The organism is Arthrobacter sp. ISL-95, from assembly GCF_018613695.1.
Classification (GTDB): domain Bacteria; phylum Actinomycetota; class Actinomycetes; order Actinomycetales; family Micrococcaceae; genus Arthrobacter.
Genome location: NZ_JAGGPR010000016.1, coordinates 103,868 through 156,910 on the forward strand (window position 1 = coordinate 103,868; position 53,043 = coordinate 156,910).

Genomic DNA, 53,043 nt, shown 5'->3' on the forward strand with positions numbered 1-53,043 from the left:
TGCTGCCGACCAAGCTGCCGACGCAACATCACGGCCAGCTTCGACGACTGGCGCAGCCGCTGCGGTTGTTGCTATGTCAACGATGCGGCGCAGATCGCGGAGCGCCTGCGCTTCGCTTGTGTGGCCAGCAAGCTCCAGCCAGGCTGGCGTGTAGGTGCGAATCAGCCAGTCAAGGGCGAGATATGACCGGCGCTCATCCTGCCCGTCGTCGCTGGTGCCGATCATGCTGGGCAACAATGGCACAAGCTGCTGACGCTTCTCCTGGTCCCAGGCGTCATTCAGGCCAATCGTCATGGCCCGAAGCACCTTGGATGCACACTGTGGCGCGTCCGTGTGGCCTTCGCCGGCCAGCCACGCTACAACCTCCATAGCGCAGTGTCCGGATTCAAAGCCGCCGTAGTGTGAGCCTTTGTCGAGTGTGATCTCAGGGAGCTTTTCAAGTCGCTCCAAAACTGCAGTGTTCAAGGTAATTCCTCTCAATGGGTTGCTACGTTGCTTTTGGGGAGTTGCTAGTGAGTCAATTGCCCTTGCCAGATTTCGCCGTCGCGGGAGGTGATTGCGACTGCAACGGGGCTGTAAGTGGAGGTGTCGAGGTCCAGCAAGACCGTGCCATCCTCGCGGCGTGTGACGTGAATCCTCACGTTGCCAATGTGCACGTGAGCGCTCGCCGGCGTCTCTGGCGTGGCTGGCCTGCTGCCGTAGACCTCGACGCTTTCAATCCACGTAGCAAGCTCTCGCTCGGCCCTAGCGGCCTCGTTGCGGCTCTTGAATGTGGGCTGCTCGTCGAATGGTCGTGGATCGCAGACGATGCGCCACTTGCCATCCGGGTAGTTGCGGCTAACGCACCCAACCGCGCCACTCTTGTAGCGCACGTTGTCCACATACCAGCCGCCATGTCTCCATGGCGAGAACTGCGGGGTCCAAGTGTCGGCGGGTGCTGCTTCAGGTGCTGCTGTGATAGTCATAACGATGCCTCCGAGTACTTGCGAACGGTTGAAGTGGACAAGCCGGCCGCGTCTGCGATCTCTTGCCAAGTTGCTTGCTCCTCGTTGCGGGCGATGTTGATCGCCCTGCCGAGTTGCGTAAGCGTGAATGTTGAATGCCGGTAGCCGCTGCGACGGAACACGAGCCCGTTGGATCGCAGGGCATCAAATGTCTTGAATGAGATAGCCATCGCTAGGCCTTGTCTTCCGCAATGATGATGGGCCGCGCTGCGTTGCAGTCAAGGCACAGCAACAATGGATTGATGAAAACGGAAGGTATGCCACAAGATTTGCAATGGCGCCGCGTTGCCGGGTGATTCTTGCCGCATGTATTGCAGTCGATGAACGGTACGCCCGTGGGCGTAGTGCGCTCTGCCTGCTGCATTTCGTTGCGCAGGTGCTCCGCGTGCAGCGTTGGGTCACAGAGCCTGCCGTCTGGATACAACCCTGTCGCTAGGCGTTCTGCAACGATGCCGTTGGCATATGCCCGCATGGCCGCTTTCTTTTCGGGCGGCATCGGCACGAATGTTGACGGCGGATAGACTCTAGGCGTCATGGATTGCTCGCTGACGTACATGACTACTCCCCCTCGTTGCATGTGGCGATGACCTCGCCAATGTCCAGCACCGAGCTGTTCGCGTATCCGTCGTAGGTCTCGCCCTCGTATTCGGCGTTCAAATGCCACCAGTCAGGGCGGCTCGCCTCGGCCGCTGACACTTGAGTGCCCGTCGGAAACACGTAGCGCCCCGCGCCCATGACGCTTGCCAACAACAGCGGCCGCCTGGTGATTGCTTGATAGAACTTCACTTCGTAGCCCCCATGCTGTTCAGGAAGGCTTCAGCATCCTTCAGTGACTCGTGAGTGCCGATGTAGCGGAACTTGATCCACTCGTCGCTAGCCTCGAAGCGGTACACAACGAAGCTGTGCTCAGGCTCGCCTTCGGACGGTTCAAAAACCGCTTCGGAGATCACATAGCCCTCGAACATCTCGAACTGGCTTCCGCGATAGATGCCGTAGTACCGGCCCTGGCCGAAATATCGCTTGTTGCCGATACCAAAGAAGTCGTTGCCCACCGCCTTCGCATGGCGCTTGAGGTCTTGCAAGGTGCTGATTCTAAAGTTGCCCACGGTCTTGCCTCTCTATTGAATGGCCGGGATGCCATGCCACACAGTGAGCGCCTACGCGCTCACCACGAAGCAAGGAACACCGGACTGACTTAGTTGACCCTGTGCTCTCGGGCGGGCTTGCCCCAGATGCTCAGCGGGTGATCCACGCCTTCCCAGTAGACTTCCTCTATGTAGTCGGTGATTTGCTTGGGCAACAAGTCGTCACTCACCTCCACGCCATGCCAAAGACGCGTCACTCCTCGCAGGCCGCGCATCCAGCGAAACTCGCGTTCAGCCTCCTGAGGGTCGACTCTCCACCCAAAACCGCCAACGCTCTCACTCGTTACAACGCTGATCTTCATGACTGCCCCTCTAGGCCTTGAATGCTGCGGTGGACTGGAATACGTGCGTCAAGCCGGGGAACTCTGCTGACGGCACCTTGTAGAAGTCGCCGGGGAACTCGGGCACCGCGCCGTCGTAGGTCTCTACATACTCGGGGACTACGGTGAGCGGAGCGGGCATGTCGGGCGCTGGCAGCGTGCTGTGTGCTTTCCAGGCATCGTGCAACAACTCGCCCATCGTCAGGCCGCGTACGCCGCTAGGCTCCGACTCCAAGTCGGTTGCAACCTCTTCGCTTGGCAGCGTCACTACAGTTGCCACCTGCTCTTGTGCGGCTACCGCAGGCGGAGTAAGGAACCAACTACCGACCAGCAACAACAAGGCGGCTATGATCACCGCGAAGGCGGTTAGGTCGCTTCTCTCTTGGCGATTCAGCTTGGTACTCATCGGAGCCTCTTTCAACAAGATTGCGGGGGAATCGATTGTCACGGTGACGGCGCGGCTTACGCCGCGAGGCGAAGGCTCTGCTTGCTGGGGTTGCATGTCTGCGGCCTTTCGTTCGTTGATTGGTTGCGCCTTAGTTCGGCGGCTATCTGCTGGCACTGCTCTGCCGGCAACGGCGGCCACTTGGCTACCGTTCTAGCGGCGTGCGCTTTGATCTGTTCAGGGGTCACGCAAGGCGCTTTCTTTGAGCGCCTAAGCGCTTAGGTGGGGGGAAAATAAGAGGCGGGCTGTATCGCTACAGCCCGCCTAGTTGAATGATTACTGTCACGCTGCCTCTTTCAACAAATGTGATCGAGGCTTGTGTTGGTATTTCATTAGTTCCTTGCTATTCAGTTGTTATTCAGTTGTGGGTAATACCAGCGGCCTAGCCGCCGTGCCACATCCCGACCAATTGAGGCCGGCTAAGCTCAAGCCTGAGACCAGGGCGAGCGAAGAATTCTGAGTTGATGGGCTACCAATTATGAAGTTGTGTTATTGGTAACCGAATACGACAGCCAACATACATTAGCCTGCATTCGATTGTCTTTGTTCACTGCCGATTCTTCGCTTTACCTAATTCTGTAGCAAGTCCGCTTTATCGCGACTATTCTCATGCCCTTGGAATCGTGTAACTCATGTGGCCTTTATCCGCTCTTCAGCGTGGGCCGGAGTCGTATCTCCGAATGAATCCGTTTATTATTTGATTATCAAGCTTCGAGTGGTCCAGGTACTTCACCTTGCGGCTTGTTTCCCTGTCCGTTGGTACTAGTCTAAGCGCCTAAGCGCTTAGTGTCAAGCTATTCAACTTGGCTGCTTTTTCTCTAGTCGAGTTTGCCTGTCGGCCTTGCCTCTAGATTCCTTGCTTGCCTTGCTGATGTAACAATCCTAAGCGCCTAAGCGCTTACTGTCAACCCCGAATGTCAGCGAGCTTTCCTAAGCGCTTACTCGCGCGTAGTCTGAGTGGCATGAATGCAGAACAGATAGCGCAGCTCATTGCTGCCACGGGTCTGAAGCAAGCAGACATAGCGCTTGCTCTGGACGTCAATGTATCAACCGTTAGGCGCTGGGCTAGCGGCGGCTCTCGTCCCTCGGACGAGCATATAGAGGAACTGAAGAAGCTAGGCGGCGCTGCACCTAAGCTGCGCCCACTGGGCCAGGCCAAGCCGGCAGCAGCAGCGCTAGCCCAGGTGCCGGCAGTCGCACTGATAGAGGAGCTTGCGAGGCGCGCAAGAGGCGGGCAACTCAAGGATGTAGTGAGCGGCTCGTTAGATTCAAGGCGCAGTCTTAGGGCGGTGGCGTTCACTGATGTTGCCGACGACTAAGCAAGCAAGGCATAGAGCCACGCATACACTGACCAATTGAAGGCCAAGCGACGTGATCAAGTTGCTTGGCCTTCTCTATGCCCTCTGACAGGTCACCAGACGCGTTGCACCCTCATCATGGCGCCCAGTACCAGGGCCGCCATGCGAGGCGCTGCAAGGTGCCATAGCTGGCTGCTCAGGGCACATTGCAGGATGGGGGTGGGGGTAGCCCCGCGAAAGTGCGTGGCTGGCTCCCCGGGCGTCACAGCGCCTGAGGTCGGCGTCAAGTTGCAGGGTCCGCGAACTGAGCGCTTCGACCTGCGATCCGGCACTCTGAGTCATGACAATCCTACGAAGCTGCGAGAGGTGGTATAGCGGGCCGCTGAGCGCTCGTCACAGCTGGCCAGGACACGCTACTGCCGCAGCGTAGTCGACGATCGCATCCTGGTCGGCGGCCGTGAGGTCCGCCGCAGCCGCTCGAGTCGCCATCTTGCTGACGGCAGCATCATCGGTCATCTTCGCCAGATCAGAACAGAATTGCTCGGCCATGGTCTTCGCCTCCTTGACGCTCACAGACGTAACCGCAGGCCCACTGGGCGCCGCCTTCGGGGCGCTGCAAGCAGCCAGGCAGCAGGCGGCCGCGAGGGATGCAGAAGCGAATCTAAGGCGGTGGTTCATGGCTAGATCGTAGCCCATATGCTCCGTTACCAAGTTGTTACCTAGCAATACTTCCGAATCTCCGAGACCGGAAAGCCACTAAGTAAGTGAGAGCGTGGGGAACCTACGGAGGGGCAGCACGTAGCTTCCAGTAATCAGCTACCTACTGCCTATTACGCAACTGGAAACACGAAGTGTTTTCCAGTTGCACGTAACAACCTAACTACTTGCTACGTAGTTAGTAGTCCTCACTGAAAACCTCTCGCACTTCGTGCTTCGGTTTTCAGGCCTGCGAGTTGACGCTAGTCCTCGCCCAGCAAGCTGCTCGACTTGTCGGAGTCGAGAGTCCACGGAGGCTTAGCGGCCTCGCGGTGGACTTTTTCTTACCTACCGACATAGGAGAATCCTTTGACTCTTTCCCTGTTTGACCCCCGCCTGCCGGAAACCTTTTGGGACAAGATAGCACTTGCGCCCGGAGGGTGCTGGCAGGCTATGAGCGGCCTAAGTGTGCATGGTTACGGCAAGATATGGCTAGATGGCGCAACTCACTATGCCCATCGCGTGGCGTATGAACTCCATCATGGAGAGATACCTCCTGGCCTGTATGTCGACCACCTCTGCCGCAACCGAGCCTGCCTCAACCCATCGCACCTTGAGGCTGTCACCAACGCAGAAAACGTCCGGCGTGGACATCAATTGCGCAATGCGGCGAGAACCCATTGCAAGCATGGCCATGAGCTGACGTCAGACAATCTTGTGCAGTCGAAGCTTCCCCAGAGGATTTGCCTCGAATGCTCGAAGAAGTGGTGGGCCGATAACCGGAAGCGCCGCCGCGAATTGAGGCGGGGCGAAGTTGCCTTAGCAGCCTAAACATCTTCGCCAGACCAGCCCTTCGGGCGTCCGGCTTTTTACCACCGGCAGTCGACTCCCTGCTCAGCACTCGCTGGACGCGTCCCTCTCACGCGAGCCCGAGCACGCAGGTTCCGAGTCCTGCCGGTGAACTCCTGCCAGCGCCACATAGGCGGCCGTAGAGCCGCGTCTATAGCCTGGCAACCCCCGTCCTGCAGGTAGCTGCAGAGCAGCGCAATGGAGCGTGCTCTCAGCCCTGCAGGCGCAGACTTCTGCATGGAGATCGCTGGTTGGTACCAGGGCAAGTTTCCTAAACGTGCAGCCGAACAGCAAGGCAGGTGATGACCACCCTCGGGGTGGTCTGAGAACTGAGCTACTGGCGATCTAAGAACGAGGCGACGCTACGCGCCTACTCCATGCAGTCGAACTCTCCCAGCTCGATTCGTCGACTGGCAGCGGCGCCCTTCGGGGCGCCTGCACTTATTGGCACGCACGGTCGGCGGCTGGCACCAATTCACCTTTATAACCATAGCCGGTAATTCCTGACTTTGGTTATAACGCATTTCAATTTGCCGGAGAGGGCGCAATTGACAACTGAACAACGGACCATTGAATTTCATCAAGCATTCTCGCACCCTGTGCGCGATACGCCGCAAACACTTTGCCGCACTGAAGCAATTCTCGCATTGAAGTTGATCGAAGAGGAATATCATGAACTGTGCGAAGCACTGTTCCCAGGTTCCACCGACCTTCTTGATTCCCCCGCTAGCAACATCGAGGACGGCCGCGCTCCTTATGAACCGAATCTGATTGAGGTGGCTGACGCCCTCGCTGACCTTGATGTGGTCATCAACGGCGCCGGCATCCGACACGGATTCGACATGCAGGCCCTGAGTCACGAGGTGTTCTCGAGTAACATGTCGAAGCTCGACGCTGACGGCAAGCCGCTGTACCGCGACGATGGCAAGATCGCGAAGAGCTCACTCTTTCGCGAGCCCGACATCGCCGGCGCGCTCGGCATCAAGGTGGCCGCGTGAGTGACCTCGCGCAGGTGCGTTCATTCATTGATGGCGCGAAGACATCGCTCGACTGGATGACCTCGCACAACGCACCCGAGCCTCGCCATGAGCCTACCGACTACGAGCGTGGCTTCCGCCATGCGCTAGATGCAGTGGGCGGCTGCTTGGACGAAATTAAAGAGGCCGAATGATCCCCCTCTGGTACCTAATTGGCGCCGGAGCATGGGCATTCCTAACCGCCTTCTGCTACGGCATGGCCCCTGACAGTCTTCGCCGTCACTTCGCACGAGCCTTCTTCGCCTTCCCGCTCTGGCCCGGCGCCCTTGGCGCCGCAATCGTTACTCTGTCGGTCAAGTTGTGGAGGTCCGCCGAGTGGGGGCGGCGCTGATCGCACCCGGCATCCTCCATCGCTTCTCGATCTCGTCCAGCGCAACTGGATTTCGCCGCTCGGTTCTCGTTCACGTCTACGCCGACAAGGCGGACGTGGTGCGATCTGCGCAGAACTACGGCATGGCCGTCGACTCTGCTGGAGCGATCACCAACAGCTTCGGCTATCGCCACCCGGCACCAGAGCACATGCGCCACATGGCCGTCATCCGGCTGGCCGAGAGCCAGCTCGACAGCAACACGCTGGCCCACGAGGTCACGCACGCCGCGCTGCACATCTACTTCGCCGACTGCTGCAAGTGGGAATCTCGCGCACGCGCACACATTGACGGCGCCAACGAGGAGCTTGCCTACTTGGTCGGCGATTTGACCGGGTCACTGCACTTCGAGCTGCGAAAGCGCGGCTACTTCATTTCGTCCGACAGCTACTAAGCAATGCCCCTTCGGGCTTTACGCCCGAGGAGGGCCACTCTTGCCATCAATCACCATTTACTCCACCGGCCCTTCCTGCCAGCCCTGCAAGGCTGTCTACCGCTGGCTGGATAAGCATGGCTTCAAGGGCGCGTACAGCATCGCCATCACGCCGGAGAATCCCGAGATCGCCGCTGAGCTGAAAGCTCAGGGCTTCCTGCAGTCGCCAGTCATTGAGATCGACGGCTTCCGCTTCGGCGGATTCAACACCAAAGAGCTGCTGCGTCTCCTTGGAGACGAGCCCAACTTCACCAAGTAAGCCGAGAGAGGGCGTCACTTGAAGCACTTCTATGACACCGAGTTCCGCGAAGATGGCTCAACCATCAATCTGATCAGCATCGGCATCGTCGCAGAAGATGGCCGCGAGTACTACGCCGTGAACTCGGACATGGACCGCGATCGGATTCGCAACGACGACTGGCTCATGAAAAACGTTTGGCCGTCACTCCCCTTGCGGGGCAGCAACCCCGGCTCACTTGACTATGGTTCCACGCTGGTCAAGCCCAAGTGGGTGATTGCCAATGAGGTGCGAGAGTTCCTGCTCGCCGAGGGCGAGCCTGAACTGTGGGCTGACTACGCAGCCTACGACCACGTCGCACTGTGTCAGCTTTGGGGCCGAATGATCGGCCTGCCCAAGGGCCTGCCCATGTTCACCAACGACTTCCAGCAGCTTGTTGGTGACAAGCCGTGGCCAGAGCCTGAGCGTCTTGGCGCAGACCACAACGCTCTCGATGACGCCTGGCACTTGCGGGCCTGCTACGCGGCCGTCAAGGCCGAGAGGGAATCGCATGCCTAAGCTCGCGCATGACATCGTCATTGACCACAAGAAGAAGCACATCAGCATTGACGGCGAGGAGTTCCCCTGGCACACGCCGCTAGAGGAGATTGAAGCCACGATTAGCCCCAGCGGTATTCACCGAATCACCATCTCGATCCTTTTCGATGGCAGCTTCCGCTCGTGGGGCGAGCCGCTGGAGCGATGAGCGGCGGCTGGGCAGGAAGCGACAGAAGGAGTCGTCTGCCTGACAACTGGCAAGAGCTGCGCAAGACCGTTAGAGACCGCTCTGGCGGCCGCTGTGAGGTCATCAAGAAGGATGGTCGTCGCTGCTGGGATCGGGCAACCGACTGCGACCATATCCAGCCGGGCGATGACCACTCATTGAGCAACCTGCGTGACATTTGCACTTGGCATCATCGCCGCAAAAGCAGCCGCGAAGGCAATGACGCCCAAGCGGCGCTACGCGCCATGCTCCGGCATCCCGTAGAGCAGCATCCAGGCGTTATCACAGGGCCACCAAGGCCACCACAAAACAAGGGCTTCTAAGGGGGACGACATGTCAGCAACTGGACCGTTGCCCAAGAGGAGCTCCGAGCGCTCTCGACAAGACCGACCGAGCGATGACCGCATACCCATGGCCAAAGGCGTCGCTCAAGGCGGCGACCCGTTTCCGGTCAAGACTCACTGGCACCCGATGGCCGTCGAGTGGTACCAGGCGCTCTCTGAGTCCGGCATCGCAGCGTTCTACGAGCGCTCCGACTGGGCTACGGCCATGATCGTCGCCGAGGAGCTCACCCATTACTTCAACACGTCAACATCCCGCCGCAGTGCGCAGATGCTGACCGCCCTCTTCTCCATGATGACCTCGCTTGGCGCGACCGAAGGCGATCGCCGCCGCATGCGCATCGAACTGGAGAAACCGAAGCCGAAGATCGCCTCTGCATCTGTTACTGCAATTGATGGCTACAAGTCGAAGCTTGGCGTGGCCAAGAAATAGAAGAGGACCGCGCACATTCCGACTGGCATCTGCATCGAGCCCGACTGTGAAAACCCAATCAACGCCAAGGGGCTTTGCCGCAAGCACTACAGCGCCGCCAATTACGCAGCAAATCGCGAGACACGCAAGGCGGCCCAGCGTGAATACTATGCAGCGAATAAGCCAGCCCTCTTAGTACAGAAAGCCGAGTACTACGTTCGCAAGGGCGATGAGATCAAGCCGAAGCGCGCCGAGTGGCGCGCGGAAAATCGCGACCACATAAACACCCTGTCGGCCGGCTACCGCAAGCGGGATCGAGAGAAGCTTCGCGTCCGACAGGCCGCGTGGCGCGAGGCCAACCCCGACTATATGCGGAGCTGGGCCATAGAGAACGCCGCCAAAATTTCGGAGAACAACTTCCGGCGCAGGCTCCGCCTTTCGGAGGCAAAAGCCGGCGTTATCATCTCCCAGCGCGACTGGGATCGGATGATCCAGCGCTCCGGCAATAAATGTGCCTACTGCGACTGCAGCCTTGACGGCTGCTTCACGATCGACCACATAGTCCCCATCTCCAAGGGTGGCCGACACTCCATCGGCAACCTCATTCCCGCCTGCCGATCCTGCAACAGCTCAAAGCGCGACCTGCTGCTGGTCGAGTGGCTTCAGCTTCGCGCCAACAGACCAGCCATGGCCGCGTGAGCGGCCAGTGATTCGCACAAGGGGTGACCAAAGATTCCCGAAATTGACCTTACGGGCATCGAGCCGTCCCTCGAAGCCGCAATAGCACACTTTCCGCCGACTGACATTGGGCCACTATGGCTCAAAGATGCGAATGGCGACTGGCTCCTCCCCGAGAGGTCTCTCGGGTGGGAGGTTATGGGCTGGTGCGCCGAGTGGCTCCAGCACCCAGATGGATCGCCGTGGATATTTACCGACGAGCAGGCACGTTTGACTCTCTGGTACTTCTCGCTGGACGAAGATGGCGAGTTCAACTACCGCCAAGCGGTTTACCAGGCCCTGAAGGGCGCTGGGAAGGACCCGTACGCAGCCGTTCTAGCGATTGTCCACCTCATCGGGCCTTGCCTCTTCTCTCATTGGGACGATGAGGGCAATCCGGTGGGCATGGACGACAAGTCCGCATGGGTTCAGATCGCTGCTGTCTCTAAGGGGCAGACGAAGAACACCATGAAGCTGGTTCCCTCGCTCCTGCCGGAGCGAACGCGCAAGGCCTTTGGCAATGTTGACGTGCAGAAGGAAGTTGTTTACGCGTACAACGGTGAGCGCTTCCTTGAGATCATCTCCAGCGCGTCCAGAACCCTTGAAGGCAATAGGCCGACGTTCCTGATCTGCGGAGAAACCCAACATTGGATTCCGAGCCAAGGCGGCGTCGACCTCTATGAGACGGCTACATACAACGTTCTGAAGACGCCCACAGGGCGCTTCATCTGCATCACTAACGCCTACGAGCCTGGCGAAGATTCAGTCGCTCAGCGCATCCGTGAGGAGCAGGAGAAGGTGTGGGCAGGAACGTCGGAAGATTCCGGCTGGCTCTACTGCAGTCGTGAGGCGCATCCGGCAAGCCCGCTCACCAAAGAGTGGGCGCCATTCATTCTTGAGCTGGTACGCGGCGACGCAATCTGGCTGAACATCAAGAACATCGTCAAGTCAATGGCAGACGGCACCTACGGTGCCAACCGCATCCGGCGAATGTTCTACAACCAGATCACCGCGTCCAGCGACTCACTGCTCGGCCCGTCCGAATGGGGCGGCGCGCTCAGCGACGAACCGAAGTACGGCACGAAGGCCGACCTGAATCCCGGTGACGAAATCACCATGGGCTTCGACGGTGGTAAGACGGATGACGCAACGGCCCTTGTAGCCATGCGACTCCGCGACAAGCTGCTTGTGCCGCTCGCCATCTGGCAAAAGCCCGACGGCGCCGCAGGCGACGGCTGGCATATCAATGAAGCTGAGGTCGACTCCGAGGTTCACCTGGCGTTTGCTACCTACAAGGTGCGTGCGTTCTACGCCGACGTCGCTCTCTGGGAAAGCTACATCGCCAACTGGTCCGAGGCCTACCGCGAAATCCTGCTCATCAAGGCAAGCCCGCAGTCTGCGACTGCGTTCGACATGCGTGGCAACCAGCAGAAGATCGCACGAGGCGTAGAAGCCTTTGTGCAAGCGGTCATTGACAAGCGCATCCGGCACAACGGCGACCGGCTCCTCAAGGTCCACGTCCTCAACGCCAAGCGCCGGCGCAACCGATTCGGCCTGACCTTCGCCAAGGAGAACGCCGAGAGCCCCCGCAAGGTTGATGCTCTGGCTGCCGCGCTCCTCGCCTTTATGGCCATGAACGACCTCATTGAGTCCGGCAAGCAACCGGCTAAGCAGTACCGCCGCACGCTCATGCAAACCTAGGAGACCCCTTGCCACAAGGCAATCTAAGCCCCGGCACCGAATTGGTGGCCGTTGATGTGGCAGAGAACTTCAAAGACCGCGTCGACGAGATGTTGGGCACGATCGCGAAAGACCGCGCCGCCCACCTCGCTAACCAGGCCTACCTCAACGGCATACATACCCTGCCAAAGATTCCCACCTTCGCTACCGCCGAGATCATCGAGCTGCGCCGCCGCGCAGTTCTGAACCTCATTGGCCTGCTGGTCAGCATTCCCGCTCAGGTCTCTTTCGTCGACGGCTTCCGCCGCGAGGGTGAACCATTCCCGAAGGAATGGAGCGCTTGGCTGCGCAACAACATGGCCGCCAAGCAGACCTCGATCTACCGGGCTGCGCTGACTTACGGCGCCGCATACGTGGCAATGGAAGACCTTGGCAAGGGCAAGCCAAAGTTCGCGCTGCTCTCCACCAAGGACACGGTCGCCTACTACACGGACCCCGTCAACGACGAGTATCCGGTGTACGCGCTGACCGTCCGGTCGAATCCCACGAAGAGCGCGCCCGGCCGCATCATCTACTACGACGCCGAGCGCATCGTCCATTTCAAGACGACCAAGGACGGCGAGCGAACAGTCCTCACGGACGTCGAACACAAGCTCGGCTACTGCCCGGTTGTTCGCTACGTCTGCAGCCTTGACGATGAAGGCACAGTGCGCGGCGTCATCGAACCGGCCGTGCCGGTTCAGGACCGCGTAAACCAGACCGCCTTCGACTTGCTCGTCACGCAGACCTTCTCCTCATTCAAGGTGCGCTACGCAGCGGGCCTCGTGGGCGAGGCAGTGCTGGACGCCGACGGTAACTTCGCGCTGGACGCCGACGGCCGGCAAATCTACAAGCCGATCCCCGTTAGCCAAGCCCGCATGCTTACGACCGATGACCCGAACGCCAAGTTCGGCACGCTCGATGAGACACCACTGGACGGCTTCATTGCTGCCCTCGAAGCGTCTATCAAGCAGTTTGCTGTCATCGGCCAACTCCCTCCTCACGCCCTCCTTGGCAACATGAGCAACCTCAGCGCCGAGACACTGGTCGCTGCCATGGCTCAGACGATGCGCTTCGCGCACGTCCTGAAGACCACGTGGGGCTCCTCGCACCAAAGCCTGATGCGCCTCACGGCCATCGACATGGAGCTTGGCGAGGAAGCTGCTACTGACTTCACCTCAGAGGTTCGCTGGCGCGACATGAGCGACAACACGCTGGGCGCCGTCGTTGACGGACTCGGCAAGGCAGCCACCATGCTCGGCATCCCGGGCCGCGCGCTCTGGGCGCGCATGCCCAATGCCACCACTCAGGAGATCAACGAGTGGGTCAAGCTGGCTGACGAGGTGCAGCACGAGCAGCAGTTCGGCGGCACCGACCCGGCAGCAGCCTCGCGTCGGCAGCAGCCACTGACGCCAGAACCGAGCGTCCCAACTCCACTCGAAGCGTTCGGGGGTAGCCAGTGACGAGCGATGACCTGCCCGAAGTTACCTACCTGAACGCCGCCATCCTTGAAGCGATGGAGGCTGACACCAGCCAGAGAGTGCCCGCGTCTCATGCAGTGAGGGCGAAGGAGTTGCGCGAGCGATTCCTTCGGCAACATGGCAACGCTTAGCGAGATAGAGGCCATCGAGGAAGCCCACCGCGCAGCACAAGCGCGGCTGGGCATCGTAGGCGCTTACCTCGCGTTGGCCGACTGGAACACAGTAAGCGCCGTAGCGGCCGCTGAGACGGCCGCAGGCTGGCTCTCCCGGTCATTGCGCATGATCGTCGGAATTAGACGCTACAGCAGGCGCATAGCCCAGTCCTACTACCAGCTGGCACGAGCCCTCGAGACCGGAAGGTCTCTGGGCATGCCAGAGTATTCTGACGATCCCGAAGATGTCACCATGAGCGGCCTGCGAAAGCAGTACCTCGACTTGCTGCTTGAGATAGCCACGCTCGACACGGAACGGCCAGGAGCCGACGTCGAGGGCGCATGGCTACACGATCGGCTAAACGAGGAAACGAAGGTCGCAGAGCATGACGCGAACCGCCGTCGACTGAGGCTCGAAGATTCTTCCCTAGACCGCTACATCCAAGCCCTGCTAGATGCAGCGGATGATAGCGATTCTAAGGTTGAGATCGACGACTTCGATTGGCTGGATGACCTCACTGAAGAGGAAGTCGAGCAGGCATTCGGCCAGCTTCTCTTGGCGAACGCTGTAGAGGTGCAGGTAGGGGCTGTAAAGGCCTTGCGAGGCAACGACGAGCTCACGCCCGACATGGTGCTCGACAAGGCCGCAGAGAGCCACCTGAGCGCAGGCTCGGCAGGCGCAGGCAAGGTGGACAAATACGGCATCAGCGCAGGACGCGATGCCATTGATGACGCCATTCGCGGCGACGGCCGAGTCGAGCTGTTCGCACGCAAGTGCGGACCTAACCCCTGCTACTGGTGCGCGATGCTCGCGTCACGCGGCTTCGTCTACACGAAGTCCAGCGCCAATCTCACGAAGCGCAGTACGACAGTCGGCGGCAGCGCCGGCAACTTCGAAGAGGGGTCCGACGGACGCCCTTTGGACGTGCGCAAATTCCACGACAACTGTCACTGCACGATCATCTCGCGATGGCAGCTGCAGTCGAAACTCCCCGCTGACAACCAGTTCTATCAAGAGAGCTGGAACAAGGTCACTGAAGGGCTTGGCGGCAAGGCTGCCATGAGCGCATGGCGCGCCTTCATGTACCGACGTCAGCGGGACCAACTGGCCGCGATCCGCGACCAAGTCAATTCACAGAACACACCATAGTCCCAGGAGGACATGTGCCTAACGGCGAGAACAACGCGGCGCCCCAGGCGGGCGCCACTGAGCAGCAACCAGAAGCAGCAGCCCCTTCCGCAGAAGCCCTTGCAGGGCTTCCTGAGGAGTTCAAGTGGCTGGCGAAAGAAGTCACCACAGCACGCGCAGAAGCGGCTCGCTACCGCACTGAGCGCAACACGCTGCGCGAGAGCCTAGAGGGCGCCGTGACAGCAGAGGACTTCGAGGCAGCTAAGGCTGATTGGGATGGCAAGGTCCGCACGCTGGTGCGCGATCAGATCATCAAGGATCACAAGCTGCCTCCTGAACTGGCTGAGCTGCTCAAGGGCGATGACGAGGCCTCCCTCGCGGAGCACGCCGCCACTCTCGCCAAGTTTGTGCCAGCAGCGCCTGCGGCTCCAGCGGAGCCTGCGCCGGCGACTGAAGCACCGACACCACCGCCCCTGCCGCCTGTCGGCGGGCTCACACCTGGAACTCCTGCAGAGGAAGCCGACCCGGCCGATTTGGTCAAGCTGGCGAAGTCGCAGAACTTCCACTAGTCCCCCAAAACAAAGGCCCTTCACCTGATGGTGAGGGGCTTCTCTATTTCTAGGAGATCGCATGGCCGTTGGTCAGCACGCAGTAGTAAAAGCAGAGAAGATCGCAGCAGCTGCTGTAGTCGCCCTCGGCGAAGAGTCCGTACTTGCCAAGACCGTTGAGCGCCGCTCGTTCGACGAGTTCAAGGGAGCGGCCGGTGACAAGATCACCTTCCGCGTTGAGGGAACCCTCCCCGTTCGCTCGTATGAATGGCGCAACGACCGCGCCGACCAGATCGTCACGGACACCTATGTCGAACAGACAGTGGACCTGACGGTCGAGCCGAACAACGACTACTCCGCAGTGGCTCTCATCGACGAAGCCCTGGAGTTTGACTTCGGCGGCGCATGGGGCAAGCTCTTCAATGCGCAGATCAAGGCAGTGACCGGTGGCCTCGAGCGCCGCGTCCGCAGCCAGGTCATCAACGCTCCCTACGAGCGCGTCATGGCGCTTGTCGCCTCCTCGGCCGCAAAGGCCGCAGCACACGCTGACGGTGAAGACCTCGTCTTCAACTTCTTCAGCGACGTGCAGGCAGAGCTGAAGGCTCTGCGCAACCCCGACACCAACGTTGTTGCCGTGGTTGGCTCCGGCTGGGCGAACCTGCTCCGCAAGGCCTCCAAGTCCACGAAGAACGAAGGCACCGGCGACGGCGCGTTCGCTTCCAATGTGATCGACACCTTCGCCGGCATCACCGCCGTCGAAGACCCGACACTGGGCAAGAACGAAGGCTACGTCTACGCAGCTTCCGCATTCCTCCTGTTCACCGCTGCACCCCGCGTGCCGCTCGGTGCAGTCAAGGGCGCCATCTCCAACGAGAACGGCTTCTCCCTCCGCTGGATTCAGGACTACGACGCATCCCGCCAGATCGACCGCTCCACGTTCAACTCGTGGATCGCTACCGGCGTCACCAAGGACAACCTTCGCCAGATCAACTCTGACGGCACCAAGGAAATCGTCGACACCGTGCAGTACTTCGTGCGCGGCATCAAGATCGTCCTCGCGGCCGACGCCACAGCCGCAACCGCTGCCGAGATCAAGCCCGGTGACGGCAATGCTCGCACCAACGGCTCCCTCGGTTCCTCGGCAACGTCCACCCTCGCCAAGGTCTACAACGACCAGCCGTTCGCTGGCACGCTGCCCGCTGGCGATCCCTTCACCATCGGCCATGACGTCGACGTAGTCGTACCGTAAGGAGCCGACAATGGCTGAGCCTCTGGGCACAGTAAACGAGGTGGCGGCTCGCGTAGGCGAGTCGATCACCGCGACGGAAGACGTCGCACTGGCGAACTCCATGCTCAAAGAGGCCTCAGCTTACGTCCGGCTCTACGGACTGCCTTGGGTAAGCCCCGAAGCCGCCCCTGACATTGCGAAAACAATCGCGGTGGCAGCGGCGGCCCGGGGTTACCAGAACCCAAGCGGCCTCAAGATGGAGCGCGGAGACGCTGTCACGCTCGACGTTGACACCGACTACCGCAAGGGCGCTGCGCTGACTGCCGGCGAGATCAAGATGATTCAGATGGCCGCCAACACACGCGGCCGCATCATCTCGGTCCCGCTGACGAACCCTGAAAGGTTCGTCGCGACGTCGGAATCATGGCGCTACCCGGGCGGAAGCCCTGAGTACCTGTTCATGGACGCGGAGCCGAGGCCATGGTGAAGAGCCGCCTGCTGGATCGCGGCCGAGAAAGCCTGATCGTGTACGTCGAAGAGACGGTGACCGATTCATTCGGCAACGTTGTGAAACGGCCTTCGGGCGACGGCGTCACGATTCGCTGCACAAGCTCCGAGGATCGCTCCTCAGACGCTGAGCTGAATGGACAGGTGTCCAACAAGGTTGTTCGCATCCTGGCCCGTCAGGTGCCCGCTGGCAGCTGGTCCCGCATCATCTATGACGGTGAAGAGTGGGACCTCGCTAGCCCTCCGCGAATGACGACCGGCGCCACCGATCGCCTCAAGCACATCGAGTTCACCATCCGATCACGGAACAAGCTGCAGGTCGATGGCTGAGTGGCTTGGCTTCAATGGCCCCCCGAAGGGGCCTGGAAGCGTCGAAGACATCGTCTCCCACCTTCCGGCAGTCAAGAGCGAATTGAAGGCTCAGGGCAGCGCCATAGCGGCGCGTGCCCGCTCTTACCTCTCACTCCATCACGACACCGGAAACGCCCGCATCACAGTCGTCGCCCCGCCTCAGACCAAGCTCGACTGGCATGTCGCTCTCTATGACGTAGGCGAGCAGGACGGCGTCCCCGATCGCACTGACAACGGCAACAAGTCGGCGATCTCCATCGAACTCGGCCATTGGCAGAAGACCAAGACCGGCCGCGTCTGGGTTGACGGCATTCACGCCCTTGGCAACGCCGTCGAGGATCGCGTCAAGAAGTACGGAAAGAGTTCATGACAATCGACATTCCCGTATTCGGGTCTACCGACCGGCTGATCCTCGCCATTCTTCGCGAGTTCTTCGCAGGTCAAGGCATTCACATCGGCACGCAGTTCACCGAGGGCATGAGCACGCCGGCCATCATCGCAGCGCGTGAGCGCCGCTCCGGCAATGGAGAGGGCAGGACGCCTGATGACCGGTTCATCGAGCCAGCGGTCATCTCGATCAACACGCTGACCTCTGGCCTTGAAGCCATGAGCGACGGCGCTGACCTGCAGGAGATGTGCCGAGTGGCGCTGCGCCAAGCGCAGCTCAAGCAGAAGGTCTACCCCGGCCTTGGCCACATTTCGAAGATCGAGAACTCAACCGCCGCTTCCCGCACCTCCGACTGGGCAACCAGTACCGGAGTCGTGCAGTACGCCACCCTCCCGAAGGGCGTCGTTCGCTTCGAGTCGGTCTTCCGACTACTCATCCGCCCGCCCGCAACGGGCAGCGTAAACAACCGCTTCAGGCCGCTCACGTAGCGGCCTTTTCTGTGGGCCCCGCCCCACAAGGAGACGTCTCACATGACTCTTGATAACACCGCCGTACTCAAGGTCGGCACCGGCCACTTCTACACGGCCCCCATCGGCACGGCGGTTCCCGCCGACCTGCGCAACCCTGGCGTTGCGTGGACCGAGATGGGCCACACTTCCATGCAGGACATTCTGGCCTCAGCTTCCGAAGGTGGCGAAGTCACCACGCTTGGCTCGCTGCAGGCGAAGACGCTGCGCCAGTCCGTAGCCTCGCGCACCGAGTCCTACAACATGAACCTCCTGCAGTTCGACAAGGACAGCCTGAAGCTCTACTACGGCGCCAACGCCGTGGTTACGGGCACCGGCCACGTGCAGGTCCCGCAGGACGCTACGCCGACTGAGGTCGCATGGCTCGTCGTGTTCTACGACGGCACCACGACTGCTGGTATCTACGCCCCCAAGGCGTCGATCTTCCGCAGTGATGACCTCGCAATCTCCGACACCGAGAACCTGGCTCAGCTGCCGCTGAAGGTCACCCCGCTGACCTACCTCAGCAACGCCTTCGCCATCGAGTTCATCCCGCCTGTCGCCGTGAAGATTCAGGCAACGGCTACCGCCTCGCGCAGCGCGCAGGTCGTCTCCGCTGTCACCGTCACCAACGCCGGCTCCGGCTACGCCTCCGTCCCCGCCGTCACCTTCACTGGCGGCTCTGGAACTGGCGCAGCTGCAACCGCCGTCCTGACCAACGGGTCTGTCACGGCGATCACCGTGACCAACGGTGGCTCCGGCTACACCGCTGACCCGACTGTCGTAATCACCGCACCGTAAGGAATCGCATTGGCTCTGAAAGACAAGGTGCCGTCCTTTGAGAAGGGCTCACCCAACCTGGGCGACCAGCTCCGCGAGCTGGCTGCTGTCGTGCTGACGCTGTGTGAGGCCGTAGAGGCCGAAGACGCGGCCAAGGCAACCGAGGCTACCAAGCCTGCTTCCAAGCCCACTACGCGGGCAGCAGCGAAGTAATAGACCCCGAGTGGGCAGGAGCGGACACCTGCCCACTCGGCACTTCCTTTGTCCGCAGCACACAGCACCACAACAAGCAGGAGTTGCAATGTCCGCAATCAAGCTTTCCGATCTGCAGAAGGGTGCAGACGAGAAGTACCCAGACTTTGAGATTGAAATCGAGGACGGCAAGGTCGTGGCTTTCCAGCCCATCCTGCGTCTCGACAAGAAGGGCCGTAAGGCCGTAGTCGCAGCACTCGACATCGCCAAGCGCTTCGGCTCCGAGGAGTCCGACGAGGACTGGACCGACGTCTATGCAGACGCCTTCAAGCTGACAGCCCGAACGCCGCAGGCGTTCACCGCAGTGAAGAAGTTCGCAGGCGAAGACCTGACGCGCTGGTCATACCTCTTTGACCAGTACCAGGAGAAGACGCACGCGGGGGAAGCCTAACCCTCGCGGTTGAGCTGGATGCTCACGGCGAAGAGATATGGCTTGATCTGAAGGAGTTCTGGAACTTCGATCTCATCGAGTTCATAGGAGGACGGTGCCACGGCACCGTCTCTCTCATCTTCGCAATGATGCGCCAGCTCCCCGAGGGTTCCCGCTACGCCGCCATCATGTCCGCCCCCATGGATGGCGACGAGGCCAAAGAAGAGCCCGAGATTGATCCAGAGATGGCTGCCGCAATTGGGCGCCGCTACTGGACGCCGGACCGCCAGCTTATTGCGATGCAAATCAACGCCATACGCGACCTGACGGTCATCTCCGGCAACTGGGAGAAGGGCAAGGAGCCCAAGTTCCCCGTCATTGGACCGCCTGAATGGCGCGGCGAGAAGCCGACCAAGAAGGCCGAGCCAGTGACCAACAGCGACGTACTGAAAGCCCTGGGGTGGAACGGAGTGAACAGCTTTGGCTGATCTCAAACTAATCGGCGCGGTCGCCGTCAAGGTCCGACCGGATGCCAAGGGCTTCCGCGAATCAACCAAGAAGCAGGTTCTCGCCGAGCTTCGAGGCCAAGAGTACGAAGTAGTCGTCGACCTCGATCTGGACGCCTCAGGCGTCCGCGAGAAGGCTAAGCGGGCCGTGCGCGACGTCAGGGACGAGGTCGACAAGACGCTCAACGTCAAGGTCGGCGTAGATCCTGACGCGCTCCGCAAGGCGTCTGCTGACATAGGTCGGATGCTCAAAGACTTCAAGGTCAGCGACGTCAAGGTCAATATGGACCAGGAGTACCTGCGACGCGCCGGCGCCAAGCTGAACGCGGCCCTATCCGCAGCTTCGGCCGCTGGCATCAACGTCGACTTCAATACCGACGATGGCCTCGAAAAGGCCAAGCGTGACATTGACGAGTTCCTCAAGAAGGAAGACGGCAAGGGCGTCAAGTTCAAGTCGGACATGACCGGATTGGAGATCGCAGCAGCTCAGCTCAAGTACGCGACCCGCGACCGCAAGGTCAACTTCTTCATAGACGTAAACAAGAAGAGCCTGATCGTCGCAGAGGGTCTCATCAAGAGCCTCGCTGGCCTCGGTGTGCTGACGTCAGTCGGACGCAACCTTGAAGACTTGATCGTCAACTTCGACAAGTTCAGCCTCAAATCAGCTGGCTGGGCAACAGCCATTGGCAACCTCGTGAACGCCGCAGCATTCCTCGGCACCTCAGCCTTCACTATCGGTGAAGGCATGGTGCAGTCGATTGGCCTGCTCGCCACAATGCCGACGGCGTTGGCCGCAGTTGCTGCCGGTGTGCTTATCAACGTAGCTGCGTTCAAAGACTTCAAGGAAGCGATCGACGGCGACGCCGAGGCGCTAGCGAAGCTACCTCCCAACGCTCGTGAAGCAGCCAAGGCGCTGCAGGGCACGTGGACCTCCATACAGAAGCCGGTTCAAAACGCCTTCTGGGAGGGCATGGGCGACTCGATACAGCGCTTCGCAGCCAATGTCATCCCCGTCCTGCGGGACGGGCTTACATCAGCAGCTGACGATGTCGGTCGCTTCAACGCTGGCATCCTCGATTCGTTCGAGGAGATTTCCAAAAACGGCGACATGCAGAAGATGTTCGGCAACCTTGAGGGATTCTTCCGCCAGGCGTCAGCCGCATCCAAGCCATTCTTCGACGCGCTCAATACCCTCGGCCTTCGCGGCTCAGACTACCTCCCCCGCTTCGGCGGCTTCCTAGCGGACATCGCCCAGGGATTCGACGACTGGATCACCAAGGCTGACGAAGCCGGCAAGATCAACGTCTGGATCGAGAAGGGTGTCCAGAGCCTCAAGGACATGGGGTCAGTGGGCAAGTCGGTAGTCGACATGTTCAAGGGCATCACCCGCGCAGTCAACGACGCGGGAGGCGGAGGCCTCCCCGAGTTCCGCGACAACATGCGGGACATTGCGAACATCATGCTCGCGGAGCCGTTCCGCAGCCGCATGGCAACCATCTTCGCCGGAGCCCGTCAGGGCGCCACGGAGTTGAATAAGGGCGTCAAGGACCTTGGCGAGACGCTGGGAAGCTCTGCTGGCTACGTCAACGAGCTCCTCAAGGGACTCGGCAAGCTGGGCGGTGGACTGCTCTCTGGCGTCGCAAAGACGCTAGGCCAGCTGCAGTTCCAGACCGGAACGCTCGAAGGCATCCGAGACATGCAGACCGCGCTCAACGACCTCGGCCCCAGCTTCGCTGGCCTCGGCCGAATCATCGGCAACATGAGCCGCGTCTCCGGCGAAATCTTCAAGGGCGTAGCGCCGGTCATCAATACCGTAGTCGACTTCCTCGACACCTCAGTAGGCAAGCTGACTGGCAACCTCGAGAAGGTTGCGGGTCCGCTGACTGGTCTCGTCAACGCGCTCGTCACAGCAGCCTCAGGGCCGCTGACGATGGTAGTCGACGTGCTCAACGCTTCGCTGGGCGCATTCAATGGACTCCCTGAGCCGATCAAGCTGGCCACGGCAGCCTTTGCCACATTCCTCGCCCTGCGAGGACCGCTAGGCAACTTCCTTGGCTCCGTGCAAACCGGCTGGGCAAAGTTCGCAGACAGCGCCCGAGTTGGCGCCAAGAGCACCGAGACCTCAACCAAGCGCATTGGTGACTTCATCTACGCTGCCGACGGAAGCGTTCGTCGGTTCGACGCCAGCCCGATGGTCAAGCAGCTTGACACGATCGGCGCCAAGGCCGCAGCAGTAGGTAAGCGAATTGGTGGCAGCCTCCTCGCATTCGCTGGCGGCCCTTGGGGCATTGCGCTGGCAACGGCGGGCGCCGCAGTCGCACTGGTCGGCGACGCGGCAGCTAAGCAGAAGGCCAAGATCGACGATCTCGTCTCGGCCCTCGATGGCCAGCAGGGCATCAACGGCGCCACTGAGCGGGTCATTGCCAGTCAGCTCCGAGCCAAGGATTCCTTCCTCTTCTGGGAGAAGGCCTCAATTGCGGACAGCGCCCAGAACATCGGCATCAGCCTGCGAGACCTTCAGAAGGCCGCCGAAGGCGTGCCAGAGTCCATTGAGGCCGTCAACGCGGCCATCAAGAAGGCTGGCGACAACAAGACTGGCCTCCAGTCAGTGGTCGACACCTTCAAGGTTCTCTCCGACGTAATCAACAAGTCGGGAACTGGCGGCAGCCTGGGTGGTGGCTTCGCGGACTTCCTCAGCAACATCTTCGGCTCTGACGCAGCAAAGACTGCGTCCGGCCTGCAGAAGATCAAGGACGACCTAATGGCCGCCCGCCTGGAGGTTGAACAGACCTCCAAGCAACTTGGCGTTCCCATCGGGACATCGGCTGGAATCATCGCGGCAATCGAAGTGCTGGCTGACAAGGCCTCCAACGCAGATGACAAGCTGCGTGCGGTCAACGACATCATCCGCCAAATGAATGGCAAGACGTCACTGGACGATGCGATCCAGACATCCAACGACGCGGCTCGCGACTTCGTGGCCAACCTTCAGCAGATCGTTGACATTGGAAATAGCGAAGGCCTTTCCCTGCCGGCCCTCTTCAAGGCCGATGGCTCGATCAACACAGTATCCAAGGCAGGCTCCGACCTTCGGACGGAGCTGATGAATATTGCCACGGCCGGCCGAGACTCAGCCCTTCAGCTCGCACTGGCGCAGAAGGACCCGCAGGTAGCGATTGACACTCTCCGCACGGAGATGCAGAAGACCCGCGACCTCATTGCCCAGCAGCTGACAATCGGCGGAGTGCCACCCGAGCAGATCGACGCGATTCTTGCTCAGCTTGATCTCGACCCGGCAAAGATCGAGATGCTCCTCAATCCCGAGTCGAAGGACAAGGCGCTTGCTGATCTGAAGGCGGCCAACGGCATAGCTCAGGCAACCGTTGCTGCGCCGGCAGTCCTCGGCCTTGATGTCGATGCCAGCTCTAAGTTCGCCCCGAAGCTTGGCCAGGCTCAGTTCGAGATTGGCCAGTTCAACAACCTCACGCCAACGCCTCAGCTTGACGCTAACTCCTCGAAGTTTGATGGAGCAATCGCTCAGGCGCAGGGCAAGGGTGCGGGCTTGAATGCCTCCAAGTACACCGCTGGCCTCGACGCTGACGCGTCGGGCTTCAACAACAAGGCCAATGATGTGGCTACCAAGGGCCGGGGCCTGGACGTCTCGACCTACACGCCATCGGTCAACGTAGCGGGCAACGCAACAAGCGTGCTCGGCAACATCATCGGCGGCCTCGAGTCGATCGGCGGCAAGGTCTTCTCGGCCACCGTCAACATCGTCAAGAACCTGCTGGGCGGCGGTGAGAGCGCAAACGGCTCCGTATATGAGGGACTCGGTCGGTGGAACAAACGCTTCCAGCCGAAGTACTTCGCAGACGGCGGCATCGAGAATCACGTTGCTCAGATCGCAAAGCCCTCCTCGGTCTACCGCGTTTGGGCGGAGCCCGAAACGGGCGGTGAAGCCTACATCCCCCTGGCAGCTTCCAAGCGTGGTCGCTCAACAGCGATCCTCGACGAGGTCGCCGGCCGCTTTGGCTACACCCTGCAAAGCAAGATGCAGCAGTTCAATAACGGCGGCGTAAGCGGCGGCCTCTCAGGCGGCCGCAGCGAGACCCACATCCATGTGGACGCAGCCCCCGGCGTGGCCTACCAGTACGCAAGGGAAGTCGCTGACGCCACCCTTACGCGCGCCCGAGACATGCAGGTCATGTACGACGTCGCGTAATTCATTCACCACTCCCAGTAAGGAATCACATGGCCTCGATCGTCTATGCCGCTCCCCCGGTTGGTGAGTTGGCTTCGGCCCGCTTGCCGCAGGGGATGCGGATGACCTGGGAGTCGTGGGACGGCGAAATCTGGGACATTGCCACCGGCGCTGAGGGCGTAGCCCTCTTGCCGGGAGTGCGAGGTCTGAATATGCCGCCAGTCAGGCGTCACACTCAGACCTCGCCGGCAGTGCATGGCAGCCGCCGCACTGGCTGGATCGCTCAAGAACGCGAAGTGTTCTGGCCGCTGCTCGTCTACAAGGAAATGGGCGAGCAGGACTGGTCCAAGCTGGACGGCGGCTTCTGGCGGTCTATGCACCCCGACCGCCCCGGCAAGTGGGCGGTCACTGACCCCGCTGGCCGCACGCGCATCCTGACCTGCGTCTTTGATAATGACGGCGGGCACACGACCGACATCCTCCCTTCCATTCGCGGCTGGGAGAAGTACGGCATCTACCTTGCAGCTGAGCAGCCCTTCTGGGTTGGCGAGTCCATCCGACGCGGCTGGACCGGCTCTGGCGGGACCAGCTTCTTCGGCTCCGGCGCCCCTAACTTCAACATCTCCACAGCCTCCAGCGCATCAACCGCCACCATCAACAACCCTGGCGACCTTGACGCTTGGCCCAAGTGGACCATCGTAGGTCCGTCCACGACTACGACCATTGGTATTCCCGGCCAGCTGATCCAAGTCCCCTTCGACATTCCGGCTGGCAAAGCGCTGGAGGTTGACACTGACCCGCAGCGTCAGACCGTAACATTCGGCGACTGGGCGCCTAACGCCCTGACGGGCTTCGGCACGATCACGAACGGCGTCAGCAAGTTCACTGACATGGGCGCCATCAACTTCGCTGCGGTTCCGGCAGGCGAAGCAGTCAAGCTCTCCATCGTCATCAACGGCAGCGGCATCGTGCTCATGGAGATCGTGCCACGCCACTTTAGGGCGTGGGGCAAGTGACGGAGCAGCCGTTCAAGATCACCGTCTACGACAAGAACTTCGCCCGCAAGGCCATCATCTCAACGCCTCTCAGCCTGAGGGCAATCCCCCGGCACAACCTCAAGGGCACTGCGACATTCGGCCTGGCACTGGACCACCCGGCGCTGGCCGACGTAATCGTCGCAGGCAGCCGCGTGGTCATCGACTACCGAGGCAAGCACGCGCTGTCCGGCCCAGTCACTGAACGCAGCATCAACGGCCCGAGCATCTCAGGCAGCGCGACATTCCTCGTGGAAGACGACTTCCGCATCTGGCACAACGTTATTGGCTGGCCAGTCCCATCGGCTGCCATCACTGCGCAGGGAGGTGCCGAGTACTACCGGCTGACCGGCCCTGCAGAGACCGTCCTAAAGACGGTCGCCCGCAAGAACTTCATTGACCGACTCGGCATGCCTGTGACGATCTCACCCGATCTTGGTCGCGGTTCTGTCATCACGCTGGAAATCCGCATGGAGCCCCTCTTCGAGAAGCTCTTCCCGGCAGTCGAGGCCGCAGGCCTCGGGGTCAGTGTCGTGCAAGGCGCCACCGGCCTCGTGGTCGACGTCTACGAAACCTCCGTCTATCCGCTGCTTCTCAGCGAAGAGAGCGGAGTCGTGCAGGACTGGTCATGGACCAACTCCGCACCAAAGGTCACAGACCTCGTCGTAGGCGGTCGCGGAGAAGGTGTTGAACGAGAGTTCCGCCGCTTCAATGACAGCGCCTCACGCGCCCTCTGGGGCGTCGTAGGCGAGACGTTCCTTGATGCCCGCGACGTTGGCACCGACCTCAACAGTTGGTACAGCCGCCGCGACTCGGCAGTGGAGTCACTGAAGAGCGCCACTGAGAACTACAACGAAGACGTCCAAGAGCTGAGGCAGCTTACGGATGCAACCACCAATGCTTACAACGCACGCGTGGCAGTCGATGGCTCGTACCCCGCAGGCTCTTCGGAGCGCATCTCAGCGCTCTCCGATTACAACTCGGCAGCCAGCCGCAAGACCTCCAAGCAGACGACTGTGGCCAACTCTCTGACGGCTGTCAATGAGAAGCAAGCGGACCTCAACGCGATCAACGCAGAGTACGCAGCCATCCGCGCCGAGTACGAATCGCTCATCGCCAAGCGGGCAGCCGAGAAGCTGACCGAAGGCGGCGAGGCTACCGGCATTCGCATGGTCCTCTCCGAGACCGACGGCTTCCGCTACGGCGACTCCGTCACGGTCGGAGACAAGGTCTCCATGAAGGTCGGACCCGGGCTGGCGCTGACCGACGTACTGCGCGAGGCAGAGCTTCGCTGGGACTTCGAGACCGGCGTGACAGCCACCCCCTCAGTCGGAGAGATCACCGACAACCCCGACCGGACTTTCGCCAAGAGACTCCGCGACTCCGTAACACGTATCCGAAAAATAGAGGTGAAGTAACCATGGCCTTTACAAGCATTGGCTATGACGGCACCGTCAATGAGCGCCAATGGGCAGAGCTCATCCCCAACGCAGGCGCCTGTGACTACGGCGTGAAGGGCGCGGGAGACCTCAAGGTCTCCGCAGTACCCGGGCAGCCCCTAATGCTCTCAGTGGCCGCAGGAACGGGCTGGGGCCATGGTGTCATCGACACGGCCACCACCAATACGACCATCACATGCGACACGATCAGCTCCGGCACTCGCTGGGACTTGATCGCTCTCCGCAGGAACTGGCAGCCACTCGCTGGCGGCCCCTCGTCCATCGTCAAGGTGACGGGCGCAACCACGAAGGCCATCCCGGCCAGCCGTAAGGCCGAGCCTGGCGTTGAGGACGACCAGCCGCTGGCACTCGTCCAGTGGACAGCTGGCCAGACGCAGCCCACGACCATCATTGACCTGCGAGTGTGGGCAGGCAACGGCGGCGCAGTGGCCAAGGATGACCTGGCACTGAGCTACCTCGCCAAGATCGGCGCCATGGTCACCATCGGCAACGTTCAGTGGCAGCACGTGCTCAAGGAAAACGACATGCCCGGCTGGGTGAATGTCGGCGGCGTAGTTGGCGACAGCGTTGCCCTCTCGCCCCACAGCCTCTACCGGCACATGGGCACATGGTTCGGACGAGCGGTCAAGAACGCGGGAATCTCCCGCTCAGGCCGCCGCGTCATGCTCGAGGGTGGCTTGGCCAACGACGTGGACATCTTCTACATCAAGGACACCGAGTACATCCTCGCAACCTTCGACCCGTCATATGCCCCGAAGCTCAAGGACGAGCCGCTGAAGCCGATTCTCGTGAATGCCTACCAGTGCAACATGGTGGCAACCACCACCGGCGAGCTTCGCATCAGCTTCCTTGTGAACGTCGGTTCTGCGTCAAGCAAGTTCGGCCCCGGCGCCATGGTGTTCCCCCTCGGCTCGATCGAGTGGAACTCATGAGCACCCAGCTGATCACCCCGAATCCCCACATCCCCTGCAAGCCAGGCTGGTGCCTGCAATACGTCCGCGAGGCGTATGGCATCTACCCGGGCGTTTATCCGAGCGCGACGGCCGGATGGGCCAATGCCCAGCACAAGCATCAGGACCACAACTTTCCCGACGCATGGGTCCCCTTGTGGTTCTTCATGAGGGACGAGCCCCTCGGGCACGTCGTGCTGCGGGCGCCTGACGGCTCGATCTTCTCGACGAGCGACCCGTCGACGGTGCCGCACCATCACCCGAATCTCGCAGACCTGATGGCGTACTACGCCCACTGGGGCTTGCCTCTCACGTATCTCGGCTGGTCTGAGGACATCGAGACCGTTCGTGTCGTGAATGCCAGCAGCTCTATCGAGTACGCCGGTGGCGCCACTCCCCCTCCCGCCCCGGTCTACACCGCTGACGAGCAGATTCTCGTCGACCTCGGACTATCGCTTCCGTAAGGACTTACCATGCCTGAACAACTCTCCAAGTCTCTGACCAACCAGCAAAAGCTGGACTTCCTGCCTGACGCCATCGTCACTGGTGGCGACACCATGAAGGACGGCAAGTCCTTGCAGACGCAGATCGCAGAAGCCCCCGAGGCGGCGCTCTGGCTGCCCCTTATCGACTGGGGCGACTACAAGACGTCGGTCCTCCAGCAGCTTGCGTACAACGCGCGGGCGGCCGCTCAGGGCAACTCTGAGCTAGTGGCCATCAGGTCCTTGCTGACGCAGGTCCTATCGCAAGTCACCAACGGAGTGCCGGTGGACATTGACTACGACCGCATCGCAGAGGACATCAAGGCCAACATGCCTGAGTTCGAAATCATCAAGAAGGAGGGCTAGACCATGGGCAACCATGTAGCAACCTCGACCTTCCTCGAGAAGATCGCCAGCACCCCCTGGCTGCGCACCCTCTGGCAGGGCTTCATTGTCGACGCGCTGGGTGCCATTGGCCTCGGCCTGCTGACGATCCTCGGAACCACCGACCCGACTGACCCGCTCTTCTGGACTCTGGCTGGCGCGCTTGTGGCCAAGTCGTTCGCTACTGCGATCGCCTCATGGTTCACGCGTCTCAAGAAGGACGCAGCCAAGCCCGAGGAGCTGACGAGTGACTGACTTTCCATTCGACATGCAGCTGGTCGTTGACCCGCTCAGCACGTCGAACGTAGTCGCCAACGGCCAGATTTACATCTACTCACCGGACGACACCAACAACACCACGCCCCTGGTCCTGACGGACCCGAATGGGCTGGCGCTCACCAACCCGCTGATGTCCAATTCCAACGGGTTCCTGCCGCCGTTCATGACGACACTGCCGCAGGTCAAGTGGGTGGGGGCCGGCTTCGTCGGCTTCTTCGACTCGTACCACGGACTCCGCAACGAGGCCGTCGACGCCAAGACCGCAGCGCAAAACGCCGCCAACTCGGCAGCCGAAGCAGCAACGCACGCACAGGCTCCCACTGACATTCAAGTGGACGCAGGAATCGCTCGCGCCAACCTCCCAGAGCAGGTCGCTCAGGTTGTGGCCCAAGATGGAACCGTCGCGTTTGCTGCTGCCACCGCCGTTGCGAACGCCGCAGCAAACGCGGACTTCATACTCGGCAACGACGAACGCATTCCGGCCCGCGCACCACTGGAGTCTGGCGGTTACCTGGCCGTTGAAGTGGATAAGGATTACCGAGTTTCCCGGGGTGTCATGCCTGACGGCACTCAGGAAATCCCGCGACTGAAGACCGCTCACGTTACCAGCTATAACTACCCCACCGACGATTACCTCAAGGCCACTGTCGACCCTGACGGCCGCGTGGCTGAAGACGCCCTTGGCCCAGATGGCAGGGTCCCGGCTTGGGTACTTGAGGCATGGCGCGCACGCATGGGCGGGGTAGTCACCCCGCCCATCGGCAAGGCCAAGGGGATTATCTGCCGGGGCGATTCCATTACGGCCGGCTCTGGCGGCGCGGGCACTTCCTACCCCATGGAGCTGGGCAGGCTGTATCCCACGATTCCCATTGCCAAGCGCGGGGCACCCGGGGAACAGTCCCAAGGCATCGCCCAGCGGCAAGGCTCCATCCCGCTATTGGTCACTGTCACTTCAGGAGTGATTCCCGCCAGCGGCTCAACCGCTGTAACCCTAAACGCCGTCCTGTTTGCCCAGAACGGCGGTACGGGTAACCCTGACTTTAATTTCATGATGGGATCAATCAACGGCATTCCGGGTCGGATCACCGGGACCACCTCGGCTTACGTCTTTACGCGGTCCTACGCCGGTGATGAGCACCCCACGGTGGGTGCGTTCCCATGGATGGACGACTGGGAGGCAGGGCACCGGGACTGGCATCAGATCATCATGACAGGCCGCAATAACAGCACCAGCGCATCCATGCTGGCCAGCGCCACGGCGGCCATGACCGGCTACCAAACCGGGGGTGATTACTTGGTGCTGTCCATCACCACGCGGGTGGATGAAACCTTGGGCACCTCTGGTCACACCGCGATCCTGGCGCGCAACGCCGAACTCGCCGCCACCTACGGGTCCCGATACTTTGACCTACGGGGATGGCTGATAGCCAACGGGCTTGCAGCCGTGGGCTTGACCCCAACAGCTGCGGACAGTACAGCAATAGCGGGGGACACTATCCCGCCAAGCCTGATGGACGCAGACCTAATCCACCCGAACGCTAATGGATACAAAGCCATCGCTGCCGGTGTTAAAACTAAGATCGACGCATTGGGATGGAAATAACCATGGACACCTTCATAACCCGCTATCCCGTTGCGTTCACCAACGCGGCCGCTAACCTTCCTCTCATCCGACCAGCCGCACCTTCGGCCGGCATCCCCGGGTATAGCTACCGATACATTCCGTCAAGGTCCGCACTAGGCCACGGTGCCGCCGTGGCATCCTTGACCAACGAAGCGACTGGCGGCGCCGCGTTGGCCCAAGCCGTGACTGGCGCTAGGCCGCTTCTCCAGCGAGTCGGGGACGAGGCGTGGATGAAGTTCGACGGTACGGACGACTTCATGAATGTCGGAACCATCGCCGCGACGGGAACTTTCACATTCGCCCTAGTTATGCGCGTCCGCTCCCAGTCTGACAAAACTTTGGTGAACCTGACTACAAGCGGGTCCCCTGTATCTCAGATGGTGGGCGGCGCCACCAAGCTTGACATTAGGTACGGTTCCACGATCTTGGCCGTACCATCCCCCACCCCGGCTGACGGGTCATGGCACTTCGCTATGGCGTCCCTCAATGGCGCTTCCTCGGTCATCACGATGGACGCCAAGACGGCATCGGGCACTGTTGGCGCTGCATCCGTCACCGGGCTGGCTCTAGGAAACTCCCTAGCTGGGGTTGGGTTCGCGGACTACGATGTGGCTGAATTGATTGCGTGGCCGACCGCGATGACAACAGCACAGGCGCAGACAGTACGCGCAGCCATGATCGCCAACCATCCGACCCTTTTGAGCTAGAAGGTCAGGGCTACCAGCGGTCTGCCCATGCCTGAACGTCACACTCCTGGCATGGCTCAAGGTTACTATGGGGGCAGTCAATGTCCATGCGGGCCTTAGCGATGTCCATTTCCATTTGCTGCCGAATGTAGGCCCAGGCCTTCGTAATGATCCGCATGTCCATCATCATAGGGCACCCTCAGGCCGGTTGAGCCCCTTCAAGTAGCAGAGCCCCTTCAGGGGCTCTGCTACTGCTGATCTGCCAGCTGCGCCTCAAGCTCACGCACTCTAGCCCTAAGCCTCTTGACCTCTTTGCGGAGGTTCTGCAACTCCTGCTCGTCCTCCTTCGCCCGGGCAGCTGGGCCGCGTGACGTATGAACATTAGCCTTCGGGTCGTATTCCATGGTCAGAGCCTACTGCTCGCTGACTCGAATCACGATCGCCCTGCAGTCCTCTGGAATGAGCGCCTTAGCCGCCTCCAGAGCGGCCTCGTAGCCTTGGCCAGCGGCGCTCACGTAGCCCAACTCGCTTTCGCCATTCTCGATGGTCAACGTAACTTCCATCCGGCCATCTTATTCGCTCGAAACTTTCCCAAGAAACGACAAAAGGGCCACCCGGCCACTGGAATCTCCAGCAACCGGGTGGCCTTTGTCATATCCGAAAGGAGGCCTCCATGGCCTCTCACTACCGAGGAACATGCTGATGCCAGAGTGGGCAACAGCCATCCTCGCACTTCTTACTGCGACCGGAGTCGGCGGCGTCATTGCCGCGCTCATCAACAAGCGTCCAACAAAGCTTGACCCCTTCTCGCAGATGCAGCTGATGGTTGCTGGCGTGCAGAAGGAGCGCGAGCTTGATCAGCGTGAACGGGAAGCCGACCGCGTGCGCATGGCTGCGCAGGACACTCGTATCGACGAGCTGTTCACGCAGCTGAGCCTGCACCGTACCTACGAGATCGAGCTCCTAGCGTGGGGAGCGGCCGGAGGGCCGCCTCCCCCCCCTAAGCGACCCGACGGCCTCAAGTAGGGTCCGTCGGGTGACGCGACTCTAGACTGCCTGGTAAGAGGGCACAAAAAAATGCGGCACCAGCTACTCGCGATGAGTAGCTGGTGCCGCATTTTTCGTTTAACAACTAGGCATCGTCGGGATGCTTGCTGGTGAAGAGGTTGGTGGGGTTGCCGAAGTTCAGCGCCTTCCAGCCGAGGATCAGCAGCAGGCACTGCCAGTAGGTCAGCTCGACGTTGAAGAGGTCATTGGCGACGCCAAGGAATGCTGCCCAGAGGAGCAGCGCGAACAGCGGGAGGGCGACAAAGAATGCGACCAGCGTGCCGGGTGCCGTCTCCTTGCGAGACGGGCGAACGATTGAAACGGGAGTGATGATCACTTGTTCTCCAATGCGTAGGACTCCACGACGGAGCCTGAGGGGATGCGGAATTCGTAGATGTACTTCGTGTCCAGCGGCCATGGCGAAATCCATGGGTTGCTGGCATCGACGACCTTGATGTTGACCGTGGCAGTTTCACTGCCCTCGTAGATGGTCGAGTCGCTGGCGTCGGATCGCTCAACTCGGATGGCGCCATCTTCGCTTTGCGTGATGTAGTTCAGGACTCGCTTGTCCTCGATGTAGCCGCCGCCGAGGAAGTAGGAGCGGCCCTCAAGGCCGCTTGCGTTGCCGAGCGCCCTTAGCTGCTGTGTCGATTCGCCGACCACCGCATGGTCGCGCTCTTGAATGAGCGCATAGCTGCCGGCCCAGAGCAGGAAGCCGATGAAGCCTCCGCCGACCAGCGCCAGCAGGCTCATGAGGATGGCACCGAATGGCCCGTCCCATAGCGTGCATACAAAAGTCGTGACAGCACCGGCGATGACGAGTGCGAGGAGAATCCAGAAGATCAACTCAGACCTCCTGGCTGGTTGCGAAATCTACGGACTCGGACTGCAGGCGCAGCCCGCTGTTCAGGCGGTGGCAGATGTTGTCCACGCCAAGCTCGGCGTTCTTGCGGTCAGCCTCTGACGTCTCCTTGAGGGCGTAGCGGTTGAAGACGGCCGCTGCCTGCTTGGGGGCGCTAGCACGTAGCAGCTCGAAGGCTTCGACCAGGTCAACGCGGGCGTCGACATCAGGCACTTCCTCCAGTGGCTCCCACGCGCAGGTCTCGAGGTAGGTGGCTACCAGCGACGGCGTGTAGATGAAGGTTCCGTTGGCGTACATGCTGTCGATGCGCGACCTCTCCGCGAAGCTGCGGGCTGCCCGTCGCATCAGCACGTAGACGAGCTTCTCGTCCTTGTCGCGGTATTCGGACCACTTCTTGAAGACGTGCTCCCAGATAGCCTGCTCAACGTCGCTCACGTCGTAGATGGTGGACTGGCGGTGCTCGCGGATAGCAATGCGGCGGGCCGTCTCGGAGTACAGCAGGTAGAAGTCTTCCTGCGAAATGGCCAAGTCTGTATCGGTGGTCAATGCCACCCCTCTCAAAAGAAAAGGAGCCCCGAAGGGCTCCTGCAAAAGTGGAAACGTTACGCAGCTAGGGCGTGCTGCTTTCGAAGCTTGAGCTTCAGGTGCTGATCGGCATTCCATTTAGAACGACATGCCCTGCACACTCGCCGGCGTTTCCCCTTGCCTTGCCATAGCGTGTTTTTGGGGGTCATCTCGTGGCCCTGAATGCAGTGAGACTTCAGCTTCTGCGTCCCCTTCGGAATGCGACGCAGATTGATTGAGCAAGTCACTGGCTCAAGATGCCCAGGGTTGCAGCACGCCCGATTGCGGCAAAGGTGATCTATCTGGAGACCCTCTGGAATTGGCCCCACAAGCGATAGCCACGCCACCCGGTGGGACACGTATGGCGTCCTGTCGATGCGCAACTGGCCGTAGCCGTTTGAGCGATAGCCGCACCACGACCAGCAGCCATTGAGCTCCATCTCAATCTTGGAGAAGAAGCGCCCTGCGGCGCCCGGGTGCGCTAATGGCGACCCGGGCAAGAAGTCATCGACTACGACTTCCACTAGAGGACGGTAAAGCCAGCGGGAGCACCATCTATGATGGTGAACACGAGGCCACCCGGCGCCCCGACTTCGCCAGTCTTGTGGCGCCACCAGGTCGACTCGGATTCCAGGGCGGGAACGCAAACACGTAGCCTGTCGCCCTTGCTGTCTAGAGAGAAGTGGTGCTGGTGGCCGTAGAGCATCAGCTTGGCGAGGCCAGCCTGCTGGCCGCCGAACGCCTGCCCCTTCCAGAAGTCCCATTCCTTGCCGATGCGGAACTGGTGGCCGTGGAGGTGGGTGACGATCTTGCCGCCGATCTCCAGCGTCACGTCCTGCTCGTCAGGACCGGGCACAAAGCATTCCACGTGCCCGTACTTGTCTGGGTTGAGTGTGATGGCATCGGAGACTGCAACCAGCGCGTCGATGGCCCACGAGTCGTCGGAGCGCGTGCTCACCGGGTGGCGCATGGCCTCGTCGTGGTTGCCGGGCACGCTGACTACCGTCAGCCTCTTGCAGTACGGTGCGTAGGCGTCGATGGCGTACAGCATGATGCGGCGAAGCAGACGAACCTGCTCCGTGATCGTGCCGTTGGTGCGCCAAGCGTTCTTGCCGCCCTGGCTCACGAAGCCCTCCACACAGTCCCCCAACCACGCTACGTGAACGTGTGCGAGGTGATCGTGCAACTGCAGATATTGAGCGACACCAGCGTCAATAGAGGCCAGCACGCGGCGAAGCGTGCCCTCGATTCCATCGCCGTCCATCTTGAAGAGCTGAAGGTCGCCAAGCCCATGGACCCACGCACCCTCAGTCGCCCGCTTCCCCTCAACGCGAACTCGCGGCGTGTTGACGACTGCCAGCAAATCTTCGATGTCAGGTCGCTCGGCTTCGCCGGCGCCCCTCGGTACCGCCGTGAACTTGAAGGCCTGGAACTGAGTCGGCCCAGTCTTCGTCTGGACGTCCCACTCGCTGTCGGTGACAGACGTTATGCGCCACTCTGCGGGGTCATAGCCACGGTCCTTGAGCAAGTTCTCGTGAGTCGCCTCAAAGTCGCTTGGCTTGGCTCCTGTGGCCGCCGTGAGCACGCCGTCCTTCTTGATGCTGCCAGCGCGGAACGCGCGTGGCATACCCTGCTCGGGTGTGATGAAGGCTGGCTGGTTTGTGGCCAGCAGCTCTTCCAGTGATTTCGTCATGCAGCCCTCTCGTAGTTGCTGACCCGATAGAGCATCGTGTCAAAGACGGATCGCGGCAGAGCCAGCGGCTCCTTGTTGATGGACGCCTTCTTGGCTATCGTCAGTCGGGAGCCATCGAACTCCCACAGCCCGCAGCCGGGTGGCACCTCGGAAGGATTGATCAGGCCAGCGGGCGTCGCGTAGATGAAGCGGCGCGTGTGTGCTTGCCAAGCTCGCCGCTTCTCGTGGGTGTCGCGCTTGAAGTCAGCGCGCGTCACTTTGATCTCGATGGCCGTGTAGCCAGCTGTCTCTCGCATGAGTGCGTCGATGCGTCGGACTGGCGGGGTGTTGTAGGGAGTCCAGCCATCCGGCAGCTCGTAGGCGACGGGCGCTCCGGTCTCAGCTAGATGCTTCCTCCACCATTCACCTCGAGGGCCAGTCATGCGCCAGAGGTTCATCTCCGCCTCGACTTGCGCGTCGCCGATGCTCACCTCTCGCACCACGGCTGCCTTTGGGTAGGTGGATCGAATGGCCGCCAGTATGTCAGCAGCCGTCAAAGGCTCACCTTGCCCCGCGCCAGCTTCTCTCGGAACAAGTGAACCTGCCTTCGGTCAATGTCATAGCCAAGGGCGCGGAGCGCCTTGGCGATCTTCTCGTGACCGTGGACAGCGACCGGCGCCTGGATGGCCTCGCGGAACGTGGCCTTGTTGCCAGGGCTTAGGCCGTCGTAAGCGGCCTCCACCTTGTCATAGCGGTCACTTGGCCTAATGTCGAGGAGTTGCTCAGTCATGCCACACCTTCCGAATCAGCCAGTTGAGCGCTTTGGTTGCACCGTGGATCAGCAAGCCAACCGCCAAGACGGCGTAGCCGAGGAGTGATAGGGCGTCAATCATGCGCACTCCTCAGCACAAAACTCAGTCCAGTGACCATGGCCTGCTGGGCACACGCCTAGTGCTTCGCGCATGCTTAGCACATCAAAGCCAATAGGGTTGTCAATGGCCATTGCCAGAACGTTCAGCGACATCTGCTCTGAGCGCCCGTCAATATCGCCCCATGAACCACGCAGGGCGCTTCCGTATTCACGGAGACAGCCTGCAACTTGCTTGTAGTTCATGCAGCCTCCAGCTCTTCGACGACAGCGTCAACCCGCTCTTGCAGCTGCTCCAGCGTGCCGTCATTCAGCACCTCGCGGTCCTCGCCGAGGTTGCCGTGCAGGGCTGCTGACGCATGCACCTCGCCGACGGGGCCGACGAGCGACGGGCGGACGATGTGCCAGGCTTCAGCAAGCTCGCCCTCGATGGGCTTGTCGAAGAGGTCAAGCACCTCATCCCTGACCGCCTGCACTTCATTGCCGAAGCGAGCGTCGGGGAATACGTAGCGCCCGCCGTCCTCCCGGCAGTTCCGCATGGCCTGACGCACCCAGAAGCCGTCATCTAACGAGCGGATGCCCTCGGTGCCAAGCTTCTCCAGCAGGCGGCGATACTCGGGGAACGTCTGCTTGATGACGTCTTCCGACTCATTTGCCAGAGCCTCGGAGAGGCGAACAAGCTCGCCATTGCGATACGGGTGAAAACCAAGGATCGGATCGGTGGCTTTCAGCGCCTGCTTCAGTGGAGCTGCGAAGCTGATCTTGGTGAAGTTATGCCGTTCGACCAGGCGGTCGGCGACGGAATCCTTGCCGCTCCTGGCCGCCCCGGTTAGCGCTAGAAGAATCACTCAGTTACCTCCCAGATAGTAAGAATCGAGCGACCCAGTTCAGGGCTGCGCTCGATTCGCTGCATGATAGTGCCGCCCTCAAGGTCGACTCCGAAGAAGCCAGCAAGCCCCGTAAGCTGCTTGTAGCTCTCGCGAAGCAGGTCATGGACCTGACTTACGCTGGCTTCCAGCGGGACCTCCTGGCGGTGATAGATGGGCTCGCGGCGGCTCATTCAGCGGCCCCGACAAACTCGCGAATCTTGGTGGCCTGCAGGCGGTTCTGGAATGCCTGCTGCTCGGCAGCGTCGCTGATCTCCAAGAGGCGAGCGGCTTCTTCCTCTGCCTCGTTGCGAACTTCCGTCAGCTCATTGGCTGCGCGGTCAAGGTCGCCCGCTGCCAGCTGGAAGATTGACAAGGCGCTTGCTGCGGTAGCTGCTGCTGCGTTCGACCGCTCTTCGAGGGTCGGAGCTGCTGCGGTGATGGTGGAAGACTTCTTGAATACGCTCATTTTGCGATGTCCCATCTGATTTCAAATGCTTCGATGTCGTGGTTGTAGACGGCGGTCAGAATGCCCTGCCGTAGATCGGTCTCGCCGCTGTCCATAATTGCGGCGTCAAGTACTGCCGTAACGCCCTGCAGTAGCGCCGTCTTGGCGGCCCTGCGTGGGGTCTTTGGCGGCAGGATAATGTTGCGGCGGACTGTTGCCGCCTCAGCTCGGAATGCAGCCATGAGGCCGCCTCTCAGTCGTTGTTGTGCTTGTCGACACCGAAGTGTTCGCGCAGGCCCGCAGGGCCTAGCTCGACTAGCGCGCTATTCACGTCGTGGCCCTTGGGGGCGAGGATGATCTTCACTTCCTCCAGCTGTTCGGCGATCATCTCGCCGAACGCCAGACCTTGGCCCTTGTCATCGTTGTCAGCCATCACGATGATGCGGCTGAAGCCGCTCAACATGTTTCTCATGTACGGAGCCCATGACTGGACCCCGGGGATGCCAATGGCGGGGATTCCGCACTGGGTTGCGGCCATCGTGTCGCAGTTGCCCGTGACGGAGATGTGCCCTTCCTGGCGGACCAAGAAGGCCCCGGATGGCACCGTCAAGCAAAAAACGCGCCCCTCGAAAGGTTCGCGTTTTTGCTTCTTCGCCAGCCCCTGCCAGCTCGATGTCTGCTTGCCATGCAAGATGGACACCTTGTACCATTTGCCCCACTCATTGGCGCGCTCAATGATCGAAGAGCAGCGTCCAGACGTATGGGCCATGGTCTGCATCCACTTAGCGTCCTCGTAGCTCTTGCTGGAAAACTCGGTCTGCTTGCGCTTGGGAACGGAGTTCCCATCCCAGAGCACCATCTCCTCAAGGATTAGCTCACGCTGAGCGCTCGTGGCCTGCGCAATCCACTCCACCGGAAGGCGCTTGAACACCGGCAGATCGCGGGGAATGTGGAAGCAAATTGACCTAGCTTCATCACCTTCTGCCGAGTTGAGAGGGTTGTTGGAAATTTCGATACCCAACGAGGCTGCAAGCTTCTCAAGCCTCTCGACTTTCCGAGCCTTCGTTATGCCGGCGCGTACATACTTGGCGCCGTTCTTGCGAGTGTCAATCGTAAAATCGGCCGCAATAGCTAGCAGCAGGCGAATCTCATCATCAAGCAGTGGAATCCCGGGGCCATCCAACATGCCGACCCTTGGAATCAGCCCCGACGCCTTCGGGGCGTCGGCCGTGGTGAATGCCAAGTTGCCCGACCGCTCATTGATCTGAGGCATGCGATGCCCGGGTGTGGTTACGCTGGTGTAGCCCTTGGTGCGATAGGCGATCAGGTCGCCAGCGTAAGGCTTCTCAACCTTTGCAGTGGGCGACACCATGAGGAGCTGGCCCGTCTCGTCCCATTGGGCAACCTGCTCTCCATCCCATTCATCAAGGCAAATCCACCCCTTCGAGGTGAGTACTTCTGCGGAGCCGGGCAGGCATTCCCCTTCCGCAATCGCAATCCAATGCCCCGGGTCAAGCAGCGCGTTGGTGTTGAAGACGCGAGTCTTGGTTCCCTTCGGTGAAAAATATTTCATCGGAGCATCGCTCTCAGGCGGACGCCTGAAGCGCATGGACAGCACGCCCGTTGGGCTGAGGTACGGAATGCTGATAAAGCCACGCACCGTCTCGTTAGTCGGAGATACGTCGGACCCCAGCACGACGCCGAGCCGGAAGCGCTCTATCGTCTCGCGGCTGAGCTTGCGAGTCTCCGTCAAATAGCGATAGTGCTCGGACCCTTCGGGGCTGAGTAGTTGCTTGTGATACTCCGCTGCCGTTCCAGCCAGGAGAGATTTCTCCAGCTCTGACGGTGGCGTCAATATAGCCAATGCCTTCTCGTTTCATAATCAGAGCCAGCCCGTCGCCCTTCATGTCACAGGCGTGGCAGACGTAGGCCTCGAGCTGCTCGCTGAATGACGCGGAGGCTTGCGAGTCTCCGTGAAAATTGCAGCGCACTGCTATCCAGCCGCGATGGCCATTCGGCAGGTTGTGGAACCCGTAGTAGGTGAGGACGTCACGAATCGGGACCGGCACTCGCTCCGTCTTTTGCTGCTGATTGAAGATTGAGATTGCGCCGCTCCTTTCTCTCAGTCATGAACTCGCCAACACAAAGCGGCCACGTCTGAAGGGACATGGCCGCCAGGTGGAGGAACTCTTCGAGGCGTTCCGCCTCATGAGCGGTCAGCGTCAGCTGAACCGCTCCAGTGGAATCGATGTCGTACTGCACTAGCAGACGGCTAGCTTGTTGAATGCGGGCCACAGCTTTACGACCGCGCCTGGCCAGTGAGGCCCGGGGGCGTCTATGTCGCCCACCATGTAGCGCCCGATGATGCGCAGCCATTCGGCATCAACCTCGTCGTCATGCGAGTTGTCGATGCCCGAGTACTCCAGCCACGCTTGGCGCATCTGGGCCTTGTCGGCGCGTCCATTGTCGGTTGCGGCCTTCTTTAGCGTTGCCGCGCTGACCAGCAGATAGGGGACGCCGTGATCCTGCAGCAATTCGCGAATGACGCCTTGCACCTGGCCCGTGATGCCAGCCCCCATGGCGTTCTTTGGCAGGTCTTCCATGACAACAAGGTCATGCTTGTGGCCATCTATGACATCGGCCCATACACTGGTGCGAATCTTCACCAGCCGGTAGTCACCGTCGGCAGGCTTCTGCTTCAGCGTCACCGTGCTGCCGTCAGCCAGCGCCAGCCCCGTCGCATTCAGTGACGGGTCAATGCCAGCAACCCTCATCGCAGCACCACATCCCCGATGCCATCAAAGTTGTCGTAATGGCGCTGCATCTGGGCCAGAGCCTCGCGCTTCGTCTTGCCCTGCGCTCGGTACTCGCACCAAAGGCAGCTCAGCGTGTAGCCAAAGAATTGCGAATACGCCTCACCGGTGTCCATGACCGCGTCAAGGTGCTGCGCGGCCTCCTCGGTGGGTTCATTGCTCATTCAGACACCTCGGCAGTCGCCTTCCACTGCTCCTGGTCGATCAGCGAGCGGCTCTCCAGCTCGCGGACAACTCGCAGCGCATAGTCCCTGAACGCGAACGCATTCTCGCGAGTCTGTGGAGTGCGGGAAGCAAGCGCGTAGTTGGCTATGTCAACCAACGCCATCAAAGTTGCGGCGTCGTACTCGATCTTCACGAGCCGCTGAGGCGGCTCACTCTCGAAGTCGACAATCCATTCAACGCCGCCAATTTCTTGCGGCTCCTGCAAATCTGCAGTCACTTGGCTCCTCTCAGCCAGTAAACGACATGCGCGCCATGTCTACGTTGATAGGTAAGAACCAGCGGCCAGAGGCGTCAGCCTTGCCGTTGCGGTTCTTCACCGGTGAAATGTGGGCCTTGGTGCCGTCATCGCTGCGGTGCAGCGTGAGCACGACCTCCGGCGTCTTGGTGATCTTGCCGCGCACGCCGTTCAGGGGAATCGGGGTGACCCCGTTTTCAAACTCACCGTTGACGTGGTGAAGTGCGATCACCGCCATGTTGGTGTCGCGGGCAATCTGATGCAGGAAGACGCAGGTCTGCTCAAGCATTCCGAACTCGCCCTCGCCAGTTCCGATGTCAACGTTTTTCACGTTGTCGACCACGGCCACATCAGGCCAAGCCCCAAAGGTCGCCGCGTAGGCCTCCAGCTCGCGGAGGATGTACTCCTCTGACGGGCTGGAGTTGAAGTCCCATCGGATATGCGAAGTGGCGGCCTTCACGGCCGCCTCAATGCCACTACTGTCGCCAGTCGTCAGGATGTCCTCGATTGCCGACTGCTCCCACCCGGAGTGGATCGCGGCCGCTCGCTTGAACATGGTTGACGGGTCCGAGTCGGCCGAGAAGTAGATGGCCGTATTTAGGTTGCCGCGATCATCACCCCGCTGCAGGATGGTTTGCACAATTGCCGATTTGCCGGTGCCTGGCCCCGCTGGAATCAGCGTCAACTGCCCCTTGCGGATCAGGGTCTTGGTGCTCACCATCGCCGCGAACGGCAAATGAATCGGCTCGCCCGCCGCGAGGTTCTTGCGACGGCTCTGCGTGATTGTCTGGATAACTACCCCCTGGTTATGGTCGCTTCCAGGCTGGGGCCGCTGGGAAGCCGTTCGCGGCTGGGGCCGCTGCCGGTGAAGCCGATGTCTCACGAGGCGCTGAGGATGCTGCCGGAGCGGGCGTTGCCGCCGCTGCGGCAGCCTTGAATGCGGGGAAGGCGGGGAAGTTCGCGGGCTTGGTGACAGGCTGCTCAGTGGTCGCTGGTGGCTTTGCAGTCGGTGTAGCGACGGCGGCCGGAGCGGCCTTCACGTTGGCGAACGAACCGCCATCTACGTCAGGATCAAGCGGCCGCGCTTCGAGCTTTGCCCCGAGCATCGACTTCACGTGGAATAGGGCAGCAACGCGGCCGATGTCCACCAGTACGCCGCTGTTCTCCAGCTCATGCAGTTGCGACTGAAGCTGCTGCACATCAGTAGCCCGCAGGGTAATCCATGGGGCGTCGCGGTCATCGCTCGACTTGAGCGTTACGCCGATTGGCGCCTCAATAATACTGTCTGCCAATGCAGACTCCTCTCAGTTCTGTCTACGGGCAAAGCAGTTGGCGGAGCCGAAGCTCCGCCAACTGCTGCAACTAGGCGGCCTGAGCGGCGACGTCTGCTGCCGTGATGTAGCGAACGGAATAGTCCTTCGGGGGGTTGCTCGGGTTCTTGCCGGCTGCGTAGCCAGTCCAGGTGATCCCCAATACGCCACCCTGCTCAAGGTCGCTAGCTCCTGCTGCTCCAAGCGCCGCGCCAATCGCCTTATGAAGGCGGGATGATGCAGGCACATGGAGGGTTTGGGTCTCGCCGGCCTGAGTGGTGACGGGGACGAGGGCCTTCATGGCGGGCGTCCCGTCCTTCCAGAACTTCAATTCGTCACGGCTCCCGAAGACCGTGTCCTGGACCTGAGTGACAGGGCCACTGATCTGGCCGACAAACTCAACGTTCTGAGTTTCAAACTTGACTGAGGAGCCTGAAGCGGTGTTGAAGAAAGACAAGATGGAACCTCTCGGTAGTTCTGATGTGCTGGTGAATCTGATTGCCCATTGGGCATGAAAAAGGCGACCCCCGAATGGAAGTCGCCTGGTCTATTGCGTAGCCTGCCTAGTGGGGCAGGCCTCGTACTTGCGGCGCGCTGTCTCGTAGGCGGAGAGCGCGGCCTGCACCATGGCTGCGGACTCAGCCGATGCGCCGTCGAGTGCCGCCAATGTGAGGGCATCCTCGAAGCTGCTCTTGGCGCGGTTGAGCGACTCAAGCTTCGAGGCCTCATAATCGGCCTTGCGCTTCGCTTCGGCCCCAGCTGCCGCAGCCTTGCTAGCCTCCCGCTGGTCGAAGATGTCAGCGCCACGCAGCAAGTCGATGGCCTCAGCGACGTTCGCGTCACGCTCGTCGTGGTTGCCGGGGATCATGCGATTCACCTCGTGCCCGTTGTACCTTGTAGCTCCCGCCGCGCTGCGTCCTGCGCTCGGGCGGTCGTAGCCAAGCACGTTGATCGCCAGTGGGACACTGGTGCTTGCGTCGACATACACCCCCACGCCGTCATCGCCACCCTGCTCGATGAGCAGGTGAGCTACCGTGCCCTCTGGGGCGTTGTGTGGCGCTGAGACCTCGATTGCATCGCCATCGCTGTCGGTATACTTGTGATCCTTCGTCAAGCCCAAGGGCTTGCTCCTCTCATTCGGTGATTCATTGCCGAGGACCGCACGCGTTGCCGGACTTCCGTAGTAGAGCTCAAGAGCCTCAGGGCTCAAGTCCGCCATGGTGAGCTCGATGCTGTTCGGCGCCATCCCGGCTAGGAAGCGCTGCGGAATGCAGTACTTCTCGCGGGCATCGGCAGCCTGTTGCTCTGGCGTGGCGAAGCCGTCCAGTGAGATGAAGCCAAGAGGCTTCCAGCCCGCCTCATCCAGTCGTGTGCCAACCGGAGCGATCCAGCAGCGACTCTGCGCGCCTAAGCGCTTACCATTGTCCAAGAGTTAGCGCCTCCCTGCACGGCGGGCAACTCGGGCCGCCTTGTTGGCCGCACGCCGCTTGGCGACGGTCGCCTCAGGCACCGTGCCGCCGTAAACGTGGAGGCGGCTGCGGCCATTGAAGCCGGACGCCAGAGCATTGATCGCCAGCAAGAGCTGACCTGCGGGCTTGTTTGTGATCGTGTCAGTCATGCGACCTCTTTCAAATTCGCGAGGTAGTCCTCGCGGCTGCGGATGTTGATGAATTGTGCGGCAGATTCCATATGGCCTTTTAGCGGAATCGAGCAGTACTGAGCGACGCCGCAAGTGCGGTGGCAGTCTTCCGTCGGATTCGGCAGGTAAAGACCCTGCCGCTCGGCCTTATCGAAGTCGCGGAACATCCGGTCGAGCATCTCGTCCGGCCACTGCGACAGGTCGTGATGTAGCTCGGTAGTCGGCTTCGCCTTGCCGCGTGTCGTCGCTGGTCTCGCCAGCTTGATGAAGCAGGCCCTTGTAGGCCTGACTCCCATATGCTCCTCAACCGCCCTGCCATAGACGGCCAATTGCACGCCAGAGCCGGGGACAGTGGAGCCACCCTTCGGGTCAGCAACCTCGAGGGAGCCGTCGACATGTTGCCGAATCTGATCCATGAAGCCGGTGGTTATTACGCCCCCGATTTCAATCTCGAACTCAACCTCTGAGGCAATGACGCGCCACACTGCTGCGTTCTCCAGCGCGTACTCGATGTACTGCTCGACTTGATAGGCGCCGATGACCCTGCGGTCGGCGACATCCTGCTCCCCGCCTTTTCGGCCTCCCGTAAGCCACGAGTCCCAGTCGGGCCACTTGAGCAGGTCGGCGTTGATTTCGGCGTCGTAGGCTTCGTTGAAGACCTCGACAAGCTCAGGCGCCGTCTGCGACCTGCCGCTGTTCTCGTAATCCTCGATCGCCTTGTGAGCCGCCCTGCCCATGGCGTACCAAGCTGCTGGTCGCTGCGGTGCCTTGGCTACCTTCTGGAGGCGGTACGCCTCCGAGCATTGCGAGAAGCTAGTTAGCTGACTTACGCTGCGACGGAGTCTTGGTGGTTCTGGTGCAACCATGCCCACGTCCTTCCTGCTTTTATGTCACTGATTGCTGATGGAGAAACGCCGAAGGACTTTGCAAGCGTTGATGTTCGCCGCCCTTCGGCTATTTGTCGCCTAATTTCGAACACATGCTCGGCAGCTAATTTATTGGTGTTGACGTCCTCACCCTTCGCCTGGCGACCCTTGGAAACCTTGTCGTCCGAGTTGTCAGCTGTCGTGCCCGCCCTTAGATGCGCAGGGTTGACGCACGGCGGATTGTCGCATTCATGCAAGACGACCAGTCCCTCTGGAATTGGGCCGATGTAGATATAGTGAGAGGCTCTCGGAGCTACCCAAGACCTGCCTGGCGCTCGGAATTGGCCATAACCGCGCTCACTACGACCGCCGCGCCATTCCCAGCAGTCGCTCTCGGTAACGTCCCAGCCGACCCGCTCAAAGCGCTCTTGCATAGTGAGGTCGAGTGGAGCCGTTGTGGTCTTGAGTGGATCGCCATATTTCCACCACCTCTTGTGATGCTTCTGGCACCAGCCCTTAGCGTGAACTTTCCCGCCGCAAGGCTCGATGCTGCATGTCCTAGCCATCACCCTCCTTGGGTAAATTGGGCACAAAAAAGAGGAGCCCGCGTCTGGACTCCCCTGAGTTACTGCTTTATTCAGTTGTTCAAGCAGCCAGCTGCCATGCCGGCGAACTTAGCCATAGGTATGCTCGCAGGATTACCCGAGCCACCCCGAGCCGCTCGCCGATGGCCTTCTCATCCAGACCCGCCCGCTGCAGGCGGATCATCTCGTGATAGTCAATCAATCTGCGGCCCGCCATTGCGTTGGCCGTGCGTTCCATCTTGGCGTTTACACACCAGATGTCGGTCCAGACATGTCCGAGCTCCGCGTGTGCGGCTTCGTGAGCGAGGACGCTCCGCTCCTTATCTGGTGGCATGCCGAGTCGAATCTCAGCGCGCCGCTCATCGTGATAGTAAAGGCCCTGCTCGGGCAGGTTTTCGATGAACTCGACCTTGACCCCCATCTGACGAAGGTGGGTGAGCGGACAGTAGGTGCGGTGTGGCATGTGTTTCCCCAGTGACTGAAGTGCTAGTTGATGTTGCAATCAACTCACGAGGGTCTGACATTGAAAGCCAGTTTCTATAACGAATCGGCCTTAATTACTCGACACGCTGTAGTTACGCCGAGACCCTTCTACCACTTCGGGGTAATGCGGATACTTTCAGGATCGAACGCAGGCCCCTTAGTGTTGCCGACCCGCAGGAACTCAATTCGCACCAGGCGCTGCAGCAGCTTCCGCCTCTGCTCAAGACTAGCTTCACCCCATTCCTTGGCCGCATCGAAGCTACCTTCGGTCGCCGCAATCGCGGCCTCAGCAGCAGCGTTCTCAAGCTCTTCGAGCTTCCCTCTCAGCCTCTCTGTCATCTGGCCAAGCTGAGTCATGCTGATAACACCGTCAGCAGCCATTACAGCCGCCTCTGACAGCCTTGCACGCAGCGCATTGGCTTCCGCCGCATAGCTCGGATTGGGCTCGACTGCGGCCGCCGTGAAGGCCTTTGCATCTTGCGCTTCCAGCATGGCCTCCATCGTCGCGGAGACCAGTGCGTCGGAGTATTCAACCAGCCGCTGCACGTGGCCTTGTCCCAGCACCTTGCAGCGGTAGATCGGCCGCCTCTTCCCTCGGTGATCTGTGCGAGCTCCGACTTTCATGGTGCTGCCACAGACGCACTCGGCTATGCCAGTCAGCAGATACTTGTTGCGGTTGTCGAACGAAGTTCGACGTCCCGGGTTGCTCACAACCGCCCGTAGGCCGAGCCATTCCTCCTCGGGGAGGATGGCCGGGAAGCCGGGGTCATTGACTAGCTCGCCGTCAACCTCGCGGAGACCTGCCAGCTTCGGCCGCAGCAATACGTCACGGAGGCTGACATGGTTCCAGCGATCCGCGCCCCGGGCTGTCTTTATGCCACGATACTCAAACTCCTGGATCACTGAGTAGAAAGTTGCGCCCATGAGAACGAGCTTGGCAGCCAACCGGATTGCATTCGCCTGCTCTTCGTCGATCACTCCGAAGCCATCTACGATCTTCCAGCCGTAAGGAGCCGGGCCGCCTGTCCAGCGACCTTTCTCCTTCGCTTGCTGCTTGGCTCGCTTCAGACGCTCCGATTTATGCTCAGACTCATAGCGAGCCCATGCACCCAGCGTTCGGGCCACAGCGCGGCCGCTAGGGGTGCTGAGGTCGATCTCGCCAGCTTGAACGGCGTAGGTTGTGACCTTCCGCTTTTCGCTGACGTCGATGTAACTCTCCAGTTCCACCGGCGACCGATGCAATCGGTCCGTGTGCCAGCAGATCACGGACTGCGCCTGGCCATCTCGAAGCGCATCAAGCATCTCGAGATAGGCCGGACGCGCCTTGCCGGAGTAGGCAGATAGGTCATTGTCGACGAATACCTTGAGCACGTCGATGCCCAGCGACTCGGCCAGTTGCCGGCAGTCAGTCTCCTGACGCTCGACGCCTAGCCCTGCGCCAGTTCGGTCCTGACTGATGCGACAATAAACGAATCCAGACTTCTGCATAAGGGCAGCATAGCTTCTGATGCTACTTGCGTAGTAACGTCAGCACTCCGCAAAGCTACTCTGAATCCCCAGGGATGTCATGACGGTTGTCGCCGGCATACCCCCGCTGCACCGGTAAAGTCATACCGAGCGGACGGACTACACACATAAGGAGACACGGTGGCTCACTTCGTGATCATGGGTTGCGGCCGTGTTGGCGCAACCTTGGCACACACTTTGGAGGATGCCGGTCACTCCGTGGCCATCATCGACCAGGACGAGCGGGCCTTCCGCCGATTGCGCAACACTTTCACGGGGCGCAAAGTCACCGGAGTCGGCTTCGACCGTGACACCCTCAAGCAGGCCGGCGTAGAAGAGGCATACGCCTTCGCTGCCGTCTCCAGCGGCGATAACTCAAACATTCTGGCCACGCGCGTTGCCCGTGAGACATTCCATGTTGCCCATGTAGTGGCACGGATCTACGACCCCGGCCGTGCCGAAATCTACCAGCGACTCGGTATCCCCACAGTGGCAGCCGTACGCTGGAGCGCCGACCAGGTTCTCCGGCGGATTCTTCCCGAGCAGCACCTGGCCGGCGACTACCGCGAACCCTCGGGCCGCCTGGTACTTGCCGAAGTGGATCTGCACGAAGCGTGGATCGGACACAGCCTGGATTCCATCGAGTCCGCCGCCGGAATCCGCATCGCTTTCCTCACCAGATTCGGTGAGGGCCTGTTGCCCCAAGCCGGCACTGCATACCAGGAAGGTGACACCGTCCACGCGATGGTGAGCCTGGACAGAACGTCCGAGATCAGCCGGATTCTCGCCAAAGCACCCGCCAAGGAGTCTTAGTGAAAGTTGTCATTGTTGGCGCGGGCAGCGTCGGCTCGTCCATTGCGCGTGAGCTCCTGGCCCACAAACACGAGATTCTCCTTATTGATTTGAAGCCCGAAGTGATTGGGCGCAGCGGGCTGCGGGGCGCACGCTGGCTGGTAGGCGATGCCTGCGAACTCAGCACCCTGCAGGACGCGAAACTCGAGGATGCCGACGTCGTGGTTTCCGCCACCGGCGACGACAAAGTGAATCTGGTGGTGTCCTTGCTCGCCAAGACCGAGTTCGGCGTCGGCCGCACCGTGGGGCGCGTCAACAATCCCAAGAACGATTGGATGTTCAACGACTCCTGGGGCGTGGACGTAGCGGTAAACACGCCGCAGCTCATGACGGCGTTGGTGGAAGAAGCGGTGGAAATCGGCGACATCGTGCGTCTGTTGACGCTGCAGACGGGCGTAGCCTCGATCGTGGAATTCACCGTTCCTCACGACTCCCACGTTATTGGCAGCACGGTGGGCGGAATTGAGTGGCCCGAAGACGCCACCTTGGTTGCCATCCTGCGTGATCAGGCACCCATTACGCCCACTCGTGATGATGTTCTGGACGGCGGTGACGAACTCTTCTTCGTCACCACCATCGCAGCCGAGGACGGCTTGCGGGCCCTGTTGTCACCAGCGTCCGACGACGGACAGGAACTCCGTGAGGGAACTTCCGAATCAGTGGATCAGTCCGCTGAGGACGACGGCTTCGACGGCTGAGGTGCCGGCTTGGTGACCAACCAGGCCACCCAGAGGCCCAGGATGTACAGTGGGGCGCCCATCAGAAGCCTGGTGGTAGCCAACGCTGTCAGGCCCGGCTCGCCCATGAAGTACAAGGGAACCTGCACCACCAGGCGCAGAGTCAGCACCGCCACCACTATCCATGTGCCCAGGGCGTAGGCCCGGAGCCGTTCCGGATTTTTGCGCCACTCCAGTCCTTCGTTGCGCACGAAGCCGAAGAGAAGTCCGGCCACCGGCCACTTGAAGGCAATGGACAGCACCATGGCTGCGATGTAAGCGATGTTGGTAAAGAAGCCAAGAACGTAGAAGTCCTCGGCTTTGCCCGTGGTGTTTGCCAACCAGGCAGAAACGCCCACCCCCACCACACCCGCCAACGCTTGCGTCAAGGGACGGCGTTGGATCAAGCGAACCACCGTAAAGACGGCGGCCGCAGCCAAAGCTGCGACCAGGGCGGGAGTGAGGTCGCGCGTGATGGTGAAAGCCACCAGGAACACCAAACCCGGAAGGATGCTTTCGGCAATGCCCTGCACGCCACCGGCTGACTTGAGCATGTCCACGTGGCCGGCGCTGTTCCGGTGGAGTCCGGCCTTCTCGGCATACCCTGCAGCAAGATCGGACATCATGGGCCCTTCCGCACCGGATTTTGGAGCAGCCGCCAGCGGTTCTTCATTATCTTGGGGCGAATCGCGCCCTGTGTCTTTCGGTTCCGAACCGTTGGCCACGGTCATAGGTGCTCCTGACGGGAGAGTATTTCGTAACGGGGATTGAACATGGCCGGAAGGCCATCAACCTGGGTCACCATGCCGTCCAAGCGGAGTTCCACTCCGGCTTCAATGCCCGGAACGCGGGTCCTGCCCAGCCAAATTACACGGAGACGGTCGTAGGGCTTCCTGACTCCGCCGGCCATGATGGACGCAGCTCCGGGCCGCACGGAATCGACCACCATTGCGGAGAAAAAGGGCTGCTCACTGGGCGGCTGGTGGGTGACCGACTCAATAAAGCCGGTGCATACCGCCCGGCCTCTGACAGGGAGATCACGCACTCCCTGCCCGGTGGGACCTTGGCCGGGCACCCCGTTACCGCCCGCTGCGTCAGCCAATCTGGGTGATCTCCGGCCCTCGCTCCGGCTGCTGCATGGCGGGATCTGCGGGGGGAACCGCACCTTGGGGAGCACCGGCTTGGCCCGGTACCGCAGCATCCTTGGGCAGCCGCAGCTGCAGCAGCTCGCGCGGTGGCATCGGATTGTCGCCGCGGACCACTACCACTTTGCGGAAGAGTTCCTCCAGATCCGCTGCCGCATCACGTTCCAGAGCAGCCTGCCCGCCCAGGACACCGCGGAGGAACCATCGCGGCCCATCCACTCCCATGAAACGGGCCGCGCGGAAGCCTCGGCTGCCGTCAGCCGCTTCAGCGGGCAGTTTGGCCACCAGTTCCGTGCCGAAAGTTCCGGAGACTTCTTCGGTTTCCCCGCCTTGGCTCGCCACGGATTGGGTGATCTGTTCACGGATCTCTTCCCATAGCCCCTCTGAGCGCGGCGCCGCGAACGCTTGGAGCTGCAGGCTGGAACCGTTGAGGTCCATGGTCACCGCGACCACTCGTTGGGTGGCTTCTTCAACCTCAAGTCGTAGCTGGAGGCCCTCGGCCGGCGCGATCAGCAGTGCACCGAGGTCCACGTAGCCATCGTGGCTCTCGATTTCGTCGATGTCCAAGGGGCCTTTACCGAGCCGGAAGTCACCGGGGGTGCCGGACCCGTCCGGTTCGGAACTTGTTTCCCCGGTACCGGACTCCTTGGTGGTACCGGCGGTTTCCGGTTGCTCGTCCTTGGACTTTTTGCCGCGCCCAAAAAGCATTGGGTTTTCTCCTTAGTAGTGGTCTATCCCCAAGTAAACCGCAACCACGTAAAACCTCGCTAAACCGCTCCAATGCGTCAAAGCCTCGGGCGTGCGGTAGGCGTGGTCCAGTAGTTCTCAGGCCTTCGGTGCGTTGAAGCCGCCCGTGGACCCGAAGCCGCCGGTTCCGCGAACAGAATCGGACAGTTGGTCAACAGCAACGAACTGCGCGTATTCGACGCGCTGAATCACCATCTGTGCAATTCTATCGCCGCGTTTGAGGTCAATGGCATTGTTTTGGTCAGTGTTCAGGAGCGTGACGGCGATTTCGCCACGGTAGCCTGCGTCCACGGTCCCGGGAGCATTGACCACCGTCAGTCCGTGCTTGGTGGCCAGCCCGGAGCGGGGGTGGATCAAAGCCACGAATCCGTCCGGCAGCGCAATGGAGACACCTGTTGGAACGAGTTTCCGTTCACCGGGGGCAAGGTGCACATCCTCGCGGGCGCGGAGATCGGCACCCGCATCTCCAGGGTGGGCATAAGACGGGGCTTCCAAGCCGGCGTCGAGCATTTTCAACTGCACCTGCAAAGTGGGGGTCCCGTATGCTGCGCTGGTTTCGCTGCCGTCCGCGCCTGCGGAAGCTACATCTGTACTGAATACTGCGGTCTCGTTGCTCACAGTGGTTCATTCTACCGGGACCTGGCCTTCATGGGCCGGACCGGCTGCCGGCCCGGCCAAGCAACAAGGGAGGCAGGAGGGAGAAGCCCGGCGCCAAGGCCCGATAAGCTGGAACCATGCCTACGCCTGACCAGTCCTCCCCCGTGCCTGCCCGGAACACCCCATCGTCTTCGGATGTTCTGTACTCCGAGAAACTGTGGCCATCCGTGTGGATCTGGATTGTGGTTGTTGGATTGTCCGGCGCGGGCGTCCTGATGTTTGGTCCCATCAGCCCAGCCACCGGCATCATCGCCGCCTTGGTCCTGCTGGCGGTCATGACCATCATGTTGGTGCTCTCTACGCCCACCATCACTGTCACCGCAGACACCGTGAGAGTTGGTCGGGCGAGCATCGACCGCAAATTCGTAGGCTCTGTTGAGGCGTTCAAAAAGGCGGAGGCCACCGCTGAACGGGGCCCGCGCCTTAATGGTCTGGCCTATATGTGCTTCCGCGGGTGGATTGACCCGGTAGTCAAGATTGAGATCACCGACCCCGCAGACCGGACCCCGTACTGGCTGGCGTCCTCCCGACGTCCGGATGAGCTTGTTTCAGCACTGACCGCGAAGGGCTAGCATCGGTCTTTCGCAATTTTCAGCCGTCCTGCACGGCGCATGCGCTGTGCCTAGCTCTCGCACTCCGTGCAATATTGATGCCCGCCCCTTTCCGCGGCGATCTGGGACTTGTGTTTGACCAGGAAACAGTTGAAACAGGTAAATTCGTCAGGCTGCGGTGGCATGACCTGAATGAGGAGTTCTTCGCCGGAGAGATCCGCGCCCGGCAACTCAAAGCCCTCGGCAAGGTCGGTCTCATCGACATCCACCGCTGAGGACTGCTTCCCGGACTGGCGCGTTTTAAGCTCTTCCAGGGAATCCTCGCTGACATCTTCCTCGGTCTTTCGAGGGGCATCATAGTCCGTTGCCATGGTCCTTCTTCGTCCTCCATACCTGTTTCGGGTGGGGAACCGGATCGCAGGATCTACCTTGCCTCCGGCCTAAGGGTGCAAACGCCGGACGCCCCGGATTTGTGCCCGATCTCGGCCAGATTGTCCTCTCCCGGGCCGTAAATGTCCATAGACCTTGTTTTGAGTGAGCATTGGCTGGAAGGCCCGCAGGAATGTACCGCTTTTCAGCGGAATATCACGGCACGCCCTCCGTGCTAGTAGGAAATGAACCGTGCGGGTGGCAGAGTTTCGAATGTCAGTTATGCCATGTGGTGGAGGGTGTTATGCAGGATCTACGACTGGTAGGCGTCCACGACGACGGCGGGCATCTGCTTTTGAGCGGCCCCGGTGGTGCGATGTTCCAGCTTCCGATCGACGAGGCCTTGAGGGCCGCGGCGAGCCGCACCCCTGCCCAGGTGGCCGCACGCGCCGCCAATACAGCTATTTCCATGTCGCCCCGGGATATTCAGGCCCGGATCCGAAGCGGAGCCACGGCCACCGAAGTTGCCGAACTGTCCGGCCTCCCCCTTGCCAACGTCCAACGCTATGAAGGACCTGTGCTTGCCGAGCGTGAATACGTCGTGCGCCAGGCCCGCAACATCGAAGTTGCCTCCCCTGCTCCCGGACATGACATCTACCGTTCCGCTTTTGGCGACAACCCGGCAACTCTCGGTGAGATGGTTGACTACCGGCTCTCCGCGCACGGTATTGATTCCTCCGCGGTGGATTGGGATTCATGGCGCCGCCCGGACGGTACCTGGACGGTAGTGGCACGCTTCGAAACTGTCCCCGGCGCTCACGGAAGCATCGGCGAAGAACCACCTGCCATGTGGACCTTCAGTCCCCAACGTAAATCGCTGCAGAACGCCAACCGTTGGGCCCAGCAACTGAGCGAACTTGAGCCGATGGACGGCC

At 60.8% G+C, this 53,043-nt stretch carries 78 protein-coding genes and 2 pseudogenes (1 of these 80 running past the window's edge); 37 read left to right on the forward strand and 43 right to left on the reverse strand.

The window, feature by feature from the left end:
* The 8 genes and pseudogenes from J7I86_RS19120 to J7I86_RS19155 form a co-directional block, all read right to left on the reverse strand.
* Window positions 1–465 (reverse strand): annotated as a pseudogene (locus J7I86_RS19120) (hypothetical protein); the annotation flags it as partial.
* A 44-nt stretch (window positions 466–509) separates the two neighbouring features.
* Window positions 510–965: a hypothetical protein gene (locus tag J7I86_RS19125; protein WP_214822428.1), complete on the reverse strand. Its 456-nt coding sequence runs from the start codon at window positions 963–965 to the stop codon at window positions 510–512.
* Window positions 962–1,174: a hypothetical protein gene (locus tag J7I86_RS19130; protein ID WP_214822430.1), complete on the reverse strand. Its 213-nt coding sequence runs from the start codon at window positions 1,172–1,174 to the stop codon at window positions 962–964. The genes J7I86_RS19125 and J7I86_RS19130 overlap by 4 nt, the downstream gene beginning before the upstream one ends.
* 2 nt (window positions 1,175–1,176) lie before the next feature.
* A complete protein-coding gene (locus J7I86_RS19135; protein WP_214822432.1) occupies window positions 1,177–1,560 on the reverse strand; it encodes a hypothetical protein in 384 nt (127 codons plus the stop codon).
* Window positions 1,561–1,562: 2 nt separating this feature from the next.
* Complete coding sequence (locus J7I86_RS19140; RefSeq protein WP_214822435.1) at window positions 1,563–1,790, reverse strand: hypothetical protein; 228 nt, start codon at window positions 1,788–1,790, stop codon at window positions 1,563–1,565.
* Window positions 1,787–2,086, reverse strand: coding sequence for a hypothetical protein (locus J7I86_RS19145; RefSeq protein WP_214822437.1), 300 nt, complete (start codon window positions 2,084–2,086; stop codon window positions 1,787–1,789). The genes J7I86_RS19140 and J7I86_RS19145 overlap by 4 nt, the downstream gene beginning before the upstream one ends.
* Window positions 2,087–2,199: 113 nt before the next feature.
* Window positions 2,200–2,451, reverse strand: coding sequence for a hypothetical protein (locus J7I86_RS19150; RefSeq protein ID WP_214822439.1), 252 nt, complete (start codon window positions 2,449–2,451; stop codon window positions 2,200–2,202).
* Between the two features lie 10 nt (window positions 2,452–2,461).
* Window positions 2,462–2,875: a hypothetical protein gene (locus J7I86_RS19155; RefSeq protein ID WP_214822441.1), complete on the reverse strand. Its 414-nt coding sequence runs from the start codon at window positions 2,873–2,875 to the stop codon at window positions 2,462–2,464.
* A gap of 1,001 nt (window positions 2,876–3,876) precedes the next feature.
* Between J7I86_RS19155 and J7I86_RS19160 the strand changes: the two genes are divergently transcribed.
* Complete coding sequence (locus J7I86_RS19160; protein ID WP_214822453.1) at window positions 3,877–4,233, forward strand: DNA-binding transcriptional regulator; 357 nt, start codon at window positions 3,877–3,879, stop codon at window positions 4,231–4,233.
* A gap of 372 nt (window positions 4,234–4,605) precedes the next feature.
* On the opposite strand, the gene J7I86_RS19165 is transcribed toward J7I86_RS19160, so the two are convergent.
* Window positions 4,606–4,761 carry a hypothetical protein gene (locus J7I86_RS19165; protein WP_214822454.1) on the reverse strand — a complete coding sequence of 52 codons (156 nt, stop codon included), beginning with the start codon at window positions 4,759–4,761 and terminating at the stop codon, window positions 4,606–4,608.
* Between the two features lie 600 nt (window positions 4,762–5,361).
* On the opposite strand from J7I86_RS19165, the gene J7I86_RS23345 reads away from it, so the two are divergent.
* From J7I86_RS23345 to J7I86_RS19320, 31 genes are all read left to right on the forward strand, one after another.
* Window positions 5,362–5,739: an HNH endonuclease signature motif containing protein gene (locus tag J7I86_RS23345; RefSeq protein ID WP_396019923.1), complete on the forward strand. Its 378-nt coding sequence runs from the start codon at window positions 5,362–5,364 to the stop codon at window positions 5,737–5,739.
* Between the two features lie 566 nt (window positions 5,740–6,305).
* A complete protein-coding gene (locus J7I86_RS19175; protein WP_214822457.1) occupies window positions 6,306–6,755 on the forward strand; it encodes a nucleoside triphosphate pyrophosphohydrolase family protein in 450 nt (149 codons plus the stop codon).
* Window positions 6,752–6,928, forward strand: coding sequence for a hypothetical protein (locus tag J7I86_RS19180; RefSeq protein WP_214822458.1), 177 nt, complete (start codon window positions 6,752–6,754; stop codon window positions 6,926–6,928). Before J7I86_RS19175 ends, J7I86_RS19180 begins: the two co-directional genes overlap by 4 nt.
* Window positions 6,929–7,109: 181 nt before the next feature.
* Window positions 7,110–7,556: a SprT-like domain-containing protein gene (locus J7I86_RS19185; protein WP_214822459.1), complete on the forward strand. Its 447-nt coding sequence runs from the start codon at window positions 7,110–7,112 to the stop codon at window positions 7,554–7,556.
* Window positions 7,557–7,596: 40 nt separating this feature from the next.
* A complete protein-coding gene (locus J7I86_RS19190) occupies window positions 7,597–7,854 on the forward strand; it encodes a glutaredoxin domain-containing protein (protein WP_214822462.1) in 258 nt (85 codons plus the stop codon).
* A gap of 18 nt (window positions 7,855–7,872) precedes the next feature.
* Window positions 7,873–8,391, forward strand: coding sequence for a 3'-5' exoribonuclease domain-containing protein (locus J7I86_RS19195; protein ID WP_214822464.1), 519 nt, complete (start codon window positions 7,873–7,875; stop codon window positions 8,389–8,391).
* Window positions 8,384–8,578 (forward strand): hypothetical protein, encoded by a 195-nt coding sequence (locus J7I86_RS19200; protein ID WP_214822465.1) that lies wholly within the window; start codon window positions 8,384–8,386, stop codon window positions 8,576–8,578. Before J7I86_RS19195 ends, J7I86_RS19200 begins: the two co-directional genes overlap by 8 nt.
* 351 nt (window positions 8,579–8,929) lie before the next feature.
* On the forward strand, window positions 8,930–9,370 hold the full coding sequence (locus J7I86_RS19205; RefSeq protein WP_214822466.1) for a hypothetical protein: 441 nt from the start codon (window positions 8,930–8,932) through the stop codon (window positions 9,368–9,370).
* A 348-nt stretch (window positions 9,371–9,718) separates the two neighbouring features.
* A complete protein-coding gene (locus tag J7I86_RS19210) occupies window positions 9,719–10,048 on the forward strand; it encodes an HNH endonuclease (RefSeq protein WP_214822467.1) in 330 nt (109 codons plus the stop codon).
* Window positions 10,049–10,225: 177 nt separating this feature from the next.
* Window positions 10,226–11,767, forward strand: a complete 1,542-nt coding sequence (locus J7I86_RS19215; protein ID WP_214822468.1) for a terminase TerL endonuclease subunit — start codon at window positions 10,226–10,228, stop codon at window positions 11,765–11,767.
* 8 nt (window positions 11,768–11,775) lie between these two features.
* Window positions 11,776–13,248, forward strand: a complete 1,473-nt coding sequence (locus J7I86_RS19220) for a phage portal protein (RefSeq protein ID WP_214822469.1) — start codon at window positions 11,776–11,778, stop codon at window positions 13,246–13,248.
* Window positions 13,249–13,383: 135 nt separating this feature from the next.
* A complete protein-coding gene (locus J7I86_RS19225) occupies window positions 13,384–14,568 on the forward strand; it encodes a hypothetical protein (protein ID WP_214822470.1) in 1,185 nt (394 codons plus the stop codon).
* Between the two features lie 14 nt (window positions 14,569–14,582).
* Complete coding sequence (locus tag J7I86_RS19230) at window positions 14,583–15,116, forward strand: hypothetical protein (protein WP_214822471.1); 534 nt, start codon at window positions 14,583–14,585, stop codon at window positions 15,114–15,116.
* Between the two features lie 61 nt (window positions 15,117–15,177).
* Entirely contained in the window at window positions 15,178–16,344 is a 1,167-nt protein-coding gene (locus J7I86_RS19235) for a hypothetical protein (protein WP_214822472.1), read from the forward strand.
* Between the two features lie 10 nt (window positions 16,345–16,354).
* Complete coding sequence (locus J7I86_RS19240; RefSeq protein ID WP_214822473.1) at window positions 16,355–16,810, forward strand: hypothetical protein; 456 nt, start codon at window positions 16,355–16,357, stop codon at window positions 16,808–16,810.
* A complete protein-coding gene (locus J7I86_RS19245) occupies window positions 16,804–17,160 on the forward strand; it encodes a hypothetical protein (RefSeq protein WP_214822474.1) in 357 nt (118 codons plus the stop codon). Before J7I86_RS19240 ends, J7I86_RS19245 begins: the two co-directional genes overlap by 7 nt.
* Window positions 17,153–17,551, forward strand: coding sequence for a DUF5403 family protein (locus J7I86_RS19250; protein WP_214822475.1), 399 nt, complete (start codon window positions 17,153–17,155; stop codon window positions 17,549–17,551). The genes J7I86_RS19245 and J7I86_RS19250 overlap by 8 nt, the downstream gene beginning before the upstream one ends.
* On the forward strand, window positions 17,548–18,057 hold the full coding sequence (locus tag J7I86_RS19255) for a hypothetical protein (protein ID WP_214822476.1): 510 nt from the start codon (window positions 17,548–17,550) through the stop codon (window positions 18,055–18,057). Before J7I86_RS19250 ends, J7I86_RS19255 begins: the two co-directional genes overlap by 4 nt.
* Before the next feature lie 42 nt (window positions 18,058–18,099).
* On the forward strand, window positions 18,100–18,876 hold the full coding sequence (locus J7I86_RS19260; RefSeq protein ID WP_214822477.1) for a hypothetical protein: 777 nt from the start codon (window positions 18,100–18,102) through the stop codon (window positions 18,874–18,876).
* A 9-nt stretch (window positions 18,877–18,885) separates the two neighbouring features.
* The gene (locus J7I86_RS19265) at window positions 18,886–19,068 is read left to right on the forward strand and encodes a hypothetical protein (protein WP_214822478.1); all 183 of its coding nucleotides are present in this window, start codon (window positions 18,886–18,888) and stop codon (window positions 19,066–19,068) included.
* Between the two features lie 88 nt (window positions 19,069–19,156).
* Window positions 19,157–19,498 carry a phage tail assembly protein gene (locus J7I86_RS19270; protein ID WP_214822479.1) on the forward strand — a complete coding sequence of 114 codons (342 nt, stop codon included), beginning with the start codon at window positions 19,157–19,159 and terminating at the stop codon, window positions 19,496–19,498.
* Window positions 19,499–19,623: 125 nt separating this feature from the next.
* The gene (locus tag J7I86_RS19275; protein WP_214822480.1) at window positions 19,624–19,965 is read left to right on the forward strand and encodes a hypothetical protein; all 342 of its coding nucleotides are present in this window, start codon (window positions 19,624–19,626) and stop codon (window positions 19,963–19,965) included.
* Complete coding sequence (locus J7I86_RS19280; RefSeq protein WP_214822481.1) at window positions 19,958–24,205, forward strand: hypothetical protein; 4,248 nt, start codon at window positions 19,958–19,960, stop codon at window positions 24,203–24,205. Before J7I86_RS19275 ends, J7I86_RS19280 begins: the two co-directional genes overlap by 8 nt.
* A gap of 29 nt (window positions 24,206–24,234) precedes the next feature.
* Entirely contained in the window at window positions 24,235–25,200 is a 966-nt protein-coding gene (locus J7I86_RS19285; RefSeq protein ID WP_214822482.1) for a phage tail family protein, read from the forward strand.
* Window positions 25,197–26,636 (forward strand): siphovirus ReqiPepy6 Gp37-like family protein, encoded by a 1,440-nt coding sequence (locus tag J7I86_RS19290; RefSeq protein ID WP_214822483.1) that lies wholly within the window; start codon window positions 25,197–25,199, stop codon window positions 26,634–26,636. Before J7I86_RS19285 ends, J7I86_RS19290 begins: the two co-directional genes overlap by 4 nt.
* Before the next feature lie 2 nt (window positions 26,637–26,638).
* Complete coding sequence (locus tag J7I86_RS19295) at window positions 26,639–27,610, forward strand: hypothetical protein (RefSeq protein WP_214822484.1); 972 nt, start codon at window positions 26,639–26,641, stop codon at window positions 27,608–27,610.
* Window positions 27,607–28,092 carry a hypothetical protein gene (locus J7I86_RS19300; protein WP_214822485.1) on the forward strand — a complete coding sequence of 162 codons (486 nt, stop codon included), beginning with the start codon at window positions 27,607–27,609 and terminating at the stop codon, window positions 28,090–28,092. The genes J7I86_RS19295 and J7I86_RS19300 overlap by 4 nt, the downstream gene beginning before the upstream one ends.
* A gap of 9 nt (window positions 28,093–28,101) precedes the next feature.
* Complete coding sequence (locus tag J7I86_RS19305) at window positions 28,102–28,476, forward strand: hypothetical protein (RefSeq protein ID WP_214822486.1); 375 nt, start codon at window positions 28,102–28,104, stop codon at window positions 28,474–28,476.
* 3 nt (window positions 28,477–28,479) lie between these two features.
* Window positions 28,480–28,749, forward strand: coding sequence for a hypothetical protein (locus tag J7I86_RS19310; protein ID WP_214822487.1), 270 nt, complete (start codon window positions 28,480–28,482; stop codon window positions 28,747–28,749).
* Complete coding sequence (locus J7I86_RS19315) at window positions 28,742–30,376, forward strand: hypothetical protein (protein ID WP_214822488.1); 1,635 nt, start codon at window positions 28,742–28,744, stop codon at window positions 30,374–30,376. The genes J7I86_RS19310 and J7I86_RS19315 overlap by 8 nt, the downstream gene beginning before the upstream one ends.
* Window positions 30,377–30,378: 2 nt before the next feature.
* Window positions 30,379–31,104, forward strand: coding sequence for a hypothetical protein (locus J7I86_RS19320; protein WP_214822489.1), 726 nt, complete (start codon window positions 30,379–30,381; stop codon window positions 31,102–31,104).
* Window positions 31,105–31,331: 227 nt separating this feature from the next.
* On the opposite strand, the gene J7I86_RS19325 is transcribed toward J7I86_RS19320, so the two are convergent.
* Both J7I86_RS19325 and J7I86_RS19330 read right to left on the reverse strand, forming a co-directional pair.
* Window positions 31,332–31,487, reverse strand: a complete 156-nt coding sequence (locus J7I86_RS19325) for a hypothetical protein (RefSeq protein WP_214822490.1) — start codon at window positions 31,485–31,487, stop codon at window positions 31,332–31,334.
* 9 nt (window positions 31,488–31,496) lie between these two features.
* On the reverse strand, window positions 31,497–31,646 hold the full coding sequence (locus J7I86_RS19330) for a hypothetical protein (RefSeq protein ID WP_214822491.1): 150 nt from the start codon (window positions 31,644–31,646) through the stop codon (window positions 31,497–31,499).
* Between the two features lie 139 nt (window positions 31,647–31,785).
* Between J7I86_RS19330 and J7I86_RS19335 the strand changes: the two genes are divergently transcribed.
* Window positions 31,786–32,109 carry a hypothetical protein gene (locus tag J7I86_RS19335; RefSeq protein ID WP_214822492.1) on the forward strand — a complete coding sequence of 108 codons (324 nt, stop codon included), beginning with the start codon at window positions 31,786–31,788 and terminating at the stop codon, window positions 32,107–32,109.
* A 106-nt stretch (window positions 32,110–32,215) separates the two neighbouring features.
* Here the strand turns inward: J7I86_RS19335 and J7I86_RS19340 are convergent, their stop codons facing one another.
* The 27 genes and pseudogenes from J7I86_RS19340 to J7I86_RS19470 all read right to left on the reverse strand — a co-directional run bounded on the left by J7I86_RS19340 (window position 32,216) and on the right by J7I86_RS19470 (window position 47,053).
* Window positions 32,216–32,467, reverse strand: a complete 252-nt coding sequence (locus tag J7I86_RS19340; protein ID WP_214822493.1) for a hypothetical protein — start codon at window positions 32,465–32,467, stop codon at window positions 32,216–32,218.
* Complete coding sequence (locus tag J7I86_RS19345) at window positions 32,464–32,976, reverse strand: hypothetical protein (protein WP_214822494.1); 513 nt, start codon at window positions 32,974–32,976, stop codon at window positions 32,464–32,466. Before J7I86_RS19345 ends, J7I86_RS19340 begins: the two co-directional genes overlap by 4 nt.
* 1 nt (window position 32,977) lies before the next feature.
* Window positions 32,978–33,538: a hypothetical protein gene (locus J7I86_RS19350; protein ID WP_214822495.1), complete on the reverse strand. Its 561-nt coding sequence runs from the start codon at window positions 33,536–33,538 to the stop codon at window positions 32,978–32,980.
* 56 nt (window positions 33,539–33,594) lie between these two features.
* A complete protein-coding gene (locus J7I86_RS23350) occupies window positions 33,595–33,996 on the reverse strand; it encodes an HNH endonuclease signature motif containing protein (protein WP_396019924.1) in 402 nt (133 codons plus the stop codon).
* Window positions 33,997–34,079: 83 nt separating this feature from the next.
* A complete protein-coding gene (locus tag J7I86_RS19360) occupies window positions 34,080–35,249 on the reverse strand; it encodes a hypothetical protein (RefSeq protein WP_214822497.1) in 1,170 nt (389 codons plus the stop codon).
* Complete coding sequence (locus J7I86_RS19365; RefSeq protein ID WP_214822498.1) at window positions 35,246–35,671, reverse strand: hypothetical protein; 426 nt, start codon at window positions 35,669–35,671, stop codon at window positions 35,246–35,248. The genes J7I86_RS19360 and J7I86_RS19365 overlap by 4 nt, the downstream gene beginning before the upstream one ends.
* Window positions 35,672–35,781: 110 nt before the next feature.
* Window positions 35,782–36,018 (reverse strand): hypothetical protein, encoded by a 237-nt coding sequence (locus tag J7I86_RS19370; protein ID WP_214822499.1) that lies wholly within the window; start codon window positions 36,016–36,018, stop codon window positions 35,782–35,784.
* A gap of 99 nt (window positions 36,019–36,117) precedes the next feature.
* Complete coding sequence (locus tag J7I86_RS19375; protein ID WP_214822500.1) at window positions 36,118–36,342, reverse strand: hypothetical protein; 225 nt, start codon at window positions 36,340–36,342, stop codon at window positions 36,118–36,120.
* Complete coding sequence (locus J7I86_RS19380) at window positions 36,339–36,944, reverse strand: hypothetical protein (RefSeq protein ID WP_214822501.1); 606 nt, start codon at window positions 36,942–36,944, stop codon at window positions 36,339–36,341. The genes J7I86_RS19375 and J7I86_RS19380 overlap by 4 nt, the downstream gene beginning before the upstream one ends.
* Window positions 36,941–37,156 (reverse strand): hypothetical protein, encoded by a 216-nt coding sequence (locus tag J7I86_RS19385; RefSeq protein ID WP_214822502.1) that lies wholly within the window; start codon window positions 37,154–37,156, stop codon window positions 36,941–36,943. Before J7I86_RS19385 ends, J7I86_RS19380 begins: the two co-directional genes overlap by 4 nt.
* Entirely contained in the window at window positions 37,153–37,431 is a 279-nt protein-coding gene (locus tag J7I86_RS19390; protein ID WP_214822503.1) for a hypothetical protein, read from the reverse strand. Before J7I86_RS19390 ends, J7I86_RS19385 begins: the two co-directional genes overlap by 4 nt.
* Window positions 37,428–37,652, reverse strand: coding sequence for a hypothetical protein (locus J7I86_RS19395; protein ID WP_214822504.1), 225 nt, complete (start codon window positions 37,650–37,652; stop codon window positions 37,428–37,430). Before J7I86_RS19395 ends, J7I86_RS19390 begins: the two co-directional genes overlap by 4 nt.
* A gap of 11 nt (window positions 37,653–37,663) precedes the next feature.
* Window positions 37,664–39,265: a hypothetical protein gene (locus J7I86_RS19400; RefSeq protein WP_286180025.1), complete on the reverse strand. Its 1,602-nt coding sequence runs from the start codon at window positions 39,263–39,265 to the stop codon at window positions 37,664–37,666.
* Between the two features lie 43 nt (window positions 39,266–39,308).
* Window positions 39,309–39,479, reverse strand: a pseudogene (locus tag J7I86_RS23355) (hypothetical protein); the annotation flags it as partial.
* Entirely contained in the window at window positions 39,460–39,672 is a 213-nt protein-coding gene (locus J7I86_RS19410) for a hypothetical protein (protein ID WP_214822507.1), read from the reverse strand. The gene J7I86_RS19410 and the pseudogene J7I86_RS23355, both read right to left, overlap by 20 nt.
* Window positions 39,672–40,184 carry a crossover junction endodeoxyribonuclease RuvC gene (locus J7I86_RS19415; RefSeq protein WP_214822508.1) on the reverse strand — a complete coding sequence of 171 codons (513 nt, stop codon included), beginning with the start codon at window positions 40,182–40,184 and terminating at the stop codon, window positions 39,672–39,674. The genes J7I86_RS19410 and J7I86_RS19415 overlap by 1 nt, the downstream gene beginning before the upstream one ends.
* Window positions 40,181–40,387, reverse strand: coding sequence for a hypothetical protein (locus J7I86_RS19420; protein ID WP_214822509.1), 207 nt, complete (start codon window positions 40,385–40,387; stop codon window positions 40,181–40,183). The genes J7I86_RS19415 and J7I86_RS19420 overlap by 4 nt, the downstream gene beginning before the upstream one ends.
* A complete protein-coding gene (locus J7I86_RS19425; RefSeq protein WP_214822510.1) occupies window positions 40,384–40,665 on the reverse strand; it encodes a hypothetical protein in 282 nt (93 codons plus the stop codon). The genes J7I86_RS19420 and J7I86_RS19425 overlap by 4 nt, the downstream gene beginning before the upstream one ends.
* A 10-nt stretch (window positions 40,666–40,675) precedes the next feature.
* Window positions 40,676–41,404: a DnaB-like helicase C-terminal domain-containing protein gene (locus J7I86_RS19430; protein ID WP_214822511.1), complete on the reverse strand. Its 729-nt coding sequence runs from the start codon at window positions 41,402–41,404 to the stop codon at window positions 40,676–40,678.
* 85 nt (window positions 41,405–41,489) lie between these two features.
* Window positions 41,490–41,975, reverse strand: a complete 486-nt coding sequence (locus tag J7I86_RS19435) for a hypothetical protein (RefSeq protein WP_214822512.1) — start codon at window positions 41,973–41,975, stop codon at window positions 41,490–41,492.
* A gap of 70 nt (window positions 41,976–42,045) precedes the next feature.
* Window positions 42,046–42,450: a hypothetical protein gene (locus J7I86_RS19440; RefSeq protein WP_214822513.1), complete on the reverse strand. Its 405-nt coding sequence runs from the start codon at window positions 42,448–42,450 to the stop codon at window positions 42,046–42,048.
* 90 nt (window positions 42,451–42,540) lie between these two features.
* Window positions 42,541–43,422, reverse strand: coding sequence for a hypothetical protein (locus tag J7I86_RS19445; RefSeq protein WP_214822514.1), 882 nt, complete (start codon window positions 43,420–43,422; stop codon window positions 42,541–42,543).
* Between the two features lie 3 nt (window positions 43,423–43,425).
* Window positions 43,426–43,611: a hypothetical protein gene (locus J7I86_RS19450; protein WP_214822515.1), complete on the reverse strand. Its 186-nt coding sequence runs from the start codon at window positions 43,609–43,611 to the stop codon at window positions 43,426–43,428.
* On the reverse strand, window positions 43,608–44,498 hold the full coding sequence (locus J7I86_RS19455; RefSeq protein ID WP_214822516.1) for a PD-(D/E)XK nuclease family protein: 891 nt from the start codon (window positions 44,496–44,498) through the stop codon (window positions 43,608–43,610). Before J7I86_RS19455 ends, J7I86_RS19450 begins: the two co-directional genes overlap by 4 nt.
* Entirely contained in the window at window positions 44,459–45,064 is a 606-nt protein-coding gene (locus J7I86_RS23360) for an HNH endonuclease (protein ID WP_396019916.1), read from the reverse strand. Before J7I86_RS23360 ends, J7I86_RS19455 begins: the two co-directional genes overlap by 40 nt.
* A 79-nt stretch (window positions 45,065–45,143) precedes the next feature.
* Window positions 45,144–45,503 carry an ImmA/IrrE family metallo-endopeptidase gene (locus J7I86_RS19465; RefSeq protein ID WP_214822518.1) on the reverse strand — a complete coding sequence of 120 codons (360 nt, stop codon included), beginning with the start codon at window positions 45,501–45,503 and terminating at the stop codon, window positions 45,144–45,146.
* A 170-nt stretch (window positions 45,504–45,673) separates the two neighbouring features.
* Window positions 45,674–47,053: a recombinase family protein gene (locus J7I86_RS19470; protein ID WP_214822519.1), complete on the reverse strand. Its 1,380-nt coding sequence runs from the start codon at window positions 47,051–47,053 to the stop codon at window positions 45,674–45,676.
* A gap of 159 nt (window positions 47,054–47,212) precedes the next feature.
* On the opposite strand from J7I86_RS19470, the gene J7I86_RS19475 reads away from it, so the two are divergent.
* Both J7I86_RS19475 and J7I86_RS19480 read left to right on the forward strand, forming a co-directional pair.
* The gene (locus J7I86_RS19475) at window positions 47,213–47,884 is read left to right on the forward strand and encodes a TrkA family potassium uptake protein (RefSeq protein WP_214822520.1); all 672 of its coding nucleotides are present in this window, start codon (window positions 47,213–47,215) and stop codon (window positions 47,882–47,884) included.
* Window positions 47,884–48,621, forward strand: coding sequence for an NAD-binding protein (locus J7I86_RS19480; RefSeq protein WP_214822521.1), 738 nt, complete (start codon window positions 47,884–47,886; stop codon window positions 48,619–48,621). The genes J7I86_RS19475 and J7I86_RS19480 overlap by 1 nt, the downstream gene beginning before the upstream one ends.
* On the opposite strand, the gene J7I86_RS19485 is transcribed toward J7I86_RS19480, so the two are convergent.
* The 4 genes from J7I86_RS19485 to dut all read right to left on the reverse strand — a co-directional run bounded on the left by J7I86_RS19485 (window position 48,588) and on the right by dut (window position 51,149).
* Complete coding sequence (locus J7I86_RS19485; RefSeq protein ID WP_214822522.1) at window positions 48,588–49,370, reverse strand: DUF3159 domain-containing protein; 783 nt, start codon at window positions 49,368–49,370, stop codon at window positions 48,588–48,590. The genes J7I86_RS19480 and J7I86_RS19485 overlap by 34 nt on opposite strands.
* A complete protein-coding gene (locus tag J7I86_RS22965) occupies window positions 49,367–49,741 on the reverse strand; it encodes a hypothetical protein (protein ID WP_286180026.1) in 375 nt (124 codons plus the stop codon). The genes J7I86_RS19485 and J7I86_RS22965 overlap by 4 nt, the downstream gene beginning before the upstream one ends.
* Window positions 49,734–50,492: a DUF3710 domain-containing protein gene (locus J7I86_RS19495; RefSeq protein ID WP_214822523.1), complete on the reverse strand. Its 759-nt coding sequence runs from the start codon at window positions 50,490–50,492 to the stop codon at window positions 49,734–49,736. The genes J7I86_RS22965 and J7I86_RS19495 overlap by 8 nt, the downstream gene beginning before the upstream one ends.
* A 117-nt stretch (window positions 50,493–50,609) precedes the next feature.
* Entirely contained in the window at window positions 50,610–51,149 is a 540-nt protein-coding gene (gene dut, locus J7I86_RS19500) for a dUTP diphosphatase (protein WP_214822524.1), read from the reverse strand.
* Window positions 51,150–51,265: 116 nt separating this feature from the next.
* On the opposite strand from dut, the gene J7I86_RS19505 reads away from it, so the two are divergent.
* On the forward strand, window positions 51,266–51,760 hold the full coding sequence (locus J7I86_RS19505) for a DUF3093 domain-containing protein (RefSeq protein WP_214822525.1): 495 nt from the start codon (window positions 51,266–51,268) through the stop codon (window positions 51,758–51,760).
* 50 nt (window positions 51,761–51,810) lie between these two features.
* Here J7I86_RS19505 and J7I86_RS19510 read toward each other — a convergent pair whose 3' ends face one another.
* Window positions 51,811–52,110: a DUF4193 domain-containing protein gene (locus tag J7I86_RS19510; protein WP_214822526.1), complete on the reverse strand. Its 300-nt coding sequence runs from the start codon at window positions 52,108–52,110 to the stop codon at window positions 51,811–51,813.
* A gap of 302 nt (window positions 52,111–52,412) precedes the next feature.
* On the opposite strand from J7I86_RS19510, the gene sepH reads away from it, so the two are divergent.
* Window positions 52,413–53,043 carry the 5' portion of a septation protein SepH gene (sepH, locus tag J7I86_RS19515; protein ID WP_214822527.1) on the forward strand. The gene runs 713 nt beyond the window's last position, so 631 of the gene's 1,344 nt are visible here — the first part of the coding sequence; its start codon is at window positions 52,413–52,415; its stop codon lies off the right edge, out of view.

Coding starts and splice junctions, on each gene's coding strand:
- J7I86_RS19125 (WP_214822428.1), bottom strand. CDS start 965: ATGACTATCACAGCAGCACCTGAAGCAGCACCCGCCGACACTTGGACC.
- J7I86_RS19130 (WP_214822430.1), bottom strand. CDS start 1,174: ATGGCTATCTCATTCAAGACATTTGATGCCCTGCGATCCAACGGGCTC.
- J7I86_RS19135 (WP_214822432.1), bottom strand. CDS start 1,560: ATGTACGTCAGCGAGCAATCCATGACGCCTAGAGTCTATCCGCCGTCA.
- J7I86_RS19150 (WP_214822439.1), bottom strand. CDS start 2,451: ATGAAGATCAGCGTTGTAACGAGTGAGAGCGTTGGCGGTTTTGGGTGG.
- J7I86_RS19155 (WP_214822441.1), bottom strand. CDS start 2,875: ATGAGTACCAAGCTGAATCGCCAAGAGAGAAGCGACCTAACCGCCTTC.
- J7I86_RS19160 (WP_214822453.1), top strand. CDS start 3,877: ATGAATGCAGAACAGATAGCGCAGCTCATTGCTGCCACGGGTCTGAAG.
- J7I86_RS19165 (WP_214822454.1), bottom strand. CDS start 4,761: ATGGCCGAGCAATTCTGTTCTGATCTGGCGAAGATGACCGATGATGCT.
- J7I86_RS23345 (WP_396019923.1), top strand. CDS start 5,362: ATGAGCGGCCTAAGTGTGCATGGTTACGGCAAGATATGGCTAGATGGC.
- J7I86_RS19200 (WP_214822465.1), top strand. CDS start 8,384: ATGCCTAAGCTCGCGCATGACATCGTCATTGACCACAAGAAGAAGCAC.
- J7I86_RS19205 (WP_214822466.1), top strand. CDS start 8,930: ATGTCAGCAACTGGACCGTTGCCCAAGAGGAGCTCCGAGCGCTCTCGA.
- J7I86_RS19210 (WP_214822467.1), top strand. CDS start 9,719: ATGCGGAGCTGGGCCATAGAGAACGCCGCCAAAATTTCGGAGAACAAC.
- J7I86_RS19215 (WP_214822468.1), top strand. CDS start 10,226: ATGGGCTGGTGCGCCGAGTGGCTCCAGCACCCAGATGGATCGCCGTGG.
- J7I86_RS19225 (WP_214822470.1), top strand. CDS start 13,384: ATGGCAACGCTTAGCGAGATAGAGGCCATCGAGGAAGCCCACCGCGCA.
- J7I86_RS19235 (WP_214822472.1), top strand. CDS start 15,178: ATGGCCGTTGGTCAGCACGCAGTAGTAAAAGCAGAGAAGATCGCAGCA.
- J7I86_RS19240 (WP_214822473.1), top strand. CDS start 16,355: ATGGCTGAGCCTCTGGGCACAGTAAACGAGGTGGCGGCTCGCGTAGGC.
- J7I86_RS19245 (WP_214822474.1), top strand. CDS start 16,804: ATGGTGAAGAGCCGCCTGCTGGATCGCGGCCGAGAAAGCCTGATCGTG.
- J7I86_RS19250 (WP_214822475.1), top strand. CDS start 17,153: ATGGCTGAGTGGCTTGGCTTCAATGGCCCCCCGAAGGGGCCTGGAAGC.
- J7I86_RS19255 (WP_214822476.1), top strand. CDS start 17,548: ATGACAATCGACATTCCCGTATTCGGGTCTACCGACCGGCTGATCCTC.
- J7I86_RS19260 (WP_214822477.1), top strand. CDS start 18,100: ATGACTCTTGATAACACCGCCGTACTCAAGGTCGGCACCGGCCACTTC.
- J7I86_RS19270 (WP_214822479.1), top strand. CDS start 19,157: ATGTCCGCAATCAAGCTTTCCGATCTGCAGAAGGGTGCAGACGAGAAG.
- J7I86_RS19275 (WP_214822480.1), top strand. CDS start 19,624: ATGATGCGCCAGCTCCCCGAGGGTTCCCGCTACGCCGCCATCATGTCC.
- J7I86_RS19285 (WP_214822482.1), top strand. CDS start 24,235: ATGGCCTCGATCGTCTATGCCGCTCCCCCGGTTGGTGAGTTGGCTTCG.
- J7I86_RS19295 (WP_214822484.1), top strand. CDS start 26,639: ATGGCCTTTACAAGCATTGGCTATGACGGCACCGTCAATGAGCGCCAA.
- J7I86_RS19300 (WP_214822485.1), top strand. CDS start 27,607: ATGAGCACCCAGCTGATCACCCCGAATCCCCACATCCCCTGCAAGCCA.
- J7I86_RS19305 (WP_214822486.1), top strand. CDS start 28,102: ATGCCTGAACAACTCTCCAAGTCTCTGACCAACCAGCAAAAGCTGGAC.
- J7I86_RS19310 (WP_214822487.1), top strand. CDS start 28,480: ATGGGCAACCATGTAGCAACCTCGACCTTCCTCGAGAAGATCGCCAGC.
- J7I86_RS19320 (WP_214822489.1), top strand. CDS start 30,379: ATGGACACCTTCATAACCCGCTATCCCGTTGCGTTCACCAACGCGGCC.
- J7I86_RS19325 (WP_214822490.1), bottom strand. CDS start 31,487: ATGGAATACGACCCGAAGGCTAATGTTCATACGTCACGCGGCCCAGCT.
- J7I86_RS19330 (WP_214822491.1), bottom strand. CDS start 31,646: ATGGAAGTTACGTTGACCATCGAGAATGGCGAAAGCGAGTTGGGCTAC.
- J7I86_RS19335 (WP_214822492.1), top strand. CDS start 31,786: ATGCCAGAGTGGGCAACAGCCATCCTCGCACTTCTTACTGCGACCGGA.
- J7I86_RS23350 (WP_396019924.1), bottom strand. CDS start 33,996: ATGGAGCTCAATGGCTGCTGGTCGTGGTGCGGCTATCGCTCAAACGGC.
- J7I86_RS19360 (WP_214822497.1), bottom strand. CDS start 35,249: ATGACGAAATCACTGGAAGAGCTGCTGGCCACAAACCAGCCAGCCTTC.
- J7I86_RS19365 (WP_214822498.1), bottom strand. CDS start 35,671: ATGACTGGCCCTCGAGGTGAATGGTGGAGGAAGCATCTAGCTGAGACC.
- J7I86_RS19370 (WP_214822499.1), bottom strand. CDS start 36,018: ATGACTGAGCAACTCCTCGACATTAGGCCAAGTGACCGCTATGACAAG.
- J7I86_RS19375 (WP_214822500.1), bottom strand. CDS start 36,342: ATGAACTACAAGCAAGTTGCAGGCTGTCTCCGTGAATACGGAAGCGCC.
- J7I86_RS19385 (WP_214822502.1), bottom strand. CDS start 37,156: ATGAGCCGCCGCGAGCCCATCTATCACCGCCAGGAGGTCCCGCTGGAA.
- J7I86_RS19390 (WP_214822503.1), bottom strand. CDS start 37,431: ATGAGCGTATTCAAGAAGTCTTCCACCATCACCGCAGCAGCTCCGACC.
- J7I86_RS19395 (WP_214822504.1), bottom strand. CDS start 37,652: ATGGCTGCATTCCGAGCTGAGGCGGCAACAGTCCGCCGCAACATTATC.
- J7I86_RS19415 (WP_214822508.1), bottom strand. CDS start 40,184: ATGAGGGTTGCTGGCATTGACCCGTCACTGAATGCGACGGGGCTGGCG.
- J7I86_RS19420 (WP_214822509.1), bottom strand. CDS start 40,387: ATGAGCAATGAACCCACCGAGGAGGCCGCGCAGCACCTTGACGCGGTC.
- J7I86_RS19430 (WP_214822511.1), bottom strand. CDS start 41,404: ATGGTGAGCACCAAGACCCTGATCCGCAAGGGGCAGTTGACGCTGATT.
- J7I86_RS19450 (WP_214822515.1), bottom strand. CDS start 43,611: ATGACTGACACGATCACAAACAAGCCCGCAGGTCAGCTCTTGCTGGCG.
- J7I86_RS19455 (WP_214822516.1), bottom strand. CDS start 44,498: ATGGTTGCACCAGAACCACCAAGACTCCGTCGCAGCGTAAGTCAGCTA.
- J7I86_RS23360 (WP_396019916.1), bottom strand. CDS start 45,064: ATGGCTAGGACATGCAGCATCGAGCCTTGCGGCGGGAAAGTTCACGCT.
- J7I86_RS19465 (WP_214822518.1), bottom strand. CDS start 45,503: ATGGGGGTCAAGGTCGAGTTCATCGAAAACCTGCCCGAGCAGGGCCTT.
- J7I86_RS19470 (WP_214822519.1), bottom strand. CDS start 47,053: ATGCAGAAGTCTGGATTCGTTTATTGTCGCATCAGTCAGGACCGAACT.
- J7I86_RS19485 (WP_214822522.1), bottom strand. CDS start 49,370: ATGACCGTGGCCAACGGTTCGGAACCGAAAGACACAGGGCGCGATTCG.
- J7I86_RS19495 (WP_214822523.1), bottom strand. CDS start 50,492: ATGCTTTTTGGGCGCGGCAAAAAGTCCAAGGACGAGCAACCGGAAACC.
- J7I86_RS19505 (WP_214822525.1), top strand. CDS start 51,266: ATGCCTACGCCTGACCAGTCCTCCCCCGTGCCTGCCCGGAACACCCCA.
- J7I86_RS19510 (WP_214822526.1), bottom strand. CDS start 52,110: ATGGCAACGGACTATGATGCCCCTCGAAAGACCGAGGAAGATGTCAGC.